Genomic DNA, 57,671 nt, shown 5'->3' with positions numbered 1-57,671 from the left:
CGTTGAGGCGGGCATTGGCGGCGGCGGCATCCAGAGCCGCCGGATCAATGTCACAGGCAATGGACCGGGCGGCACCGGCCATGGCGGAGGCCACGGCCACCACACCAGACCCCGAACCAAAGTCCAACACAGTTTTACCGGCCACCAAACCGGGATTCTGTAAAATCCAGCGTGCCAATACCTGGCCGCTGGCCCAACAGAAAGACCAGTAGGCAGGTTCTGCCACCACCGCCTGGGCTTCCTCATGGCTCAGCGGTCCTTCCAGCACCTCCGGATCAAACAGATACAACGCCAATTCCGGGCATCCTGCCGGGGCCGACACCGCCACCCGCCCCCGACTCAGGGTCTGCTGAAGATGCCGGTCAAGCTTCTCTGGGGTCATGCTCTTTCCTTTACCTGTGCTGAAACAAACCGGATTGTACCCGTGTCCGGGATGCCGGGATATCGACGGTTCGGTATACTGCCGCCTCATTCCGAGCAACAGTGATCCGTAAGTATGGCCACGCGACCCGACACCGACGACTACCTCAGCCTGTTCCTGAACGACGTCCCTCTGATGGATGTGCGGGCACCGGTAGAGTTTGCCAAAGGCAGCTTTCCGTCGGCAGAGAACGCACCGCTGATGTATGACGAGGAACGTCATCGGGTGGGTGTTTGCTACAAAGAAAAAGGCCAGGACAAAGCCATCGAACTCGGGCACCAACTGGTCTCTGGCGACATCAAGGCCCAGCGCCTTGAAGCCTGGAAACGCTTTATCGCCCGCCACCCCGAAGGCTATCTTTACTGTTTCCGGGGCGGACTGAGATCCCATCTCACCCAGCAGTGGATCAAAGACTCCGGCCTTGATTACCCGCTGGTTAAGGGTGGGTACAAGGCGCTGCGCCGCTTTCTGATCGACACCCTTGAGGCTCAGATCGAATCCGGCCAGTTCCGGGTCCTCAGTGGCCGCACGGGCACGGGCAAAACCCGGGTCCTGATGCAGCTACCCAACCCGGTTGACCTGGAAGGCCTGGCGAACCACCGGGGGTCCAGTTTCGGGCGCCAGGTTACCCCACAGCCTACCCAGATCGACTTCGAAAACCGGCTGGCGGTGGCCATGCTCAAGGCCCACCACCAGGTCGGCGGCCCGCTCTATCTGGAAGATGAAAGCCGCCTGATAGGCCGCTGCGCGCTGCCAGAAACGCTCAGAAACCGAATGTCGGCCTCGCCTCTGCTGATTCTTGAGCAGGACATGGTGGAGCGCGTGGCCATCATCCGATCCGATTATGTTGAGGATATGCTCGCCAGCTACACCGCCCGGGATGGAGAAGAGGCCGGCTGGCTGAATTTCCGGGACTACCTGCTCAGCGCCATCGACCGGATCCGGAAACGCCTTGGCGGCGACCGATACCAGAAACTCCGGCACCTGATGCTGGAGGCACTGGAGCAGCAGGCCGCCACAGGCTCTCTGGAAGGACATCATCTCTGGATCGAATCCCTGCTGACCGACTACTACGACCCAATGTACGATTATCAGCTCAGCCAGAAACAGGGCGACATTCTGGTAAGAGGCGGGCCAGAGACCATTACATCGTGGGCCCGGGCCTCTTTTCCGTCGTAAATACGCATAGGTCCGATAATGCTGTATACCGACTTGTCTGGTATATAGTGAAACCAGACAAATCCCGCTGAACCACGCCATTTGTCGATAAGAACTAACCTCAAAAAAAATTAATGAAAAAAGGAGCCTCTTCAATGGAAGATTTATTTGGTGCCAACGGCCAGGCCTCTGCGTGGGCCGACCAGGCCATCGCTCTGGTCATGGCTTACGCCCCGAAAGTCCTGCTGGCCATCATCACTCTGATTATCGGCCTCTGGCTGATCAATCGTTTTGTGAACGTGCTGGATAACCGTCTGGGCAAAAAAGACCCCACGCTGAACAAGTTTCTCTGCGGCCTGATCAGCGCCATCCTGAAGATTCTGCTGCTGGTGTCAGTTGCCTCCATGGTGGGCATCGCCACCACCTCATTCGTTGCCATCATCGGTGCTGCCGGCCTGGCCGTCGGCCTGGCCCTTCAGGGCAGCCTGGCCAACTTTGCCGGGGGCGTACTGATCCTCATCTTCAAACCGTTCAAGGTGGGTGATGTGATTGACGCACAGGGTTTCCTGGGCTCGGTTCGTGAGATTTCCATTCTCTACACCATCGTTGATACCTTCGATAACCGCCGGATCGTCATCCCCAATGGCCAGCTTTCCAACGCCAGTCTGACCAACCTCAGCTCCTACGACACTCGCCGTTGCGATATGACGTTTGGTATCGGTTACAGTGACGATATCGATAAGGCCAAGGCGATCTGCAAGCGTCTGATTGAAGAAGATGAACGCGCCATGAAAGATCCGGAACCTCTGGTGGTGGTTGGCGGCCTCGGTGAAAGCTCCGTTGACCTCACCGTCCGGGCCTGGACCAAAGGCGCCGATCTCTGGCCTTTCTACTGGGATATGCAGGAGCGCGTGAAAAAAGCATTCGACGCAGAGGGCATTTCGATTCCGTTCCCGCAGCGGGACGTGCACATGTACAAGGCTGACTGACCAGAACCGTTTCACAAGGAAACAACCGGTTACTCGCAAAGTGCCTATCCTGGTCTAAGCTGACGACAAGGCGGGGTGAAAACCCCGCCTGTTACTGGGGCCCGACCCGGGAAAGGCGAATGGCTCCACAACACTGTCGAGGCTGTCAGGAGGTTGTGAACATGCCGGCGAAGCAGCTGAAAACCTTTCTTGATGAGGCAGGTGTCGAGTACATGTGCCTCTCCCATCCCCCCGCCTTTACCGCCCAGGAATTAGCCCATCACGTCAGGATTGCCGGTGATCGGGTCGTCAAAACCGTCATTATTGAACTTGATGGCAAGATGGCTATGCTGGTCATGCCAGCCACCTGGCGCATACGCTGGGATCGATTGAGCAAGATTCTGGACACCGACTTTGTTGACCTTGCCGATGAGCAGGCCTTTCAGGATCGGTTCCCAGACTGCGAGGTCGGCGCCATGCCGCCCTTCGGCCACCTTTTTGGCATGACCGTCTATTGCGCGGAATCCCTGACCGAGCAACCGGAACTGGCCTTTGCCGCGGGCAGCCACACCGAATCCATACACATGAAAACCCGGGATTTTCTGTCTCTGGTGCAACCCATGGTCATTAACCAGGGGTTCACACGGCCCGGTGCCCGAAAACCCGCCTGGCTGGTGCGACGCCCCTGCAACACCGGTAACCGCGAGGAAACCTCAACCCATGCCGGTTATTGATCGCCCGGATTGACCCTGGTCGCTTGTCTGCTGGCTCGCATCGCGTAAACTGAGGCCAGCAGACAGGAACCGGATATGACTCAAACCTTTGATATCATTATTGTCGGCGCCGGAATGGTCGGTGCCGCACTCGCCACCGGACTGGGCCAGCAGGGCCTCCGGGTTGCACTGATCGACCGGGTAAGCCCCGCTCCCTTTCAGGCTGACGCAACCCCGGACATCCGGGTATCGGCCCTCAGCGCTGGCAGTGAGCGCTACCTGACCCAGCTTGGCGCCTGGCCCCGGATGCTCACCATGCGAGCCACCCCCTATCGTCGCCTGGCGGCCTGGGACAACACACCCGGACCCTGGGCTCGCCTGTTCCCTCACAGCCTGACGGAAGTTGAATTTGATGCGGGTAACCTGAGCGCTCCGCATCTGGGCCACATTGTCGAAAACCGCATAACCCAGCTCGCCCTTTGGCAGTCTGCGGAAGCCCTTCCCGAGGTCACCCTGCTGACCGGACACAGCGTACAGGGGCTGTCCCGGCAACCAGACTGTGCGAATATCACTCTGGATGATGGCACCGAGTTACAGGGGCAACTCATCGTTGGCGCCGACGGCGCCCTGTCCAGAGTCCGGGATCTGGCCGGCATCGGCGTGACCCGGGATCAGTACGAACAGCAGGCCATGGTGATCTCAGTCCGATATCGGGGGCCCGTTGAGGATATTACCTGGCAGGGTTTCTATCCGACCGGCCCCAGAGCGTTCCTCCCGCTTCACAGCGCCGGCGACACCTTTCCCGGTGAGAGCTGGGGCTCTTTGGTGTGGTACGACCATCCCGCGCGGCTTGCCGCCCTCAAAGCCATGACCGATACCGAACTGAAGGCAGAGATCCAGCGCCACTTCCCCGAGCGGCTGCCCGAACTGACTCACATTGACGCCAAAGCCAGCTTCCCCATCGCCCGGCAACACGCCAGACACTACTATCAGGACCGGGTTGTGCTGGTGGGCGATGCCGCGCACACCATCAACCCTCTGGCCGGTCAGGGCGTCAACCTTGGATTCCAGGATGCCCAATGCCTGCAAGGCCTTTTGAAAGAAGCGCAGCGCAGCGGAGACGACCTTGCCAGTGAACCGTGGCTCAAACGCTATGAAAAGCACCGGCGGCCAGCCAATCAGCGTATGATGCTGGCCATGGATGTGTTCTATCACTTGTTCAGCAATGCTATCCCACCCGTGCACCTGGCCCGGACTCTGGGGCTCGGCGCAGCGCGGGCACTGCCCTTTGCACGAAATCAGGTCGCACGCTACGCCATGGGGCTGGAGGATCAGCTGCCCGCCCCGATTCAACACATCGTGAATCGCCTGCCCGGTCTGGGTAGCTTATAGTAGCGGACACGCTCATTCACCCGAGACACAGGAGCCCTTGTATGTCTGAAACCATTTTCACCAAGATCATCAACCGGGAAATTCCCGCCGACATCGTGTATGAGGACGACATCAGCCTCGCCTTCCGTGACATCAACCCACAGGCGCCGGTGCACCTGCTGATCATCCCGAAGAAAGCCATTGCCACCATCAATGATATCGAAGAGGAAGACCGGGAGCTGTTTGGCCACCTGTACTGGGTCGCCGCCAGAATCGCCAAAGACATGGGCTTCGCCGACGATGGTTACCGGGTTGTGATGAACTGCGGTGAGAACTCAGGCCAGACCGTGTTCCACATTCATCTGCATTTGCTTGCCGGCAAACCCCTGGGCTGGCCGCCGTATACAGATAAAATGAAACAGGCCTGAGGCCGGAGGCAGCCTCAGGGCTGCCTTGACGCTTCCTGCCCGGCCCGCTTCAGCCGGCGACTCCAGCGTTGCTTGGCATAGCGGCGCAGGTTGGAGACATTATCGGTTTCATCCATGATTTCGGTGCCCAGCAGGGTTTCGAGAATATCTTCCAGAGTCACCACACCAAGCCAGGTGCCCAGCTCATCATAGACCACCGCAATGTGTTGCCGTTCCCTCAGCATTTCCGAGAACAGAAATTCAATGTTGGTGTTGGCTTTCACCCGCTTGATCTGGCGCAGCCGGTTTTTCAGCGCCTCATCCTCAGACATGCTGATCAAGTCTGATCGGTGCATATAGCCCAGCGTCTCACCTTCCTCATCAATCATCGGGTAACGGGAAAACGGCGATTTCATTACTTTGTCGCGGAACTCCGTCACCGTAGTCTCGGGACCGATGAACTTGCAGACCGTCCGGGGGGTCATCACGGAACTGACCTTGATTTCGTGAAACCGGAGTACGTTATGGATGATCCGTCGCTCCTCTTCGTCCAGAGCCTGCTGATCCCGGCCGATTTCGACCAGTGCACTGATCTCTGCCCGGATATCCGTATCGCCCTCGCCCTGCGCAATCCGCCGTGTCACTTGTTTTGAAAGCCAAACAAACGGCAACAGCACCTTGACCATGAACCCCAGGATCGATGGCAACACCGGCGCAATCCCGCGCCAGTACTTGGCACCAATGGTCTTCGGAATGATCTCCGACAGGATCAGAATAGCGAGGGTCATCGCAGCCGACGCGGCCCCGAGCCAGGCTTCACCGAACACCACCGCCACCTGAGCACCAACTCCGGTTGCACCCACGGTATGGGCGACGGTATTGAGCGTCAGAATCGCAGACAACGGATCATCAATGTCGTCCTTGAGTTTGCGCAGCTGGACAAACAGTTTCGGCTGGTCATTTTTCAGGGACGCGATATAGCTTGGCGTGATGGAAAGCAGGGCCGCTTCCAGAATTGAACACAGAAACGAAAAGCCAATGGAAAGAATCGCGAATGCGATAAGGAGAATCATAGGGCCTCAGAAATGGATTTGTCCCTGCCATCATAGCGCAACTAACGGCAGGGACAATATCGGAAACTGCGGCGAACAGTAGCAATTTCCGAAAGCGGACAATCAGCGGCTGACCACCCGTTCCGCTTCCTCCATCGGGGTATGGCGAACATCTTCGCCCTTGACCATGAAGATCACGTTCTCGGCGATGTTACAGGCGTGATCACCAACCCTCTCCAGGGCACGAAGCACCCACATGACAGACATGCAGCGGGAGATATTGCGGGTATCTTCCATCATGAACGTCAACAGGGTGCGGGCTGCGGCCTGGTATTCCTCATCCACGCGCTTATCTTCTTTCATGATTCTCAGCGCCTGCTCAGAATCCAGGCGGGCAAACGCATCCAGCGAATCATGCAGCATGCTCAGCACGTGGTTACCGATGTGTCTGATTTCAACGTAACCCCGGGGGGCCTGCCCTTCTTCCATCAGCTTGATGGCCATCTTGGCAATTTTCTTGGCTTCGTCACCAACCCGCTCCAGGTCGGCCACCATCTTGATGACCGAAATGACCAGCCGCAGATCCCGCGCCGTCGGCTGGCGGCGGGCAATGATCAAAATCGCTTCTTCATCAAGGTCAACTTCCATCTTGTCGACTTTCTTGTCATTGGCGCGCACTTCCTCGGCTAGATGACCATCGCTGTCCACCAGAGCTTCTACCGCTCGCTCCACCTGAGTCTCGACCATTCCCCCCATTTTCAGGAACTGGGTTTTCAGCTCCATCAGTTCGTCGTTGAACTTGTGAGAGATGTGATCTCCGTAAACGTCGTCCTTTTGGTTAGGCATACTGTCTGTCTCCGTTATCCCGAACGCCAATTAACCGAACCGGCCGGTTATGTACGACTCCGTCAACTCATGTTCCGGAGAGGTGAATACTTTGTCCGTATCGTTCACTTCCACCAGATGTCCAAGATGGAAGTACGCGGTACGATGCGACACCCGGGCTGCCTGCTGCATGGAGTGGGTCACAATCACAATGGTGTAGCTTGCGGACAACTCCGCAATCAGCTCTTCCACCTTGGCAGTGGCAATCGGGTCAAGGGCAGAACAGGGCTCATCCATCAACACCACTTCCGGGCTGACGGCAATCGCACGGGCGATGCACAAACGCTGCTGCTGACCACCCGACATCCCGGTCGCCGTGGCGTCCAGGCGATCCTTCACCTCGTTCCACAGACCGGCTTTGCGCAGGCTGTTCTCCACAATATCATCCAGATCCGACTTGCGATTGGCCAGGCCGTGAATGCGAGGGCCATAGGCCACGTTGTCGTAGATCGACTTGGGGAACGGGTTCGGCTTCTGGAAGACCATCCCGACCCGGGCACGGAGTTCCACCACATCCCGTTTCGGATCGTAGATATCCTGATCATCAAGGTGCAGTGCTCCCTTGACCCGGCAGATATCGATGCTGTCATTCATCCGGTTCAGACACCGCAAAAAGGTAGACTTACCGCAACCAGACGGCCCGATAAAGGCAATTACCTCGTTCCGGGCAATGTCCAGACTGATGTTCTTGATGGCTCGGTCCGCACCGTAGAAAACCTCGACGTTACGCAGCCGGAATTTCGGATCGTCTGAAAACGGTGTTCCAACCGTCTGTCCTTCTTCAATCACCGTTTCTGCCGGCCGTTCTTCCTTTGCCGGTGTGACCGCAGCGTTCTGCAGTCCGGCTTCATTACTTACCGTCGTATTCAGAGTGTTCATAACTGTTCTCCTTACCACCGGCGCTCAAGTCGTTTACGAAGCCAGATGGCCAATGCATTCATGGTAATCATAAAGGTCAGCAGGATCATGATTCCGGCAGAGGCTAGTTCCACAAAGCCCTGCTCGGCACTGCTGGCCCACAAATAAATCTGTACCGGAAGCACCGTCGCGGAGCTGAAGAATCCATCCGGAACCTCAACGATGAACGCAACCATGCCAATCAGCAGAAGCGGAGCGGTCTCACCCAGCGCCTGAGCCATACCGATGATGGACCCGGTCATCATGCCCGGCATCGCCAGCGGCACTACATGGTGCAACACCACCTGCATCTTGGACGCGCCGATGCCTTCCGCCGCCTCACGGATTGACGGAGGCACACTCTTGATCGCAGCCCGGCTGGAAATGATGATCGTCGGCAAGGTCATCAGCGCCAGCACAAGCCCTCCGACCACCGGTACCGAACGGGGCATGCCAAACAGCCCGATAAAGACGGCCAGGCCCAGCAGACCAAAGATGATGGACGGGACCGCCGCCAGGTTGTTGATGTTCACCTCAATAAAATCGGTGAACTTGTTCTGGGGGGCGAACTCTTCCAGATAAACCGCCGCCGCCACGCCGACCGGGAACGCAATCACCAGCGTCACCACCATGGTGAGCACAGAACCAATGATCGCGCCGAGAATACCGGCATTCGATGGCTCCCGGGAATCGCCCCGACTAAAGAACACGTCGTTGAAGCTGGTCTCAACCACGCCTTTCCCGACCAGCTCGTCTACCCAGGCTTGTTGCTGTTCAGTCAAACGAATGCTGTACGCCGGGTTATCCGCGTGCTTGACGTAAACCGACACCGTGTCGTGTACCAGGAACTCCATGGTCTGGGTGGTCCCCAGCAGCTGCGGATTGCCTTCCAGCAGGTCTCGCACCTGATTACTGGCGTAGCTGCCAACCAGACGGCTCAGTTCCCGCTGGTCTGCCCGCTCAGTGACTTCAGGGAAATACTGCTGCAGCGCTGCAAGCACCGGAGCCTGGAAATCGGCCATGGACACCTGATCCTTGTCCGTTGGATCGTCCAGATACATGGCCTCGCCATCCAGCGGCACTTCCAGGGTTATGGTGGTCTTGATGAAACCGGTATACCCCTTGCCGATGATGTCGGTGAACAGGATCACCAGCGACATCAGAGCCACCGCAATCGCCGCAATGCCATAAAACCGGAATCGTTTTTCCTTGCGGTAACGCTTTTTCAGGGACTGACGGACAATCTCCGCCTGTGAACGTTGATCAGTCATACTGTTCCCTATACTTGCGAACGATCTTCAGGGCGACCACGTTAAGCAGCAGCGTAACGATAAAGAGCATCATGCCCAATGCAAATGCGGCCAGGGTCTTGGCACTGTCGAACTCCTGGTCTCCGGTCAGCAGAGTAACGATCTGAACCGTCACCGTCGTCACCGAATCCAGCGGGTTCGCGGTGAGGTGCGCTGCCAGTCCTGCCGCCATGACCACGATCATGGTTTCACCAATGGCGCGGGATGCCGCCAGCAGAATCCCACCCATAATGCCGGGCAAGGCTGCCGGGAAGATCACGTTTTTCATGGTCTCAGACTGGGTTGCCCCCAACGCCAGAGACCCGTCACGCAGGTTCTGGGGAACGGCGTTGATGACGTCGTCCGACAAGGACGACACAAACGGAATGATCATAATCCCCATCACCAGACCTGCCGCCAGCGCACTTTGTGAAGACGCCTCCAGGCCAATGCCCTCAGCCAGATCCCGGATAAACGGCGCCACGGTCAGCGCCGCGAAAAAGCCGTAAACGACCGTCGGAACACCGGCCAGCATTTCCAGCATGGGTTTGAGCGTCGCCCGCATGGGTTTGGTGGCATACTCGGACAGATACACCGCCGACAGCAGCCCGACCGGCACCGACACCGCCAGCGCAATGAATGAAATGAGCAACGTGCCGGTAAACAGCGGAATAATCCCGAAGGCGCCATCGGCCCCCACCTGGTCAGCCCGAAGAGCGGTTTGCGGGCTCCAGGAGGTTCCAAAAAGGAACTCAGTAATCGGCACTTTGCCGAAGAACCGGACCGTTTCAAAAATTACGGAGAAGACAATACCAACCGTGGTCAGAATCGCCACGGCCGCACACACGAAGAAGATCCAGCGCAGGGTTCGTTCAACGTTCTCACGTGCATTGATATGAGGCTTCACCCGAGTCCAGGCAAAGGTGCCGCCCAGCAGTGCAATCAACAGAACCAGTGTGGTCTTGAACTGGCTGCTCTGGGCACGCAACTGACCAAGCAGATCGGCAGCGCCGACTATCTCGGCAGGTACAAAATTCGGGTCCAGTTTGCCCGCCGCCACATTGCTGATCTGGGACAGAACCAGGCTTGCCTCGCCCGGCGTCTGCGGCACCGACTCAGAAGGCAGCGAGGAAATCACCATATTCTGAATGACCTTGCCTTCAAAACCGGCCCAGGCACCCAGAATGATCAGAGCGGGAATGGCACACCACAACGCCGCGCGGGCGGCATAGTAAAAAGGCAAGGCTTTCAGGTTCCGGATACCGCCAAGCGGTGCCGCTACCGAGCGCGACCTCATGTAGGCCAGCGCATAGGCGACCATGGCGATCACCAGAACCAGAGGTAACAGATTGGCCGTTTGCATAACGTTCTCTGTATCGTGTGAATGTTGAGTTAAAGCCAGCTCAACGTTTTTATTATTGTGCCAGTTTAGCGGCTGCTTTATTCATCGGGCCGTAACAAAAGAACGCGGAACCGTCCGGGCCCGCGTTCTTTATCGTCATCCCTGACCACCCAGACTGCTTACAGCTCGTTGCCAGTCATCGGCTTGAGCTTACGCACGTTCTTGGCAACGTCCATGCGGGTTTTACGCGGGTTCGGAATCAGGCCAACGTCGACCAGGTATCCGTTATCGCCCCAGGCACCTTCGCTGGTGAACTCTTCAGCGTATTCCTTGATACCAGGAACCACACCTACGTGTGCATTCTTGATGTAGAAGAACAGAGAGCGGGCTACCGGGTAGTCTTCATCAGCGATGGTTTCCGGAGTCGGCTCAACACCGTTGATGGTGGCCGCCTGGATCTGGCTGCTGTTTTCCATCAGGAAGCTGTATCCGAAGATACCCAGAGTGTCCTTGTCCTGAGCCAGACGCTGAACGATCAGGTTATCGTTTTCACCGGCTTCAACGAACGGGCCATCTTCACGCATGCTGTGACAGACGCTCTTCATTTCCTTCTTGTCCATGGCCTTGATGAAATCGAAGGTCTTACAGCCACCTTCCATCGCGATTTCAACAAACGCATCACGGGTGCCGGAGGTCGGAGGGGGACCCATCACGTTGATTTCAGTGGCCGGCAGTTTGGAGTCAATGTCGCTCCACTTCTCGTACGGGTTGGCAACCAGCTTGTCGCCACCCTTGGGATCAGGAACTTCTTTCGCCAGAGCCAGGAACACCTGCTTCAGGCTCAGATCCATTTTTCCGGCGTCTTTGGAGTTTGCGATGACAATGCCGTCAGCGCCAATCTTGACTTCAACAATGTCTTTAACGCCATTGCTCTGACACATCTCGAATTCGCTCTTCTTCATGCGACGGGATGCGTTTGTGATGTCCGGATGCTGGGTACCGATACCTGCGCAGAACAGCTTCAGACCACCGCCAGAGCCAGTAGATTCAAGCTTCGGAGTCGGGAAGTCTGTGTTACGACCGAAACGCTCGGCAACCACGGTGGCGAACGGATAAACCGTGGAAGAACCAACGATGTTGACGGTATCACGAGCCATGGCCGGAGTGGACACGGCGGCAATGCTGCCCGCCAGGGCAACAGAAGCGATTGCAGCTTTCAATTTCATCACGTTATGTCTCCAGTATCGGTGGACGTTATGTGGGTATCTGCTTGACCGATGAGTGCATCCTATGGAGATTCCATGACAGATTTATGACAGATTCTGAAATACAGCTGTCATCGTTCAAATTTTCTTGCAGACCACCGCCAGCCAGTTACCATGCACGGAAAACAATTCACAAGTTTCTCTACAGGCGACCCTGATGACTGCGTACGACGATGACAAACCTTCCCCCCGCGGCGAGATGATGCTGCAGGTAGTCCCTCTGCCCTCAGACACCAACGCCAACGGCGATGTCTTTGCTGGCTGGCTGGTCAAACAGATGGACATAGCCGCGGCAACCATGGCCGGGCGCATTTCACAAGGCCGCAATGCCACGGTCGCCATGGACCGGATGGAGTTTCTCTCACCATTGCGGGTCGGTTCTCAGGTCGGCTGCTACTGCGAGCTGGTCGACATCGGGCGCAGCTCCATGAAAATCAGCGTTGAAGTCTGGACCCTGGACCGCGCCTCCAAAACCCCGCGCAAAGTCACCGAAGGCCTCTTCGTATACGTAGCCATTGACGAGCACGGTCGCATCCGCGAAGTGCCGGAGCAGAATCACTGATCCGGCGCAGCAAGCGCCTCAATCAGCGCCTGATACTTCGGGCAGAGCTCTGAAGCTCGCCAGTCATGCGGCACCTGCAACTCCGGCGGTTGCCGCAACAACTGCTGCAACCGTTCGGCCGCGGCATGCGCTTCAGCCATGACGTCTGACTCCAGGCTTGCGTACCGACAGGCAGACGGGACGTACTCCCGGTAGGCCAGCCGGTCCGGCGCCAGGGGCAGGCAACCCGCGGCCATGGCTTCGAGCATCGCCAGCCCCTGAAAATCGTGGAGCGCTGTTGAGACCACAATGTCGGCTGTACCAAGCAGCCGATCATAATCTGCCCGATTGTCCAGAAACCCCCAGCGCAGGATACGATCGCCAAATCTCTGGTGAATCCGGTCAAATGCTTCAGGACGACCGCGAAAGCCTTCGCCGACAATACTGATCCGGTAAGCGCACTGTCGCTGCTCCAGTTGTTCCAGAAACGCGAACAGACGGTCCGGGCCTTTGTCGTATTCCCAGCGATGATTCCAGAGCAGGTGCGGACACTCCCGGTCAATCGTTCTGGGCGATTCAGTAAACAGCCGATCCTCAATCGGCACCGGCAACACCCGGGCCCGGTCTTTCAGGCGCTGCACCAGCCCCCGGGGCACAGCGTCTGGCATCTGGTTCAGAAAGCCCTCCACCCCCCGCAAGAAACTGTCCCGGTTCCAGGCGCTGTTGAACACCACGGTATCCGCCGCCAGAGCGCTGTAGAGGTTCACCATTTTCGGCTCCACACGCCCCTGCTGCCGGCCACTCACCGGAAAAGCAAACTGATTTTCATGCATATAAAGCAGGCAGGGGGTGTTTGCCAGGTGGGGATGAAGCCCCCGGAGGGTGGCCAGATCCACCATGGAGGTGGCAATCACCAGATCCCAGGTTTGCGCGAGACAGGGCTCATTCAGCCAGCTCACCGGGTTACCACGAATCCGCCACTGAAAAAAACGGGGCGCCAAGGTCAGGGCGTGCCAGTGGTAGTCAGGGAACATGGTCACCAACTGATCGCGCCAGCGCCGGTGACTGGCCGCATCGTAAGCAGACAACAGAAGAATTCGAAACGTCATGGTGGTCCCGCCAAGGTTAAAGCAGGCGATTGTATCAGGCCGACACCCTGGCCCGCGCCAAAGACCACACCCCAAACACTGGCCCGGGCAACAGCAGAATCACCACCCAGATCCCCCACTCAGACCACAACCCGCTGGTCATCCAGATCGCCGGCAGTGTCAATCCGAAACCAACCGCATTCATCACCGCCAACGACGAACCAACGGCCTCTTTTGGAGCCGTCGCAGCCGCCAGAGCTGAAAACTGGGGAGAATCGGCCACCACCGCCACCCCCCAAATCACCAGAAGGCCCAGCAACAGGATAGCAGGCAGTCCGTTCAGCCAAGGGTATAGAAAACAGAGAGCCCCAGAGGTAACCAGCGCCAGCCGGGCCACCCACGCACTGCCCCGGGTGCGACTGAGGTACCCGCCCCCGATGCAGCCCGCCGCCCCCATTCCGATCACCGCAAAAGAAAGCCAGGGCAGCAGCCCATCGGACAGCCCCAGTCGTGCCAACTCACGCCCGATCAGCAACGGCACCAGCGTCCAGAAGGCGTACAGTTCCCACATGTGCCCGAAATAGCCCCCCGCCACAGCCCGAAACCGGGGACTACGCAAAGCCGCCAGCCCTTGCCGGAGCGGCAGCCGTCCACGGCTTCCCGGGAGGTGCGGCCCGTCCCCCAAGCCGAAGACCAACAGCCCTCCCGCCAGGGCAAGCCCCGAGGCCGCCAGCAACGGCCACTCCCAAGGCATCCCCAGGGTCACGCCCCGCATGAGGTGAGGCAGGGCGGTACCCAGGGTCAGCATACCCACCAACCAGGCCAGCGCCGCGCCGGCGTACGCCGGTGTCCAGGCAATCACCAGCTTCATGCCAAGCGGGTAGATGCCCGCGAGGCACAGTCCTGTTCCAAACCGAAACAGGCTGTCAACCAGAGGGTTGCCCGCCACCAGAACAAAACCGGCATTAGTCAGGGCACCCAGAACGCTGGAAACCAGGAAAATCCTGCTGGCGCCAAACCGGTCAGCCAAGCCAGTGACCGCCAGGGTCAGCGTCCCTGCAATAAAGCCCGCCTGAACCGACAACGTCAGCCGCCCGAGGTCCGACTCCGCCAGGCCCAGCGTTCCAGCCAGAGACAACCAAACCCCATTGATGCTGAACCAGAGGGACGTGCCAAACAATTGGGCCAGCACAATCACTGGCAGAGGGTAACGCCGCAGGAAACCGGTCATAGGGGTGCCTTTATGGCTGATGGATGCCCAAAGCCTAGCCCGAAACACCACCACACTCACATCCTACGATGGTGCCTGATCACCATGAACTTACCGGAACCAGCGACAGCCCGATTCACACGAAGCGTTGCTCTCCTATTGCTTCATCCCGCCGGTCAGGCAAGCCCAGCGACAACAGGGCCGCCATGGCCACCAGCGCCGCGGAGATCCACAAACACGCTTCCAGCCCCCAGGCCTGGTATACCCACCCGGAAAGGAGGGTCCCCATAAGGCGGCCCGCCGCATTCGACATGTAATAAAACCCTACGTCCAGCGAGACGCCATCGCCCCGAGCGTAGCGGACAATCAGATAGCTGTGCAGGGAAGAGTTGATCGCAAACAGGATACCGAACAGCAACAAGCCGCCAATGACCACCCACTCCGGTGGCCAACCCACCACCAACGCACCGGCCATCGCTGCAGGCACACCAGCCAGCAACGCCGCCCAGAACACCGCTCCGGCCTTACCACTGGCAAGGCCGGTAATGCGCGGGGCGACCGTCTGGACAAAGCCATAGCCAATAACCCAGCACGCCAGAAAACCACCCACTTGCCAATGATCCCAGCCGAAGACCGTCGCCATGTATACCGGCAGAGCCACCACAAACCATACGTCCCGGGCACCAAACAGGAACATCCTGGCCGCAGACAGCACATTGATCGCCCGGCTCTTGGACAGAATGTCGGAGAATTTTGGTTTGGCTTTGCTCTTGCCCAGGTCCTGCCCAAGCAGGAACAGACTGGCCAGCCAGACCAGCCCCAACACCACCGCCATGGCAACTACTGCACCCCGGAACCCCGCCGACATCAGCAATACGCCACCCAGGAAAAACCCCACCCCTTTCAAGGTATTCTTGGAGCCGGTCAGAATCGCCACCCACTTGTACAACCTGCCCTGCTGCTCATCCGGCACCAGCAACTTGATACCGCTCTTGGCCGACATTTTGTTCAGATCTTTGGCAATGCCGGACAACGCCTGCGCCGCCATCACCCAGGGCACCGTGAGTGCAGCGGCCGGAACCGCCAGCATCAGCAGGGCCACGATCTGCAGGAACAGCCCGATGTTCATGGTGCGGTTCAGGCCCAGGCGTGCGCCCAGATACCCCCCCACCAGATTGGTCACCACCCCGAACAACTCATAGAAGATGAACAACAGGGCAATGGCCAGCGGCGAGTAGCCCAGCTGGTGGAAATGCAGCACCACCAGCATTCTCAGCGCGCCGTCGGTCAAGGTGAAGGCCCAGTAGTTGCCGGTAATCACCAGATACTGGCGGATGGCCGAATTCATCTCAGGCCATCCCGACCTTGCGGGCCAGCTCCACCGCCCGGTTGGCGTACCCCCACTCGTTGTCGTACCAGGCATAAATCTTCACATGTGTGCCATTAACCACCAGCGTGGAGAGCGCATCAACCACCGAGGAGCGGGGGTCCGTCTTGTAATCGACCGACACCAGCGGGCGCTCCTCGTAACCCAGAATGTCTTTCAATTCTCCTTCCGCGGCCTCTTTCAAAAGCTGGTTCACCGTCTCCCTGTCGGTGGCAGTCTCCACCTCGAACACACAATCCGTCAGCGACGCATTAATCAGCGGAATCCGCACCGCATGGCCATCCAGGCGGCCTTTCAGCTCCGGGAAAATCTCGATGATGGCCGTGGCCGATCCGGTACTGGTGGGTATCAGCGAACTGCCACAGGCCCGGGCGCGACGCAGATCTTTGTGGGGTGCATCAATGATCGTCTGGGTGTTGGTGAGACTGTGAATGGTGGTCAGGGAACCGTGCCTGATCCCCAGCGCCTCATGAATCACCTTCACCACCGGCGCCAGGCAGTTCGTCGTGCAGGAAGCCGCAGTCACAATGCGATCGGTGGCCGGATCGAACGTATGTTCGTTCACGCCCATGACAATGTTTCTGGCGCCAGCTTCCTTCACGGGCGCGGTTACCACCACCCGCTTCACACCCTGATCCAGATACCCCTTCAGCACCGCCACCGACTTGTTCACACCACTGGCTTCAATCACCAGATCGCAGCCAGACCAGTCCGTATCGGCAATGGCTTTATTATGAGTCACACGGAGGCGCTGACCGTCGATGACCATCCCATCGCCCCCGGCTACGGCGTCGTGATGCCAGCGGCCATGCACACTGTCAAAATTCAGCAGATGAGCCAGGGTGTTGGCGTCAGCACCCGGGTCATTCACCGCAACAAACTCCAGTTCCGGCCAGCCCCAGGCTGCCCTCAGAGCCAACCGACCAATGCGGCCAAACCCGTTGATCCCTACCTTTATCCTGTTCATGTCGTTCTCCTTGCGGAAGCCGCAATCCGTTTACCGTTGCTGATCATGGACACGGCGCCACCGGGCGGTCTGCCATGGCCTGTAATCTGGCCTGGGCTTTCTCGGTCAGTGCGGCATTGTTGTGTGCCGTTTCTTCCAGTATCTGCACTACCCAGGCTGGAAGAAGCGGATTAAGGTAATAATAGACCCATTGGCCACGGCGCTCGGTGTCCAGCAACCCGGCCTCTCTCAACAACGCCAGATGCCGGCTGACCTTTGGCTGGGGAGCGTCAAACGCTTCCATCAGTTCACACACGCACAGCTTGCCGTGGCGATACAGAAGCAGCATCGCGGCCAGCCTCAGCTCATCACTCAGCGCCTTAAAGACCGACACCGGATGGCAGAACACTTGATCTTTCATATCAACAAGCCAATATATATGGGTTTTCGAATATGCGATTATTCGAATATTAATATGACACCGTGATGACGTAAAGGAACGATTCCGCCCATGGATACCCAGGACCTACCCAACCTCGACCCATCACTGATGGACCGGCCAACCGTCAACAACCACCTGAACGGGCCAACCTCCGGGCATGCGCCACGCCTGCTCCTGCTATACGGTTCATTGCGTGAGCGATCGTTCAGCAGACTGGTCACAGAAGAAGCCGCCCGACTGCTGGAAGCCATGGGCGCAGAAACACGCCTCTTCAATCCTCGCGGCCTGCCTTTGGCCGATGCCGAAGATGCCAGCCACCCAAAAGTTCAGGAACTGCGCGACCTGGTGCAGTGGAGTGAGGGCATGGTGTGGTGTTCCCCGGAACGTCACGGCTCGATGACCGGCATCATGAAAACCCAGATTGACTGGATTCCCCTGTCACTGGGGGCCGTTCGGCCGACTCAGGGAAAAACCCTCGCGGTGATGCAGGTTTGTGGTGGCTCTCAGTCTTTCAACGTGGTGAACCAACTAAGGGTTCTCGGGCGCTGGATGCGGATGGTCACCATCCCCAACCAGTCCTCCGTGCCCAAGGCATTCATGGAGTTTGACGACCAGGACCGCATGAAGCCATCGCCCTACTACGACCGCATCGTGGATGTCATGGAGGAGCTGGTAAAATTCACCCTGCTCGTTCGTGATCGCAGCGACTACCTGACGGACCGCTATTCCGAACGAAAGGAAAGTGCCGAAGCCCTGTCAGAGCGGGTAAACCAGCGCTCCATTTGAGGATTCGTGATGAGCAGCAAAGAAAATCCGAGCGAGTTATCTGCCAGCGGAGGCATGGGTATTTTCGAGCGCTATCTGTCCGTCTGGGTCGCGCTGGCCATCGTGGCGGGCGTCACACTGGGGCAGTTCCTGCCCTCGGTACCGGAGACCCTGGCCCGATTTGAGTACGCGCAGGTATCCATTCCTATCGCCATCCTGATCTGGGCCATGATCTTCCCGATGATGGCCCAGATTGATTTCAGTGCCATTGTCGGCGTGCGGAAAGAGCCCAGAGGCCTGGCCATCACAACCATCGTGAACTGGCTGATCAAGCCCTTTACGATGTTTGCCATCGCCTGGTTTTTCCTGATGGTGGTGTTCGAGCCCTTCATTGCGCCCCAACTGGCCAGCGAATACCTGGCCGGCGCTATCCTGCTGGGCGCTGCCCCCTGCACCGCCATGGTGTTTGTCTGGAGTTACCTGACCCGGGGCGACGCCGCCTACACGCTGGTTCAGGTGTCCCTGAACGATCTCATCATGCTGTTTGCGTTCGCACCCATCGTGGTGTTTCTGCTGGGCATCTCCGACATACAGGTGCCCTGGGACACGGTCATCCTATCCGTCGTGCTGTATATCGTGATTCCGCTCACCGCGGGCTACCTCACCCGCCGCACCCTGATCGCCCGTCACGGACAATCCTGGTACGACAACGTGTTCATGAAGCGGCTGGGGCCTGTTACACCGATGGCTCTGATCATCACCCTGGTGCTGTTATTCGCCTTTCAGGGTGAAGTCATTTTGCAAAATCCGCTGCATATACTGTTGATCGCCGTGCCCCTGATCATCCAGACCGTCTTCATTTTTCTGCTGGCTTACGGGTGGGCCCGGCTGTGGAACGTGCGCCACTGCATCGCCGCACCTGGTGCGATGATCGGTGCCAGCAACTTTTTCGAACTGGCCGTTGCCGCCGCCATCGCCCTGTTTGGCCTGCAATCCGGCGCGGCCCTGGCCACGGTGGTGGGCGTTCTGGTGGAAGTGCCCCTGATGCTGGCACTGGTCCGCATTGCCAATAAAACCCGGGACAGATTCCCGGCCTGACACCCCCTGCGGGTACGGAGATGTGTATGCCTTCTGGCCCGGCCAGACTCGACCGAATACGGGAAATTTTTCTGGCCTTTCTCGCCCTGGGCCTGACGTCCTTTGGCGGTCCTGCGGCCCACCTGGGTTACTTCCGGAACGAGTTCGTGGCCCGGCGCCGCTGGCTATCAGAACAGGACTATGCCGATCTGGTGGCCTTGTGCCAGTTCCTGCCAGGCCCCGCCAGCAGCCAGGTCGGGTTTGCCATCGGCCTGCAACGGGGCGGCGGCTGGGGGGCGGCGGCGGCCTGGACCGCCTTCACCCTGCCCTCAGCCCTCATTCTGGTGGTCTTCGCCCTGAGTGCGGGCCTGCTGGACGGTCCTGTCAGCCAAGGCATTATCCATGGCCTGAAAGTCGCCGCCGTTGCCGTCGTGGCCCATGCGGTACTGGGCATGGCGCGCTCCCTATGCCCGGACCAGCAACGGGCCGGCATTGCCCTGGCGGCCGTGTTGCTTGTGGTATTTATCGGTGGCACGGCGGGGCAGGTTTTCGCGATTGCGATTGGCGCCCTGGCGGGGCTGATTCTGTGCCGGTCGGCCAATGACGGTGCAGCCGGGCATTCCAGCCTGCCAGTGTCTGCGGGTGCCGGCCGGTTCTCGGCCTTGCTGTATGTGCTCTTGCTGGCCGGCCTCCCTCTTCTGGTATGGCTGACACCCTCCCCCCTACTGGACATGCTTGATGGCTTTTACCGGGCAGGCGCCCTGGTGTTCGGCGGCGGCCATGTGATGCTGCCGCTGCTGGAAGCCGAAGTGGTGCAAACCGGAAAGGTGACCGCCAACGAATTCCTCGCCGGCTACGGCGCCGCCCAAGCCGTCCCCGGCCCTCTGTTTACCTTCGCGGCCTACCTGGGAGCCGTCATGCAGCCTGCTACCCCGGTCCTCTGGGCGATGCTCGCCCTGCTGGTCATTTTCCTACCCGGCATTCTGATTCTTCTGGCAGTCCTGCCACACTGGAACAACTTCCGACGCTGGCACCGGGCACAGGCATTGATGCGGGGCGCCAATGCGGCAGTCGTGGGCATTCTCGGCGCCGCGCTCTACCAGCCCGTGTTTTCCAGCGCCATTATCGGCCCCGAAGAATTTGCCCTGGCCCTGACCGGCTTCCTGCTCCTCAGCGTCTGGAAACTGCCCGCCTGGGGCGTGGTCATCGCCATGGCTCTGGGCGGCATCCTGCTGGTTCCGTAACCTGCCACGCCTGTTCAGCGTGCGGCCGCCCTGTTAATATCCGCTCACTTTGCAAGGGCGGCCCACCCGGCCGGCCCTCCTGAACTCTCGACTGGACTCGAAAGAATGGATGTTTACCAGGCCCTTTTTCTTGGTCTCCTCCAGGGACTGACCGAATTCCTGCCCATCTCCAGCTCCGCCCACCTGATCCTGACACCGGCATTTTTTGGCTGGGAAGACCAGGGCGTGGGGTTCGATCTCTCAGTACACGTGGGGACCCTGCTGGCCGTCGTCCTCTATTTCCGCCGGGACGTCTTCGGCATCGCCCGGGATGGCCTGATCTCCGTTGGCCAACGCCGAATCGTGGGCCAGGGCGCCCTCGCCTGGTATCTGGTGATTGGCACCATCCCTGCCGGCCTGGCGGGCCTGGCCTTACTGGATATGATCGACAATGAATTGCGGGGCGCCTCGGTGATCTTCTTCACCACTCTGGTGTTTGGCCTGCTGCTTGGCCTCGCCGACTGGCTCCCCAAACGCCAGCGCACCATGGACACCCTGAACTGGAAAGACGCCGTCATTGTCGGCATCGCCCAGGCCATGGCCCTGGTTCCCGGCACCTCCCGCTCCGGCGTGACCATCACCGCCGGCCTGTTCCTGGGCATGACCCGGGAAACCGCCTCGCGGTTCTCCTTCCTGCTGGCGATCCCGATCATCGTGCTGGCATCGGCGGTCAAATTGCTGGAAGTGGCGACGTCTGACGTAATTGTCGACTGGAACGGCTTCCTGATCGGTGGCATCACCTCCTTCCTGATGGCCATCACCGCCATCCACTTCTTCCTGAAGTGGCTCAACAAGGTGGGTATGTGGCCGTATGTGATCTACCGGATTGTGCTGGCGGGAGTGATTTACGCAGTGCTGATGTAAATAGCCTTTTTGCTGAGCGCACGAACAACGCCAGAAGTGTCGGGTTGGGGGGAGCTGTCCAAAAATTTGTGGAGCCAGGGATGGCGGAACACAAGCGCCACATGGATGTGCCGAAGGAGCGCTTTTTGGACAGCTCCCCCCAACCCGACACAGACCCCACAGCTTTCAGGCGAAAAAACTAACAGGCCTCCAGCGGCGCATAAGCCAACACCAGCCACTTGGCCCCCTCATCAAAATTCACCTGCACCCGGGTATGATGCCCAGAACCTTCACAGTTCATCACAATCCCCTCACCAAACTTCGGATGCCGCACCCGCTGCCCCAGACTGAAACCCGCCTGCTGCGCCGAATCCTGACTGAACAGGCTTTCATTCGGCCGCTCCACCATCGCCGGGCGCGTCACCGTATTACGCAACCGCACCTCCTGCAGGCAATCCCCCGGAATCTCCCGCACAAACCGCGACAACGCATGAAACTTCTCCTGCCCGTACAACCGGCGGGACTCCGCGTAAGTCAACACCAACTTCCTCATCGCCCGGGTAATGCCCACATACGCCAGACGACGCTCTTCCTCCATGCGCCCCGGCTCCTCCAGCGACATACTGTGCGGGAAAAGCCCTTCCTCAACACCCGCCAGGAACACCATCGGGAACTCCAGCCCCTTGGCCGAATGCAGCGTCATCAACTGCACACTGTCTTCGTGCGCATCCGCCTGGGACTCGCCGGCATCGAGGGCAGCCTGAGCGATAAACTCCGCCAGTGGGTCCACGCCCTCTTCCACATCGTAGTCCGCCAGTGCACTGACCAGCTCCTCCAGGTTCTCCACCCGGGCCTGGCCCTTTTCACCTTTCTCACTGGCGTGGTAATCCTTCAGACCGCTGGACTCAATGGCCTGTTTCATCAGCCCCTGCAACGAGGCATGCCCCGCCATCTCAGAGAGGCCATTCACAATCTCCAGGAACTGCTGCAAGCCGGTCTTTGCCCGGCCCTTGACCTGCCCTGCGGCCAGTAGCCGCTCGGAAGATTCCCACAGGGAAATACCCTGCCCGGAGGCATACTCCCGAATCTCGGCAAGGCTCTTGGCACCAATGCCCCGGGTCGGAATATTGACCACCCGCTCAAAGGCAGCATCGTCCCGGTGGTAGTGCACCAGACGCAGGTACGCCAGCGCGTTACGGATTTCCTGACGATCGTAAAAGCGCAGCCCCCCATACACCCGGTATGGAATACCCTGACGCATCAACGACTCTTCCAGCACCCGGGACTGGGCGTTCGAACGGTACAGAATGGCGCATTCACTGCGCAAATTGCCTTCGTTCACCCAGGCCGAGATAGAGTCGGCGATGTAGTTGGCCTCGTCCTGCTCGTTGAAGGCTGCATAGAGGCTGATGGGCTCTCCCTCCACACCATCGGTCCAGAGCTCTTTCCCCAGCCGCCCCTGGTTGTTGGCAATCACCGAGTTGGCCGCTTTCAGAATGGTTTTGGTGGAACGGTAGTTCTGCTCCAGCCGAACCAGCCGGGAATTGGGAAAATCCCGCTGATACTGCTGAATGTTCTCGATCTTGGCGCCCCGCCAACCGTAAATGGACTGGTCGTCGTCACCCACCACCGTCAGCGGTACCCGGTTGCTGGCCAGCACCTGAAGCCAGGCATATTGGATGGTGTTGGTGTCCTGAAACTCATCCACGAGAATGTGCTGGAATCGCTGCTGGTAGTGGCTGAGCAGCTCCGGCCTGTGCAGCCAGAGTTCGTGGGAGCGCAACAACAGTTCGCCAAAGTCCACCAGGCCACCCTGATGACAAAGCTGCTCATACTGACGATAGATTTTCAGCATGGTATTGGTGAAATGATCGCCCGGGTTATCCTGAATGTGGTCTGCCCGCAGCCCTTCGTCTTTCTGGCTGTTGATGAACCACTGGGCCTGTTTGGGCGGCCACTGGCTCTCATCAATCTGGTTCTCCCGCATCACCCGCTTCACCAGCCGCAACTGGTCATCGCTGTCCAGCACCTGAAAGTTCTCCGGCAAGCCCGCGTCTTTCCAGTGCGACCGCAACAGCCGATGGGCAATCCCGTGAAAGGTGCCAATCCACAACCCCCGGGTTGGGATGTTCATCATCTGTTCTACCCGATAACGCATTTCCTTCGCGGCCTTGTTGGTAAAGGTCACGGCCAGAATGGAGGTGGGCGGCACCCGGTCGACTGACATCAGCCAGGCCATGCGGTGCACCAGCACCCGGGTTTTGCCACTGCCCGCACCGGCCAGCACCAGCAAGTGATCGTTCTGGGCGGTGACGGCCTCACGTTGGGCGTCGTTCAGGGAATCGATAATGTGGGAGACGTCCATAGCACCTGGCTTTTTACTGGTTAAATAAACAGGAGGGAGAGTATAACAGGAGAAAAGCCGGTTTGTCGGGTGAGGACATAGGAGCCCCCGCCCGTCGTCAGAAAGAGCGCGTGGGAGGTTCCCCTTCAGGACTGTCTGTGGCCATGAATGGCCACAGTCAAGCGCACATGGACGTGCTCGTAGCGTGTCCTGAAGGGGAACCTCCCACGTGCGACGACCTCCAGGATTGAGGTTGTCAGGCTAGAAACCCCGCGGCACCGTCTGGGCTTCCACAAACTCGAACAAGCCTTCCAGCCCGCCTTCCCGGCCGATACCTGAGGCCTTCATGCCGCCAAACGGCGCTTCCGGCGTGGGCCCGGTACCGGTGTTCCAGCCTACGTGGCCGAACCGCAATCCCGCTGCCACTCGCTGGGCGCGCCCGGCATCGGCGGTGAATACGTAAGAGGCCAGGCCAAACTCAGTGTCATTCCCGGCCTCAATCACTTCTTCTTCGGTGCGGAACAACGCCATGGGCACCAGCGGGCCGAAGGTCTCTTCCTTATAGCAGGCCATGTTGCGGGTCACGCCCTGCACCACCGTCGGCGGGAAGAACAGGCCATCGCCGAGGTCGGTAGGCTGCTTGCCGGCTACCAGGGTAGCGCCCTGGGCCAACGCATCTTCCAAGTGCCGTTTTACCTTGTCGAAACCTGCCTTGTTAATCAGCGGGCCTATGTCGATGCCATCCTGCATGCCGTCACCAACGGTCATTCTGTTCACCCGTTCGGCCAGCTTCTGACCGAAGGCATCGGCGACGTTCTCATGAACAAAAATGCGGTTGGCACACACACAGGTCTGGCCGCCACCGCGGAATTTGTTGGCCATCAGGTTGTCGGCAGCGGCATCCAGATCCGCATCCTCGAACACGATGAAGGGCGCGTTGCCACCCAGCTCCAGTGCCAGCTTCTTCACCTGTTCTGCGGTGTCGACTATCAGTTTTCGGCCAACTTCCGTAGAGCCGGTGAAGCTGAGCATGGGCACACCTTTGTGCTCGCACAGCACCTTGCCGATCACACTGGCCTTGCCCATCACCAGATTCACCATGCCCTCCGGCAAATCCAGCCCGTCCATCACCTTGAAAAAGGCAATCATGGTCAGCGGTGTTTCACTGGCAGGTTTGATCACCGACGGGCAGCCCGCTGCCAGTGCGGCCGACAGCTTCTTGGCAATCATGCCAATGGGGAAGTTCCAGGGCACGATAAGGCCGGTTACCCCAACGGGGCGATAATGCACCGTCCAGGTACAGTCCCGTGGTTTGCCAGGAAGCTCGTGGGCGTCAAGCGCCTCCAGGTTTTGCGCGCAGTAGTCGAAGAAGCCAGCGGCGTAATCCACTTCACCCTGTGCTTCTTTCAGGGGTTTGCCGTGCTCCAGGCACAGCACCCGGCCAATTTCCTCCCGGTTGGCTTTCAGGCCATCACGAATAGCCTCCAGCCACTGGCGCCGGTTCTCGGCCGGATAAGGGTTACTCAGCCTCAGCGCAGATTTCGCAGCATCGACCGCCGCCAGCACGTCCTGCTCCGGCATCGACGGCACCTTGGCAATAACGGCGCCCGTGGCCGGGTTGTAGACATCGAAGGTGGCCCCGTTCGACGAATCCGTCCAGCGCCCACCAATATAACCGGTAAGGTTCTCCAGCAAGGGTGACTCGATCATCTCGGCTCCTTTTCCGTAACCATGGCGGCACCCGGTTCTCTGGAGTGCCTGAAAACAAGAATGCGACTTTCATAGTGGATGCTGATCCGCAACCTGTAAAGTCGACGAAAATCGCTCCCGGCGATTTTTTATGGCCTGCCGTCCATGGCGGCCTCCCTTCGGGCCGTTGCTAGCGCAACGTTAAAAATCGCTCCCGGCGATTTTTTGACCCATTGGGTTGTGTGCCTATACTCGGAGGGAGGGTTTTATCAGGCTCCCCAGACACGCCCAAGGAGATGGATTCATGAAGGCATTTTTTCATCCCACGCAGGATCTGCATATTCCGAAGACGTACTTTACCCGGGGCCAGATGCGTCAGCCCCAGGAGGTCCCGGATCGCACCAGTCAGATGCTGGAGGGGCTGAAAGCCCGGGGGATTCCGGTACTGCAGCCTGCAGACCAGGGCTCCGCCGCCATTGCCAGAGTGCACGACCTCGGCTATCTGCGGTTTCTGGAGTCGGCTCATCGGCGCTGGATGGAAATGGAAGACTGGGGCGATGAGGTGATGTCGAACATCTTCGTTCGGTCACCCAACGCCATGCGCGGCATTCTGGCCGAAGCCGCCTGTTATCTGGCCGACGGTAGCTGCCCCATTGGCGAGAACACCTGGAAAGCGGCCTACTGGTCTGCCCAGACGGCCCTGGGTGCCGCCGATGCGCTGATCGCCGGTGAACGCACCGCCTACGCCGTGTGCAGGCCACCGGGCCATCACGCCCGCAAGGATGCCGCCGGTGGATTCTGCTACCTGAACAACGCCGCCATCGCGGCCGAGCACCTGAAGAGCCGGTTCCCGCGAACGGTCATCCTGGACACCGACATGCATCATGGCCAGGGCATCCAGGAGATCTTCTACGATCGCAGCGACGTGCTGTACATCTCCATCCACGGCGACCCCACCAACTTTTATCCGGTGGTCAGCGGCTTCGAGAACGAACGGGGGGAAGGCGAAGGCTATGGCTACAACATCAATCTGCCCATGCCCCACGGCTCCAGCGAGGAGGATTTCTTCGCCAAGCTGGAAGAGGCGATGACCGCCATTCGCCTGTACCAGCCGGATGTACTGATCCTGACCCTGGGATTCGATATCTACAAGAACGACCCGCAGGCCAAGGTTGCCGTCACGACCGAAGGTTTCTGCCGGCTGAGCACTCACCTTCGTCAGCTGGGCTTACCCACGCTGGTGGTGCAGGAAGGCGGGTATGATCTGGACGCCCTCAGCGAGAACGTCCAGCAGTTTTTCAAGGGATTAGAGGGCTGATCACGCCACCGGGGCATACACCTTGATATTGCCATGCCCCTCAGCCTTCAGGTGGCCGGCGTGCATGCGGCTCATGGTGCCCCGGTCACAATACAGCAGGTACTGACGGTTGCCCGGCAGGTCAGCCACCTGCTGGTTCAACTCGTAGAACGGGATTTTAAGCACTTCGTTGTTGGTCAGTGTCAGCGGCGAGCGCTCTTCTTCAGACGGGTGGCGAACGTCGATAATCACGTCATCTACCGACGGCGTCTGGATCAACTCCACCTCTTCCGGCGTATGGGTGCTGTCCAGGAGCTGGCTGACCATGGTATCGGTACGGTTGGCAACGGCATCGGCCAGTGCGGCCGGGTCCATCTTCGCCTCCTCTTCCTCCACCCGATGCAGCCTGGCGCGGGTCACCGGCTTGCTGGAAATCACGCCGCAGTACTCCGGCATGTTGCGGGCAAACGGCTCGGTTCCGATGTCTTTGGCAATCTGGATGATTTCCTGCTTGTCCATGGCAATCAACGGGCGCAACACCACCTCATCGCTGGCCCGGTCGACCACATTCAGGTTGGTCAGGGTCTGGCTGGACACCTGCGCGACCGCATCCCCCATCACCAGGCCGGCGGCGTTGTAATCCCGGGCAATATCAGCCGCGGCTTTCAGCATCATCCGTTTGAGCACCACGCCCCAGTGCCGGTGGTTTACCGAGCGCATGATTTCAGCAACCACCCCCTCAAACGGCACCGAGATAAACTTCACATTGTGGGACGCCCCGTAGCGTTCCCACAGGTAATGCGCCACCTGGCGAACCCCGACTTCATGGGCCACGCCACCGAGATTGAAAAACAGATAATGGTTGCGGATACCTCGCCGCATCATCAGGTACGCGGCGACTGAGGAATCGTAACCACCGGAGATCAGCGTCATCACGGTTTCAACCGACCCCAACGGATAACCGCCCAGGCCCTGATGACGCCTGTGAGCGATGTGGTATTGGTCGTTTTTGACCTCAATGCGCACTTCCAGGTCCGGCGTTTTCAGGTCTACGCCTTTTGCCTCGGATGCCTGCAGCAGCGCCGCACCAACAGACCGCTCCAGGTCAATCGAGCGGAAATCGTGATTACCAATCCGGCGCGCGCGCACCACAAAGGTTTTGCCCCGGAGACGGTCGGCGTAGGCCTCAACCGCCTTTTCACCGACATCGTCGAGACTGATGAACGGGAAAACCCCGATCTCCTGAATCGTGGAAATACCAGGAATCCGGACCAGCTCATCAATCACCGGGCCCGCCAGGCCGCGGCCATCCGGCACCTCAACATCTACGCGATCCCAACTGCCATCCACACGGATATCCGGGTCGAGCCGGACCAGCAATTTACGGATATTCTGCCGCAACTGGCGCATTTGCTGCTGGCGAACGGGTTTACTCTTGATAGCCACTTCAGAAGCGGGGCGAATCAGCAATTTCATAAAAAAAGACTTTGATCGGAATAACGTCGGGTGGCGTAATAGCCGGAAAGGCCTTAGTGTACCCTTTCACCAGACTGGCTCAAAATCCGTCATTGCCGAAACCATCAGGAGTTCTCTTACCGATGACTGAAACCACCATGAATGCCCTGGTTTCTCCCGAGGGCAGCCTCGAAATTCTATCCAACTACGAGGTAAGCCGGCTCAAGGATAAGAGCGAAGGTGGTCTGTATCGCCTGTTCCGCCAGTGCGCACTGGCCGTACTCAACACGGGCATTGAAACCGACGACTGCAAAGAACTGATGGAGGCACACGCCGACTTTGATGTCCGGCTGGTACCGCAACCGCGGGGCCTGAAGCTGGAACTGGTCAACGCTCCGGGGCACGCCTTCGTCGATGGCGAGATGCTCCGGGCCATGCGCGAACACCTGTTTTCGGTGCTCCGGGACATCGTCTACAGCCATTCCCTGCCCAACACCATCGCTGGTTTTCGCAAGGACAACCCGGAAGACCTCACCAACCAGGTCTTTCACATCCTGCGGAATGCCCGGGTGCTGGAAGCCGGCCGCCAGCCGGATCTGGTGGTGTGCTGGGGCGGTCACTCGATCAGCCACGAGGAATACCAGTACAGCAAAGACGTTGGCCACCAACTGGGGCTGCGGGCCCTGAGCATCTGCACCGGCTGTGGACCCGGCGCCATGAAAGGCCCGATGAAAGGCGCCACCATCGGTCATGCCAAGCAGCGAGTGAAAAACGGCCGTTACATCGGCATTACTGAGCCCGGCATCATTGGTGCCGAAGCCCCCAACCCGATTGTGAACGAACTGGTGATCATGCCGGACATCGAAAAGCGCCTTGAAGCTTTTGTCCGCTGCGGCCATGGCGTCATTGTGTTCCCGGGCGGCGTTGGCACGGCCGAGGAAATCCTGTATCTGCTTGGCATCCTCCTGCACCCGGATAACGCCGACCTGCCGTTCCCGGTGGTGTTTACCGGTCGTCGGGAAAACGCCGAGTACTTCGAGATGATCGACAAGTTCATCCGCAATGCTCTGGGCGACGAAGCGGCCAGTAAATACGAGATCATCATTGACGATCCGGTGCGGGTGGCGCAAACCATGAAACAGGGCATGAGAGACGTAGAAACGTTCCGCCGTGCCATGCAGGATGCCTATTATTTCAACTGGATGCTGAAAATCGACCCGGTATTCCAGCTACCGTTTGAACCCAACCATGACAACATGCGGGCTTTGGAGCTGCACCGTGACCAGCCGGTTCACCTCATTGCGGCCAACCTGCGCAAAGCGTTCAGTGGCATTGTGGCGGGTAACGTGAAGGAAAGCGGGATTCGTCAGATTCAGGCGAAAGGTCCGTTCGAGATCGCCGGAGACCCGACCCTGATCAAACCTCTGGAAGCCATGCTGGAGCAGTTTGTCACCCAGAACCGGATGAAACTGCCAGGTTCAACCGCTTACCGGCCGAGCTATCGCATTGTCAGTGGGGCGGCCTGAGCCGCACCACTGACCGCATAGAAACTTACTTGCCGGCAGCCGGGAGGCTGGCGTAGTAAGCTGCCAGATTAGCAATGTCGGCATCGCTGAGGGCAGTCGCCTGGCCCTGCATCACCGGAGCCTGGCCGCCCTGACGCTGGCCCGCTTTGTAGGCTTTCAGTGAAGCAACCAGATACTGCTCTTTCTGACCAGCCAGGTTCGGATAGATGGGAACCTGAGAAATACCATTCTGACCGTGGCACGCGGCGCACACAGCAGCCTTGGCCTTACCAGCTTCGATATCACCCGCCGCCATGGACGCGACCGGCACCATGGCGCCCGCTGCGAACAGGCCTGCTACTGCAAGATGCTTCAGATTCATTGTATTCACCCTCTCATCGTTTTAACGTTCACGTTCCGGCAAAAACCGGTCAGTAACTCAGAATCCACTTATAGCACACCCTCCGGTGAGCTCAAATGTGATAGATCAAGGACTTTCGTGCGACGATAGTCCTCTTTTACTCCTGATCATTCTGAATGACAGTACACACAAACCACAACAAACGACCCACTTAACCAAAGAAAGAGCGGAGACTCACACCATGCCAGTTGAGGTAGCGGAGCTCGCCTGCCGGGAAGGGCACATTGGCCTGATCACCCTGAACGAACCCGGCACGCTGAATGCCCTGACCGAGCCCATGGTCGACCAGATGCAGCAGGCCCTGAACAACTGGGCCGAAGACTCCCGCATTTGCCTGGTGGTTCTGCAAGGGGCTGGCGAGCGCGCGTTCTGCGCCGGGGGCAACATCAAAGCCCTGTATCCGGCTCTGAAAAACCATCGAGACCCGGAAACCGCGGCCCGTTTCTTTACCTCCGAGTACCGCCTCGACTTTACCCTGCACCGGTTTCCCAAACCGGTCGTTGGACTGGCCGGGGGTATCGTTATGGGGGGTGGTCTGGGGTTGTTGTCAGCCTGCCGCTACCGCCTGATTCACCCGAGTGCCACGCTGGCCATGCCGGAAATCAGTATTGGCCTGTTTCCAGACGTCGGCGCAAGCTGGTTTCTGAATCGCCTGCCCGGTCGCCTTGGCCTGTTCATGGGTTTGACGGGCGCTCGCCTTAACGTCACCGATGCCCTCCGGGTCGGCCTTGCCGACATGGTCATCGAAACCGAACAGACCAGCACGTTACTCGAACGTCTTCAGCAGGAGCGCTGGAGCGGTGAAACCGCCGCCGACGACAACCGCCTGTTCCGGTTGCTGAATCAGCTGGAGGCACTGGATTACCGCGCCCTGGCCCCGGGACATCTGGAGCAGCACGAGCAGACCATTGCCCGGCTGAGTGCTGGCGACGAACTGCCCGCCATCGTGGCACAGCTTCTGTCCTCGGAAAGTGCCGACCCCTGGTGGCAGGCCTGCATTGAAACCCTGCGAACCGGATGCCCGGTTACTGCCTGGCTCGTATGGAACCAGTTGCGCAAAGGGCAGCAGATGTCGCTGAAAGACGTGTTCCGGATGGAGCTTGCGATGGCCCGGGAATGCATTCGCCGACCGGACCTGGCGGAAGGCATCCGCGCCTTGCTGGTGGATAAGGACCGGTCTCCCCGTTGGTCCTACACCTCGGTTGCCGAGGTCCCCGAGGACATCATTGAACAGCACTTCCTGCCAGTGTGGGACGACGCCACCGACCCGATGGCACTGGACTCGGTCTGAAGCTTGGGCTAGCGGGCCGCACCGGCCTGCACCAGCAGCATTTCCAGATCGGTATTGTTGCTGGCCCGCGCCAGGTCGAGGGCTGTCACACCGTCGGCCCGGCGAAAACGCACATCGGCTCCGGCGGCCAGCAGCATCTCGGCGGTCAGGAGGTCTCCGCTGGCAACCACCTTCATGAGCAACGATTCGCCATCCTGGCTCACATTGACGTTGGCGCCAGCCGCCAGCAGCGCCCGCACCACCGCCAGGTGGCCATGTTCAGCTGCATGGATAACCGCGGTGTAGCCCCCACGGTCACGGGCGTTCACATCGGCTCCGGCGGCCAGCAATAACCGGGCAATCCGTCGGTTACCGTTCGCCGCTGCTTCCATCAGGGGCGATTGGCCGGTTTCCGTCCGTGCCTCGGGGCTCACGCCCCGGGAAAGCAGCTCAAGGACCGCCCGGTCCTGATTGGCCTGCACCGCCGCCATCAGCTCCCCGGCTTCCTGCCCGGGCGCGCCAGCCTGCTCCGGGACTCCGTTCGTGGTGCAGCCCGCCAGCAGCGTCAGCAGCAGAAAAAAAACCAGATGATAGTGATGACTCGCGTCCCTGCCCATGTCTGAACTCTCTTGTTTGCGTTATACCGCTATTCTGCTCAGCGAGCTCCGGGATTTAAATCGAACCGGTCACAACTCCACCCTGCGTTGAAGAAGTTCGCTTACCAGTGCCCGCAACCGTTGTTCGCCATCGCGCTGGCCGCGACATTCCCCCGCGTTCCGAAGCCGGTCCCAGCTCCAACCCTGCAATACGGCACGACACCACAAACGAGCCTCCGGGTGTTTCCTGATCATACTCAGCACGCCCTCGCAGGCGGAAAGCGTCAACAGAACCGGCAAGGTCAGTTCATAACCCCGGAATCCGTGGGCGAAATTGGCCAGATCCCGTTGGTCATCGCTCCCCAGAGTAACGGCTGCAGGCAACGAACTACCTACCGCCAACAGAAGATCGTGATCGAGTTCATCCCAGTGCCGTGAAATCAGCAATGGCCAGTGGCTGGCAAAACGCTGGCGTAAGCGCTCTTCAAGTGCTTGTCCCGGATTGGTGATACCTTGCAACATCTGCAGCGGGAACTCCCCGGTGGACACTTCCTGACGCAGCCCCATCCGGACCACCGTCAGCCCGCACCGGGCCCAGAACGCCAGAAGCCCGGATTCCCCCCCGAAGCTGGTCCCGAGCAGGTCGATTCGGGCCTCCTGGCAGGCAGCGGTAGCGGCCTGCACCAGACGCTGCCCGATACCCTGCCGTCGGGCCGATTCTGTCACCGCAACCCGCACCACCCGAAGGGTCCTGAGCCTGGCGGCTTCCGGAAATCCCCCGTGGTTGGCCAGGGACTGCGCCAGCAGCTGGCCCCGAAGGCGACGTTTGCCAGCCGCCACGTCATTCGCGAGGCCTTCCGGCAAGCCACCTTCCAGAACCGCCCACAACACACCCACGGTCCGGCCACCAATACTCGCCCTCCAGGTCATGGCAGCCGGATCATCCAGCCACTGCCGGAGGTCGGCAGGCGTTGTGCGATAGTGAGCATTAACCAACAGCCCAAAGGCCTCGGACAACACCGACTCCTCCGCTTCGGCCGGTTCCCAGCGCTCGATGCAAACATCTCCGGCCATCCCAGGCTCCGGTGCTTCAGCCGCCAACAGGTACATCCGGGACACCAACCGCTCCAGCGGGTCATCAACTGCCCAGCGAATCGGGCGAGACAGGCTGACCGCGCGCCATTGCGGGGTCTCCTCATCCAGCACCTGCCGGAAGCGGATGGTAAAACCGCGGCCCGTGCCCTCATAGCCGTGCACGGTGCTGGCAAACACCACCCGCGGCCATCCCAGCAGGATCGCCTTGAGCCACTGGACCGACAGCCCCGCGGCTTCATCAACCATCACCACCTCGGCGGCAGGTTGCTGAGAGAGCAGATCCTGCGGCGTCAGAAAACAGAGTTCCCGGCCCGCCGTCGTGGTCAGCCCGGTCGCTGTTTCTTCAGACAGAAGATTTCCCAGTGCCGCTGCTGCGTGGCGAAACAGGGTCGAGGTATTGTCGGCAGACGGCGCGGTGACCAATACCCGCTCCCGTCCTGCCAGCAACAACCGCGCCGCCGCCAGGCCCAGGGCTGCCGACTTGCCCCGGCCCCGGTCGGCCGTGATGACCAGAGGCCGGCGACGCCGGCCCAGCCCCTGGCGGACGATCTCCTCAATCACGGCCTGCTGCTCGCCCGTTGGGCCGGGACGGAACCCCGCCTTCCGGGCCTCAGAGCAATCCGGCATGGTTACGCCCTCATCTTCGGGCCGCAGCCGGAGAACCGCCTCATCGAAGCCAACCATGTTCGCAAGACGGTTCGCAAACGGATGTTCGTCTGCGCGGTCAAGCCCTGTACGGGCATAATCCGGGTCGGGAAAGTAACGCCACTGATCCAGTTCCGGCGTCAGCCAGAACAACAGCCCGCCCGCCCTCAGGGCGCCTGCCAGCGCGGCAAAGGCATCCGGTGAGTGCCCCGCCCAGCCGTCCCACACCAGAATGGAAAATTCCTGACCCAGCGCCCGCCGGTACTGTGCCATGGCCAGGTGGGGCAGAGCGGCCCGGGCCGCGTCGTCTTCGCTCCCGACCCAAGCACCCTCTGCAGGGGACCATTGACGCAACAGCGAGAAAATCCGCGCCCGGGCCGCTTCCCGGTCACCCTCAACCAGTATCACCCGCCGGTGCCCTGCGGCTGCCAGGGCTTGCTGAAGTTGTCTCAATCCGGAAACGGATACCTGCGTCTGTTCTGTCACGTTGATTCTGACCTGATGTCGATACGTTGTGTCTGCCCGATGCCCGGATTATGCGGCAGCGCTATCCGCTCTGCCAGTTGGCCAGTACAATAGCGGCCATGCCTAGCCAGACCCAAGCCCCAGCCCCTTTGTCCCTGCCGGACTACCTGACCGACGAACAGCGTGCCATCATCACGGCAGGCTACGACCACGCCGTGATCACCGCCGTGGCCGGCAGTGGCAAAACCTTCACGCTGGCCTGGCGCATCCGCTATCTGCTGGCTCAGGGCCACGATCCGGACCGGATGCTGGTGCTTATGTTCAACCGCAGCGCCAAGGTGGATTTCGACCGTAAATTGCGGGCGGTGTGCGGGCAATCCGGGCTTGCGCTGCCGGAAATCCGCACCTACCACGCCATGGGGTTCCGGCTGTACAAGCGTTTTGTACGGGAAGGCTACCTGCCGGACTTTTCTGAGAAAATCCTGACCGAACAGGAAATCCATTATCAGGCCTGGTTACTGACCCGCCGCCTGGCGCCGGAAGAGCTGGCCGATGAGATTCGCCGCAACAAGAAGGAATTTGTCGAAACCGCAACGGGCTTTATCGACCGGGTAAAAACCGGGCTGTCACCCGCCGACATCGTGTTTGAGGAGCTGGGCTATTCCGACAAACACCGGTACCTGATTGACCTGTTCCACGCCTTCGAGCAATGGCGCAAGGGCGAGGGCCGGATCAGCTACGCCGACATGCTCTACGAACCGGTCATGGCCATCCACCAGAACCCACCTCTCCAGCGACTGGTGGGAAACAAGATGGACCTGATTCTGGTGGACGAGTATCAGGACACGAACGAAATCCAGCACCTGTTATTACGCTACGTCGCCGGCGACCGGGCCCGGGTGACGGTGGTCGGTGATCCCGATCAGACCATTTACGAGTTCCGGGGGGCGCGACCCGAATTCATTCTGCGCAAGTTCAGCGATGAGTTCGAAAGCCCTCAGGAGCACACGCTCAGCTACACCTTTCGTTACGGCCACCGGGTCGCCCTGCTGGCCAATCATCTGATCGGCCATAACACCGGCCGCCGGGATGTCATGTGCCATTCCCATCCGGGCACACCCGCCACGGAAGTACACCTGCACCAGGTGGAGAGCGATGGCGACGAGGTGCTTAACATCCTTCAGGCACTGGCACCGGATCAGCAAAATCAGAGCGCCATCCTGTTCAGAGTCTGGAGCCAAAGCGTTCCCATCGAACTGAAGCTGCTGGCCCGGCAGGTTCCCTACCGCATTGATGCAGGCAAAGGCGCTCTGTTCAGCCGGGAAATCCAGGCTATTCAGGCGCTTCTGCTGATCGTCACGAACCGGCTCGGCACTCTGACAGAATCCGATCGGCTGGACATTGCCAGACAGATTCTGAGGTTTCCCCACGTTGGCCTGAAAGAACCGGAGCTCGATAATCTCGCCCGCTTCCTCGCGGCATTCGATCAGAACTGGCACGAGCGCCTGCTGAGCATGGACTTTGACGCGCTGGCCCCGATGGCCGCCCGAAAGCTGAAAAAGCTCGGCGATGTGCTCCAGCAACTCAACCAGTATCGCGGGCCGGCTGCCGGCCTGATTCGCGTATACGCGGAACACACCGAGCTGTATGAAGGGATCCGCAGCCTGGCGCTGACCCACGACAGCGCCGATGAGCGCATCGATACGATCCAAGGGTTTCACAGCTACCTCAGAGGCCTGGATGTCACGGCCGACGGCGCGCTGGACCACCTCTGCGCCCTGAAACAACAGGCCAGCGAGCAGCAGAACCAGGGCGTCCTGCTTTCCACCATTCACCGGACCAAAGGGCTGGAATGGCCGGTGGTGATTATTCCCGGCTTGCAGGAAAAGTACCTTCCCTACAGCCCGCGCCCCCAGGACGATGCCAGAGCCTCGCTGGAAAGTGAGCGCCGGCTACTCTATGTGGCCATGACCCGCTCCCGGCATTGCCTGCATCTCCTCACCCGCACCAAACCCTCCAGCCACCATCTGGCAGGCGATCAGGGCCCAAGCCGGTTCATCGCCGAACTGTGCTTCGGAGTGTCCCGGGAGCTTGGCTCCCTGCTGGACAACCGCCCGGACCCGGCCAGCTCAACCCTCAGTCTGGAGAACCCATCAACCCCCACCAGTGTGCGGTACGCGGAACGGGAAGGTATGATACTGGAAGGCAGCGCGGCCCAGTCTGCGGGTGATCAGGAACCCATCTGGCACCAGCAGCGTGTGGTGCATGCGATCTTCGGCGCTGGCAACGTAACCTCGGAGGACGAGAGCTCCTTTGAAGTTCGTTTCAGCAATGGGGATGCCTTAAACTTCAGCAAAAAGAGTGCACATTTATACTTTACGGTGGCCACCGACTGATCCGTCGCGGTTTTTCCGAATGAGTAGATGTGCGGAGGCCTCGAAAGATGCCTATTTTCGTTTTTTATGGCCTACTAGCCCAGCTTTTTGAGCAACGTGGTGTTTTACCGGAGTTTATCCGGGAAGTCCGGATAGGCTTCAGGACATAATAATCAGACAGGAGGTTCTGCATGAACATCATGCGTCCGGTCGCTTTGGCCGCCCTTGCAACATCCCTTACGACCCCGGCCCTGGCAGAGCGTCAGGAAACCATTTACATCAACCCTTTCGCAGGTTACCAGCTGTTTGACGACAAGCGGGACCTGAGCGAATCCGGCACCTTCGGTGTTGGCCTTGAATATCGCTTCCGCCCGAACTGGGCCGTAGAAGCGGTTTACTCCCGCGCAGACGCTGACCGGAAATACGTGTCTGGCGATTCTGACTTCGACGAAGTCCGCGTGGATGGAACCTACTACTTTGCAGGACCAGAGTCCGCCTGGAACCCGTACGTATCCCTGGGTGCAGGCCATGCCGACTTTGGTTCTGATGCCAGCGGCCCGTTTACAGCCGGTTCAAACCACGATGAAACCCGTGTGAACGTTGGTACCGGTTTCCGCTATCACGTGACCGATGGCCTGTCTATCCGTGGCGACCTCCGGGAATTTCACGGTATCGACGAAAGCACCTTCGACACCATGGTCTCTCTGGGCGTGAGCTGGGCCTTCACACGCACCGTTGCCGGCCCGGCTCCAAAAGCCCCGGCCGATGCGGATAACGACGGCGTACCCGACACCCGCGATCAGTGCCCCGGTACCCCGGCCGGTGTCAGTGTCGACAGCAACGGTTGTGAGCTCGACGGCGACAACGACGGCGTCGCAGACAGCCGCGATGAGTGCCCGAACACCCCGGCCGGTGCCGAAGTTAACAGCCGTGGCTGCGAACTCGACAGCGACAACGATGGCGTGGTGAACAGCCAGGACCAGTGCCCGAACACAACCGCAGGCGCCAAAGTGGATGCCGAGGGATGTGAAGGCGTCACTGAAACCGTCGAAACCATCGAACTGCGGGTTCAGTTCCCGACCAACAGCTCTGTGATCAATGCGGCCTATGACGAAGAAATCCGTCGCGTGGCTGATTTCATGGCTGAGTATCCGGAAACCACCGTTGAGATTGCGGGCCACACCGATAGCCCGGGCAAAGCCTCCTACAACGAGTTCCTGTCTCAGCGCCGTGCAGAAGCTGTCGCTGGCAGGCTGACCGGCCCTCTGGGCATCGACCCGGATCGGGTAAGTGCTGTGGGCTATGGCGAAGCTGAGCCGATTGCCAGCAACGACACACCGGCTGGCCGTGCCCAGAACCGTCGTGTTGAAGCTCGTATTCAGGTCCGTCGTTAAGACCGGCCAGCCGTTCACTAAGGCGCCTTCGGGCGCCTTAGTTGTTTTCAGGCCAGGAACGCATCCAGTAACAGGTTTCTTGGCGTCAGTTGCCGGTCACAAAACGTTCCCAATCGCACCCGGTAACCCTGCTCTTCCAGGAACACCGCGTAGTCCAGCACCAGCCACAATTCCAGAGGCCGGCGGAACAGGTGGCGCATCAGTTCGTGACGGCGCACCTGTCGGTGTCTGGCCTGGCCGCGCGCCTGCCAGAGCTCCCAGTCGACCCCCGAAGGCAGGTTCAGCCCTTTCTTTTCCGCTGCCCAGCGACAGAACAGTTCAACGTTACCCGAATTGAGCCGGGCCGGGTGAGACGGTACAGGCAGGTAGTCCTGACGGCCGGTCAGATGCCGCTGAAGTGCGTCAAAGCCAAGCCTCCAGACACTGACTCGCTCCGTCTGCTCCCGCACCCGCTCCGGGGCCGTGACCGTTTCCTGAACAGCCAGCCTCATATCGTTGCGCTCGAGGGTCAACGCGCCTCCATACTCCCGGGTTTTCCGGGCCTGAAGCCGGTAGCGAGAGTGCGCGGTCAGGTGATAGCAGCACGGTGAGAGGCTCAATCTCGGCAGGCCACGGGCCGCCCCCCGCCGCATCAATTGCCGGTGAAGATCACCACAGGCGTGCAAGGCAACACCATGATGACCGGGCGGCAACACAAGATCCTCCGCCAGTACGTCCTGGCGGACCAGCGTCACCGGATCACCATAATGCAAAGCCAGCCGGTTGCCATCCTCAACCAGCTCAGGGTCCCATTCCAGCCCAAGTACCTGATCCGTTCCCTGCCTCACCAGAGTCCGGCTCAGGTGGCCTTTTCCGCAACACCAGTCCAGGACCGGCCATTTCAACGGCGCCACCGCCGCCGCAAAAGCGCCGGCCTGAAGCCGTTTCCGGCCTGGCATATCAACCGCTGAAGCCTCCGTCAGGGCCGCCTGATGGCCCTCCGGGGCCGAGGCAAACCGGGGCAACGCCAGAAATGCCGAATAGTGCGCCAGTCCGGGCACCACCTCCGCCACCCGCTCTGCCAGCTCTGGCAGATGGTTTTCCCAGTGGTCACACTCGGAGTCCGGCAACGACTGGAACCAACCGGCCAGCTCGGGATAACGGTGGCACCAGCCCGGGACCGGCTCCATAAACGGAATCGGTCGCCAGAACTGCTCCAGATCCCGGAGCCAATCGTTCAGGGACCGCCAACGCTGGTAAAAACATCCCGAGGCTTGGTGTACACTCGCCGCCGGAGGTAATGTCATGAAACTGGCCTTTGTACTGGTTGAACCCAAAGTCCCCGAAAATGTCGGGGCCGCCGCCCGGGCACTCTGCACCATGGGCTTCGACGAGCTGTGGCTGGTCAATTCAGACCTGCATACCCGGCCGGAGGCCCACTGGCTGGCCCACGGCAGCGATCATATCCTGGATAACGCGCGCATTTTCCCCGATCTGGCGGCCGTTAGAAACTCCGCGGATCTGCTGATGGGAACGTCAGCCAAACCCCGTCATCAGCGTCAGGACTGGCACGAACCTGGCGCCCTGCGCACAATTCTGGAAAACAAAGGAAACTCGGTGACAACGGCGGCTCTGGTTTTTGGCCGGGAAGACCGTGGGCTGGCCAACGACGAACTGGCCCTGTGCGATGTGCTGACCGGCTTTCCGATGGCCGTGAGCTATCCGTCGCTGAACCTGTCGCAGGCAGTCATGCTGTACGCATGGGAGCTCTCGGGCCTGGCAGCGCTGCCTTCTCGTTCTCATGCCCCGGCGTCTGAGAGCAGCCTGGGAGCGTTACGTCAACGCCTGGAGACACTGCTGCCGGCGCTGGACGCGCCCGCAGACGAAAAACTCTCTCACTGGGTGTTTCAACGGTTGCCACTGCTGTCGGAAAGAGACATTGGCTTCGTGCACACTTTGTGTGGCAACCTCGAACGTAAGCTCTGAGCTACTCCTGAAACCGCCCCGGCCTGAAAGCCTCGAGCGGAACGGCGGGCTCTTCGCCATCAATGACCTGGGCAATTACCGAGGCGCTGCCCGCAGACAGCGTCCAGCCAAAGGTACCGTGACCGGTATTGAGAAACAGATTCTGGCGTGGGCCCCGGCCAATAATCGCCGGGCCATCCGGTGTCATCGGGCGAAAACCGGTCCAGGTTTCGGCGGCGTCCAGATCCGCACAACCCGGGTAACGCGAACGAACCGATTTCTTGATCGTGGCCAGGCGAGCCTCTGGAATGTCCCGGTTGAAATCGGCCAGTTCCACAAACCCGGTCGCCCGGAGCCGGTTACCCAGTCTTGTTGAGACCACTTTCAGATTGTCATCATGAATGGTGCTGGCCGGTGCTTTGTCCGGATCACTGAGGGGCACCGTCAGGCTGTAGCCCTTGACCGGGTATATCGGAAGCTTCAGGCCAAGCGGGCTCACCAACTGCGGTGACCAGCAACCGGCGCAGATGACAAAAGCATCCGCTTCGAGGGTAGTCCGCTCCCCTGCCGACGTCCGGTATTCAAGCGCCTGCACTCGTTCGTCGTCAAACACCAGGCGCTCAACATCCACGCCGTACAGGAAGCTTGCCCCCAGATCCTCACAGGCCTGTGCCAGTTCACGGGAGAACAGATGACAATCACCGGTACCATCGGTGTCATAACTCAGGCCGCCACAGAGAGGCCCGTTACCGGTCATGCCCGGTTCTGCCTCCCGCACCTGCTCTGGCCCAAGCAGGCGGGAAGCAATGCCAAGCTCGTTCAAAAACTCGTGCATTTCCCGACACTCCGCCATGGCCTCAGGGGTACTCGCCAGGTGCAAAAGGCCTTTATGTTCGCCATCGAACTGCAGCTTGTGCTCCTGCTCCAGGGCCAGAAAACGCTCCCGGCTGTGAACACCCAGCCGCAACATCGCCCGCTTGTTCAGGCCAAACAACCCCGGGCTCCAGGCATACCGGAGCGTGGCAAACATAAACCGGATAGCATCCAGCGAGGGGGGAACCGCCAGTTTGAGTGGCCCGTCCTGCTGGAACAGCCAGGGAACGGCCTTGAACACCATGGCCGGATCGGCCCATGGATACACCACACCGTATGATCGCTGAGCGGCGTTGCCTTTACTGGTCTCGCTGCCAGCAAGGTCGTGGCGCTCGAGCAAGGTGACCTGATGTCCCCGCCGAATAAGCTCCCTGGCAGTGGTCACTCCCACTACACCGCCTCCAACAACTGCAATATGCATACTGCCTCCGTTAACTGACGCCGTTTTCCGCCAGCAGTTGACGATACTCGTTTAAAATGTCGGGATGTTCGGCCGGGTACTCTGGTGCGAGCTGCTCCAGCACCTCGGCCAACAAGGCGGCCACGATAGCCCGTGCCTTCGGCTTGTCATCGCCCGGAACGACAAACCACGGCGCCTCATCCGTGTGAGTCTGCACCAGGGCTTCTTCGGCACAAGCCTGATAATGCCCGCGCTGCTTCCAGCCCTCGATGTCGGAATGATCGAACTTCCAGCGCTTTCTGGGCTTATCGAGACGCTTGAGCAGGCGCTGCTTATGTTCCTGCTCGGACAGGTGAAGCCATATTTTCACCACACAGGTGCCTTCACTGACCAGGTGGCGTTCAAAATGCCGGATGGCTTCAAACCTGGCCGGCCAGTCATAGCTGTCTTCGTCTCTTACCGGCCAGACCCGCTCACCGATCACCGCCTCATGATGGCTTCGGTTGAACGCCACCATCTGGCCGTAGGCCGGAAGGAACGGCGTTACCCGCCAGAGAAAATCGTGAGCGGCCTCCGCCGCATTCGGTCGACTGAACGACCATGCGTGAAAACCCGCCGGGTCAGCGAAGGTCGCCAGGGTCCGGATAAGACTGTCCTTGCCGCTGGTATCCGGCCCGTGAACAACAACCAGTAACGCTCGCTTACTGTTGGCCCAAAGCCGGCGCTGGTACTCCCCGATGGCCTCCAGGCTGGCCTCCAGTGCGGGCAGGTCGTCATCCCGGTCATACTCCGTGGGGTAACTGCTCAGCGCCGGTCGCCGGGGGTCCAGAAACCAGGATCGGGCAAACGCCGTATACTTCATCAAGGAAACTCCCTATCGCCAGGATGCAGGTCAATAATCGTGCTAAGTGATAGACTGACGTGATCTGCTTCTCAGAATAGCATCCATGTATCCACTGTGATGGAGTCTAGTACCACCGCATGAGCAAGAAACGTCGTGAGATTCCCGTATTCGATCACCCGATTATCGAGACCCACTGCCATCTCGACTATCTGAGAGAGCGGCCGCTGGCAGAAACCCTGCAACAGAGCCAGCAGGTTAATATTGAGAAGGTGATCACCATTGCCGTTTCCCCGGAGAACCTGGCGGAGGTCCGCCAGCTCTCCGGCTCCGCGGACTGGGTTTATGGCACTCAGGGGGTCCACCCCCACGAAGCCGAAGCCTACACCGATGCTGTGGAGTCCGAGATTCGTGAGCATGCCACCGACGACAACATCGTCGCCGTTGGCGAGATTGGCCTGGACTATTTCTACGACAACGCCGACCGCGCGGTACAACGCGAGGTCTTCCGCCGCCAGCTGCAGGTTGCCTGTGATACCGACCGCCCCGTGGTTATCCACAGCCGCGATGCCGATGAAGACACCATTGCCATCCTGAGGGAGTTTGAACAATCCCTGAGCCGTCGCGGGGTTATTCACAGCTTCACCTCGGGCCCCGGGCTGGCTCAGTACGCGCTGGATCAGGGCTGGTGCCTGGGGTTCAACGGCATTACTACCTTCAACAAGGCTGAAAACGTGCGCGATATCGTCCGGATGACGCCCATCGGTCAGATCCTGCTCGAAACCGACGCGCCGTTCCTGACCCCGGTCCCGTATCGCGGGCGCGAGAACGCGCCCTTCTACCTGCCGTTCATTGCCGAAAAGATTGCAGACATCAAGGCCCTCCCTCTGGATCAGGTCCTGACCCAGACCTATCAAAACAGCCTTCGCACCTTCTTCCCGACTCAATGATCAAGCGTATTCCCGTTTCTGCGCTGAAGGTCGGCATGTACATCACCGACCTGAACAACGACTGGATCCCGCACAACACCCAGCGCAGGAAAGGGGTGATCAGGCGAGAGGAAACCATCGAAAAAATCCGCAGAATGGGCGTGCAGCATGTCTATATTGATGTGTCCCGGGGCTCCGATTCCGAAGATGCCGAACCGGCGACCGAGGTAGACCGGCGTAATCAGGAGGCTCTGCAACAGGCCGGAGCGCAAAAACCCGGGTTCAACCCGAAGGTGCCCTTAGACGAAGAAATCGTGGTCGCCCAGCAGGTGCACAGTCAGGCCCAGAATCTGGTCGGGTCTTTTATGAATAACGTCAAAATCGGCGGCGCCATCGACGTCGCCCCGATCCATAAACTGGCGAACGAACTCCAGAATTCCGTCCTCCGGAACGCCAACGCCTTGAGTTGCCTGGGCCGGATTCGTGAGAAAGATAACTACCTGCTTGAACACTCGGTCAACCTGAGTGTGCTGATGTCGCTGTTCGGCCACTACCGGAAACTGCCCCAGGACATCCTCCACCAGGCCATCGTCGGCGCCCTGCTTCATGATATCGGCAAGATCCTGACGCCAGACGACATTCTGCACAAACCCGGCCGGCTTTCCCCCGAAGAGTTCGAAGTGATGAAGCTGCATGCCCGCCACTCCCGGGACATTCTGGCAAACACCGAGGGTATTGGTGAGATTACCGTGATCACCGCTGCCCAGCATCACGAGAAACTGGACGGTTCGGGTTATCCCGAAGGGCTCAAAGGCGATGAGATTACTGTGTACGGACGCATGGTCGCCATTACCGACGTCTACGACGCCATTACCGCGGACCGTGTTTACCACAAAGGCATGACCCCGACCCAGGGTCTGAAAAAGCTGCTGGAATGGAGTGGCGACCATCTGGACCCGGCACTGGTCAGGGAATTCATCCGATGCGTAGGGCTGTATCCGGTCGGCTCCCTCGTTCTGCTCGAAAGCGGCAAGCTTGGGGTTGTGGTTGCGACCAATGAGTCCGATCAACGCCTGCCAGTGGTGCGCGTTATGTACCACACCCGATTCCGCATGCCCATCCCGGTCAAGACCATAGACCTGGCTCGCCCCGGCAACCAGGACCGCATTGCACAAGCCGTTGATCCGGAACAGTACCGGGTGGACGTTCGAAAGTTCATGGTCTGAGGCTCCGAAACCGGGCCCCGCTCTGCTACGCTTGAGGCCATGTCTGGCCTTTTGATGCGATAAAACCCGATGCTGTCTTCCATTTTTCAGATTCTGGGTGGCCTGGCCCTGTTTCTACTGGCCATGGAAATGATGACCAACGGCCTGAAAAACGCGGCTGGCCATCATCTTCGTCACCTGCTCGGACACTGGACCCGGACCCCGCTGCGCGGCTTGTTTTCCGGCTTTGTCATCACCGGCATCGTCCAGCATTCAGGGGCGGTCACCGTTGCCACCATTGGCTTTGTGAACGCCGGCCTGATGTCACTGCCGCAGTCCCTCGGTGTTATTTTCGGTTCCAACATTGGCACCACAATGACCGGCTGGCTGGTCAGCATGATTGGTTTTGGTTTCAACATCGAAGCCTTGGCCCTTCCCCTCCTTGCCGCCGGCGTTGGCATCAAACTCATCAGCCGGAACCCGAGAAATCAGTTTCTGGGCGAAGCACTGGCCGGATTCGCGCTGTTCTTCCTCGGCCTCTCTGTCCTGAAAACCGCACTGGAGTCGTCCGCGCTGGGGTTCCAGAACGGCAACCTGATCAATCCTGACTATGGCCTGCCTGCGTTCATGCTGATCGGTCTGGTGACAACCCTTCTCACCCAGTCATCAAGCGCCGCTCTGGCGATCGTGCTCACGGCGGCAGCCAGCGGCCTGATTCCTCTGAACAACGCAGCCGCTGCCGTCATTGGCGCCAATCTTGGCTCTACCTCCACCGCCGCACTTTCAGCCCTGAAAGCAACGGCCAATGCCCGCCGCCTGGCCGTCGGGCATATCCTGTTCAACCTGGTCACCGGCGCTATTGCCCTGCTGATTCTTCCGGGGATGCTGTGGCTTGTCGCTACTCTCACCGACCTTATGGACCTGGAAACAAACCCGGCCGTCTCCCTGGCGCTGTTCCACACTCTGTTCAACGTGCTGGGAGCCGCCATTATGCTGCCGTTTATCCGGCCCTTCGCCCGTTTTCTGAGCCGGATGTTTCGCAGCAAAGAGGAAGATAATGCCGAACCCAGATACCTGGATGATACGCTGGTGACCACCCCGGAGCTTGCTATCGGCGCGGTGGATCAGGAAATGAAGCGGCTACTGGGCCTCAGTCGTGGGCTGCTGCGTGTCTGTCTGGACCGGGAAAGCCTGGACGAAACCGACCTGCGCCCGAAAGCCGATGCCATACGCAATCTGAACCTGGCGATTACCGATTACATCGCCCGTCTGCGGGCCGAGAAGATGCATCCCTCGGTTGTGGAAGCCCTGACCCTGAGCATTCGAACCTGTCGCTATCTGGCTGAGGCAACCGCACTGACCATGCCTCTGGTTCGATTACGGGCTCTGGCGCGGCGCCCCGAATTGGCCGCGCTGAGCGCGGATTTTGACCGGTTTTTCAGTATTATCCGTGCCCTGGTGGCTTCTAAAAACCCGGCCCCGGAGCTGCTGAGTGAATCTGAACGGGTCTACCACTGCCTCAAGGACGCCACCTTGCAGCAGATGATTCAGCAGACGTTCAGTTCCAGCCTCGGGGAACAGACTCTGGATGCACTGAGCAGCGTGCGCCGACTGACCGATCAATGGTCCAAAGCCCTGCACTGGCAAGCCGGCATCGGGCTTCTGAACGAGCACCATCGGCGGGCTCAGGACTCCTGAAAACGGCAACAGCGGTTTTTGCCTTGCCGTTTTGCCTGATACATCGCCTGATCCGCCTGGCGCAGCAGCTGGTCACCATCAATCTCATCACCCGGCGAATACAGCGTGTACCCCAGGCTGGCCGAGACTTCCACGCTGTGATTTGCCACCCAGGCGGGCTCCGCAATCACCGACAACAGTCGAGACAACAGCGTATCAAGCTGCTCCTCGTCGGGAACATTCACAACAATCGCGGCAAACTCATCGCCCCCAAGCCTGGCCAGGGTGTCCTCTTCCCGCAGCGTGGCCCGCATACGCCAGGCCACTTCCACCAGCAAGGCATCGCCAGCCTGGTGCCCGAAAGCATCGTTAACCGGCTTGAACTGGTCCAGGTCGATGTAGACCACCGCAATCTGATACCCCTGGCGCCTGGCCTGGGCCACGGACTGCTGGAGGCGATCCGAGAACAGCACCCGGTTTGGCAGGTTCGTCAGAGCATCGTAATGCGCCATGATCCGAAGCTGTTTTTCTATCTCTTTTTGCCGGGTAATGTCGCTGAACACCCCGACAAAATGAGACAGCTCACCCTGCTCATCCACTACACTGCTCAGGCTCAGGTTCAGAACAACTGCCCGCCCATCCACTCGTCGCGTCGCAAATTCACCACTCCAGACACCATGACGACTGGCCACCCCAAAGATGGCACTGCCCTCATCGACCGGCATCGGCGGCAGATTGCCAATTGCTTCCTCGTGCTCACGACCGGTAATGTGGCTATAGGCGTCATTGATATCCATCACCGCCCCCTGAGCATCGGTAATAAAGATGGCCTCCCGGGCATTTTTAAAGACGCTCAGGGCCAGCCGCTGCTGCTCCTCAGCGAACTGCTGGCGGGTAATATCGTGCCAGGAGCACAGCACCGCCGGGGTGCCGGCTTCCCGTTCGTAAACTGGCGCCAGTGTCATCGACACCCAGACCCGCGAACCATCCGGGCGCAGGAAAACCCACTCACTCTCGGCAACCTCACCGCACACCACCCGGTGATACAGGTTTTCGGCTTTTTGCAGCGACGGTGCACCATCGGGCTGACTGTGCGGTGAGAACGCCGCCAGGCTCTTGCCAAGTAACGAGGCGGCCGATGGATACCCCACCAGATCCATGGCAGCCCGATTGCAATCGCTCAGAACCCCATCACGAATCATCAGCATGGGCTGTGGCCAACTGCCAATCAAGGCACGCAGCCGCCGCCCTTCCATGGCGAGCTGGCGTTTCTTTCGACTGAGCCAAAGGCTGGTGATCACAAGCAGGATAAACAGCACCGCGATCGTAACCACCCAACCGCGATACTGGTGCAGAACATCCAGCCAGGTCACTCTGGGAACCTTGTCATACGGAGGCATACGCAGGGTGCGGGTCAGTTCCTCCACCGACTGGTAATCAGCCGGCGGGGAAAACCCCGCCAGGCCAGCCGCTTGCGCGGCCGGGTGATCCGGTTCCAGGGCAAGCAGCGCAGAGGCAACCCGCCGAACGGTACCACTGTCCACGTGGGGCAGAGACACCAGCGGCCACTCCGGGTATAGCCTGGTTGAAGCGACAAAGGGAAAGCCTTTCAGCCGCTGCTGGTTGATAATCTTCAGCTCTCCCCGAAGCCCGGGGGTTTCCTCAACCAGCTCCTCGTAGATACCGGTTCGGATAAAACCAACCTCGGTATCGCCGGTAAGAACCGAGCGGATCACCCGGTCATGATTTCCCAGGTAGACCATTCGGTTGTGGCGGTGAATATCAACCCCCGCCGCCAGTAACTCCAGCGCCTGGGCCTGATACCCCCCAAGGTAGGTCAGCCCGGGGGTTGCGATGCTTTTCCCTTCCAGATCCTGCAGGGTATTGATGTCATCCCGCTCAGAACGAGTCAGAATAACCCCGCCAATGCTGCCAGTGGTTTCTCCCTGCCCCTGTTTCAAAAGGGTCGCAAGAACCCCCGTCAGACTGCGTTCACTACGAATGACCAGGAAATGCGACGGGTTGGTCAAAAAGAAATCAATACGATTGGCCGCCAGCGCCCGGTTCATGTCGTCCTGGCTCAGCGCCCGCAGCTTCACCTGCATGCCTGTCTGCCTGGAGAGATAGTCCGCCAGTGGCTGATAACGTTCGTAGATCAGCGTGTCTAGCCGATAGGCATAGACACCCAGGGTGATGACCTCCTGAGACTTGCCCCCCACAGCCATTGAGCACAGCATCAGCAGCGCAGAAAGCCCCCGACACAGCCAGTGACACCCCCTCATGGCAGACTCCTGGGCAGAAACGAGGCGTCCGCCACCGGCCGTACATCAGAGCGCGCCTTCATCAATCCTTCCCGGAGCAAAACGATTTCGAGTTGATTCGCGACCAGGTTCAACCGTCCGTTACGAGCCAGATAACGGTGATTCGCAGAAAGCTCCGGCAGCATCACCGTGGCCATGGACTGACGCACCAGCGCTGGCGAGATGTCCTGACGGCTGGCGATGCGATAGACGGAATCGTGGAGATTACGCACCATATGCTGCAGGCCAAGAAAGTGCGCTCGCACCAGTGCCCTTATGGCTTCTGGCCTGCTTTCCGCGGCCTCTTCCGTCACAACCAGCACATCGAAAATGGTCTCCGGAAGCTGGCTGCTGTCAAACAACCTGACGGCGCCCATCGCTTCCAGTCGAGAGGCCTCAGGCTCGTAGTTCACGGAGGCATCGATGATTCCCCGGCGCCACGCCTCGGCATGCTCATTGACGGGCATGTCGACAACCGAAATGTCATCCGTGCCAAGGCCAGCCGCATCCAGCACCGCAAACAACATGACTCCGGAAACGGCATCCAGTTCAACCGCCACCCGACGCCCCGGCAAATCAGTCAGGTGTTCAATCCCTGGCCGCACCAGCAGCACATCCGCCCCCACGGAGACATCGGTCACCGTCACAATGCGAACAGGTACACCGGCGCCACGCACCCGGAGGGCTTCATCCAGTGTCAGGGCAGCCGCATCCAGATCGCCGGCGATCAAACCCTCTATGGAGTGACTGGCCGCGTGCTGTTTCACCAGTTGCAGGCGATCCGGCAGCCAGCCGAACTCCTCAGCCAGGTAGAGCGACTCGTAGCCGATCCAGGGATGCACACCAATACGAAGGGGCTCAGAGGGAGAACAACCGCCAAGACTCGTGGCTGCCAGAACAGCAGTCATCAACTGAAGGAATCGGCGGCGGTGCATCCAGTCACTCCGGGGCAGGAAAGATATTGCCCTGCATACTAATACGTCGCCATAGTAGCCGTAAATCTGACCAAAGCCTTGCGTCGGGCCAGATTCACCAACACATCGGACGCTAACCCAGAGACAGAAACACTCCCATCATCACCGGCGACAGAAACGAGAGCAGAAAACCGGACGCGATGGCAACCGGAACGCAGGTGAGGCCACCACTGCTTCGGATCACCGGCAGGGTAAAATCCATTGATGTCGCACCCCCATAGCCAATGGCCATGGCCGGGCGCACATGGATCAGCACGGGAATCAGCGCCAGAGCGATAATCTCCCGCAACACGTCGTTCAGAAACGCCACACCACCCCAGGCCGGCCCCAGAGCATCGCCAATCACAATACCGGAAAGCGAATACCAACCAAATCCCGAGGCCAGCGCCAGCGCCTGATGCCAGGGGATCTCCAGCCACGGGATCAGCACCAGCCCCGCCACCATCGAGCTGAGCACCAGCGTGAGCGCAATCCCCAGGCCCTGTCGGTTCATCAGAAGTTTCCGCAGGGACAACCCGGCATTACGAAGCTGCAGCCCAATCAGAAACAGCAGTAGCATCAAGGCCCAGGTCGCAACCTCATCCACCATGGGCAGTTCAGGAAACAGGAAATACCCCAGCAAAACACCGGCCAGAACCGCCATCAGGGGTTTCAGTCCCGCCAGAAACAACCGGCCATATCCCGGCCGGGGGCCGGCATCCGCCACATCGGTATGCATGGGTTGCCAGCGGTGAAAGAGCCATAAGCCAGCCAGGTTCGCCACCAGCAAAAGTACCACAAGCGCCGTTACCTGGCCGGCCATGGTCCCAAGCTGGTCCAGTAATCCCTCCATCTGTCCCAGCCCCAGCCCCAGCAACGCCAGGATGAAGTACACCAGCGCTTCCACCACGTAATGGATCATGGTCATCAGGCGACGGTTGGTCAGGCTGACCATAAAGCCAAAAAACAGCGGGGCAAGAATCAGGAGCGCGCCGGTCAGCATAACAACCTCGGGTGGGCAAACAGGGTGACGGGAAGAGTATCGTTCAGGGGATCAGTGCAGGTTGCTACCCGAACGGTCCTGAACCAGAACCCAGGGCGCGATGACCACGGCCCAGAGCTCTGCATTTCGGTCGTACCAGCCTCGCGCCAGATCTGGCGCGACCTCGCCCACCTGTCCGCTCGTCATCCAGTGCTCGAACTGAGCCTTGTTATCTGCGGCCAGCTGGGCGGCCACATTGAGCAGGTCCAGCTCGGGCGCCACCCGCACTACCTGCCCCCGGGCATAGTAGGTCTGCAGTTCCTGCCAGTGGATTCGGGAGGTTTCCAGATTGAGTTTGCTTTTCAGCTCTTCCGGGGACTGGGGGGACGACATACGGACCTCTGTGAACGGTTTGTCTACGGGCGCAAGACTACCCTAATTGCTCCCGGGACGCATCCGCTTCAGCCGGTGCTGACCGAGGCCAGTAATGCGCGGATATCGTCCGCCAACGTCATGGGGTCAAACGGCTTGGGAATCACCCCAATGGCTCCGAGCGCACGATACTCCTCAATTTCAGAGGGCTGAAGCCGGGCTGTCATGAACACCACCGGAACGTCCAGCCCCCGGGGGCGCTGCTTCAGGGCCTGCAGGGTCTGGGGCCCGTCCATCCCGGGCATCATCACATCCAGCAGAACGAGGTCCGGCCCAAAGTCGTCAATCTGAGCCAACGCCTCCTGGCCGGAGGCGCACAGGCAGACACAAAAGCCGCCCACGTCGGCAAGGGCGAGTTCCGCCACACTCCGGATATCCGCATCATCCTCAACGTACAGCACTCGTTCGGGTAGCTGCTTCATGGTTGTCTGATCTCCTTATGCTCCGGTTCCTTCAGCCCGAGGCGACGCAGCAAACGCAGGTACTCAGCAACACCCGTTGCCTCCTCGGCATCCAGAGCCGCCGCGCGCATCAGTAACTGATCCTCCCGGGTACAATCACTTGCCAGACTGTGCACTGCACCAATGAGCTCTCGCTGCCCCAGGGGCAGGCGCCAGTGAACTTTCAGGCGGTTTCCGAAAGGCGCGGTCCACTCTTGCAACAACTGTTTTTCCACGCCGTCCTCAAGCGCCCCACCCTGAGCCGAGTATTCGTCCAGAACCTTGATAACCGCCATCTCGCCCAGACGGCTCAACAGACCAGCCTGCTGAAACGGAGCGGGCTGTTTCTTCAGCCTCAGCGACAAGGCCTGGGCCGAACGGGCAACACCAAGCGCCTTGTGATGATACGTTTCTGCCAGAGTTCGAAGTGGGGGATGATGAATGTGACTAGAAACGTCCAGTGACAGTGCCAACGCCTGGCTCAGAGCCATCGCCACGCCGATCAAGCTAATGGCATCCCGGACAGTCTCTACCGGTTCACCAGACCGCCGGAAAGACGCACTGTTGGCAACATCCAGCAGTCTTAGCGTCAAGGCTGGCTGATCCCGCCAGCGTTCCGCCAGTTGTGACGCGGAGAGTTCACTCTGCCTCTCCGTCAGCTCAAGGATCTCGGAAGGGTTCAGGTCTGTTGGTAACTGAGTTACCGTCGTCAGAGCCGCCGCGAGATAATCCGATACCGGCGGGACACCGGCAGGCGCCTCGGCCAGCAGCCCCGTCAACCTCTGGTGCAGAACCCGGACGTCCACAGGCTTTGTGATGTAACCGTTAATGCCGTAATGCGCCGCCCTCAGAACCGATTCCCGGTCAGCCCGGGCAGAGACAATGACGATCGGCATGGCCTTATTGTCAGACCTCAAGCTCCGGACCAAGTCCAGCCCGGAACCATCCGGCAGATTCCAGTCCGCAATAATCAAGTCGTAGTCCGCTTCAGCGGTCTTGCGGAACGCCTCTGCCAGGCTACGTGCCACGGTAACACGCATGCCAGGCCGAACCCCGGCAACCACGGTTTCCAGCAGTTCCGAAAAGAGGTCGTCGTCCTCAAGCACCAGCGCTTTCAACGTCGACTCCGCCGCAGTGATCTAGTCATTGTCGCCATACAAGGCAACCCCATTCCGGCCGTTACGCTTCTGCACATACAATGCCTTATCGGCCGCCTCAATGATTTGATCGCCGACAGAAAATTCGTTGATCCGGGCGACACCGGCACTGAAGGTAACTCGGAACGTGTGTTCGTCAACCGTGAACTCCAGCTCTGAAAAACTCCCGAGTATCCTACGCATCAGGCGCACCGCTGCCTCCGGTTCACAGTGAGGTAAAACCAGTAAAAACTCCTCTCCGCCGTATCGGCCAAGAACATCGGACTCCCGCAGGCGGTTACGCAGCAAGTTAGCCAGGGTCCGGATGACCACGTCGCCCTGGCCATGCCCCCAGGTATCATTCACCCGTTTAAAGTGATCGATATCCAGTAACACCACGCTTGAGACGTAATCTCCCCTGGAACAACGCTGCCGTTCCCGTTCCACTTCCTGCTTGATGACCGAGTGTTTCAGCAAGCGCGTGAGGCTGTCCCGGTTCATCAGCTCCGACAATTGCCGGGCGCGATGGCAGCGCATCTGCACCGCACGGATCAGGTAATCATCGGAGATGGGTTTGACCAGAAATTCATCAGCACCGCCAGACAAGGCCTTGAGCTGGTTCTCCGGGTCGTCCTCCGACGACAGGTAAACGATCGGAAGGCTCAGCCAGCGGGACTGGAAACGGATCATCCTGGCCAGCGTCACGCCCGAGTGAGCCCCCAGCTCGATATCCATCAACAACAGTTCCGGTTCAAACGCGTACAACTCCGCCAGCAGAGACAGCGGATCGGACACGGCTTTCACCTGTATCCCCGCAGACTCAAGCACCAGGCAGTAGTGTTCAGCGAGTTCCCGGTCGTCGTCGACGATCATTACCCTGCCCTTGGCACTGGCAGCCTGCTCCTGCACCAGCGCCTCAACTCTCTCTACGAGTTCCGGCAAGTCCACAGGAGCGGATAAAAAGGCCCGGCCGCCATGCTCCGCGACATGATACCGACGTTCAAAACTCTCGGTTTCGCCAATACAGATAACGGGAACCGGCACCTGATAAAGCCCACGCGGGTATTGTTCAAGCCAGTCGGACACACTACCGATTACCAGATCGCTGCAGATCACTGCGGCAATCTCCCCCGGCCCCGTTTCCGGCACAGTATGGTCCTGAGGCCATTCAATCTCCTGAACAGCAAAACCATACCTCAGAAGTTCGGCCGCGAGCTCCTCCAAAGTCCCCGACGCATCGTTTATCACCACCAGCCGGACCTGCATCCCGTGCGAGATAATCTCCTCACCAGGCGGCACCACAAGATCCCGTGCTGTCGTCCACGGGTTATCAAGGTCGGCGATACGAATGAGTGCGTCCATCCGGTCGGCGATATCCCCGGAAACCGACAACAAACGCTCCTTTCCGGGCGTGCTTTCTTCCGGTTCAGGAAGGGTCTGTTTCAGACGCTTTTCCAGATCCCTGGCAAATTCACCAAACGACGGAAAACCAAACGTGCCCGCAGAGCCCGCCAGTTTATGGAGCCGCTGATAGCACTCCACCACCTCTGGTTCATCAACACGCCCGTTTCGGACCCGCTTTGAAAAGGACGCGAGATAAACCAGTTCGCTTCGCAGTCGTTCGATGAAACGCAGCTTCAGCACGTTCAGACGATCGGCAATGTAATCCTGCTGCTGGCTATCCAAAAAAACTCCCCGAATGCCGGTTTTGTCCACTCTGGAAATACTCTAAGCTCTATGAAAGCACGTTTTCCGGTTCGCGGCCACGCCACTAAGGACGACAGTTGAGATCCCCATCGTTAGGTATCCGAGTTACCCTGATCACCATCTCCAGCAGTATAGCCACTATGGCGGCCGTCCTTGTTCTGGCTTACAACGGACTCGTCCGGGATTTCGAGGATGTACTGACCCAACGGCAACTTCTGGAAACCGAATCCGCCGCCCGGATTGTGGATCAACAACTTCAAATACGGCTGGAAGCCCTGAAAGCGTTTTCCGCTTTTCTGTCCGACGGGGACAACCTGCTGCCTTTACCGGAACTGAAAGAGCGTCTGGGCCGCCAACCCAGCCTGGAAACCTACTTTGAAGGCGGCTTGCTGATCTTCGACGATCAGGGAGTCGCCCTTGCAGAAAACCGTTTTGTGCCGGGCCGCCTTGGCACCCGCTATGCTGACCGCCCTCATTTCCGGGAAGCCCTGAACCGCCACGAGGCAGTGATCAGCCGCCCCATCATCGGGCGGACCACCGGGTTGCCGCTGTTGTCCTTTCTCGCACCGATCATCAGTGATGAAGGCGACCTGCTCGGCCTGGCCGGAGGCAGCATCAACCTTGCCGAATCTGGCATCATTCCCGCCTCATTGAGCGAGAACAACAGTGAGATCTTCAAGGTTCTGGATACCGAACACTTTGCCCAGGTCGACTCCCTGACACCCGGAACCCCCATGCCACCACTCCCGGCCCCTGGCGAGAATCTGATTATTGATGCGGCCCTGTCCGGTGTAACCTCAGGCCTTGTGACCGACAAAGACGGCCGACGCTGGATTTACGCCACCCGTCATCTGGAGCGGGTCGGCTGGCTGTTTTTGAGTGCCGAGCCCTACGAACGGGTAACTGGCCCGGCCAGAGCCTCGTTTGCAAACTTTCTGCTGCTGAGCCTGCTGGCGGCGCTGATTCTGGCGTCTTTATCCTGGTTGCTGGCCCGGACCGCTACCCGCCCCCTGGAGAACATGTCCTCAAAGATCCGGGCCATGGTCGACGGGGCCTCATCCACGCGCCGGCTGAAACCCAAAGGCCCCCCGGAGACCCGGAATCTGGCCCGGGCCTTTAACCGGCTAATGGAAGAACGGGAGGCGCTGGACACCATGAAAGACCAGTTCGTCTCCACCGTCAGCCATGAACTCCGGACCCCGCTGACCTCCATCAACGGCTCCCTCAAACTACTGAACAAACAGGCCGCCGGTCCGCTGCCAGAGAAAGCCCAGAAGATGGTCGAGGTGGCTTTGCGGAACGGGGAACAGCTTCAGCTGCTGATCTCAGACCTGCTGGACTTCAACAAGGCCATTGCCGGCAAATTGGCCATTGATCCCAAACCCATCCACGTAACGGAGGCTCTGGAGCGATCCGCCGAAGGCAACCGCAGCATGGCTGCCCATTATCACGTCAGCCTTCGGGCCAACCACACCGCAAACGACATGGTTGCGCTGGCCGATCCCCAGCGATTGCGTCAGATTCTGGACAACTTCATCAGCAACGCCATCAAGTTCTCTCCCAAGCATGGCACTGTGGAACTTTCAGCCCGAAAGGTGGACCACCAGACTATCCGGTTTACCGTCACCGACGCGGGCCCGGGCGTGGACACCGCCTTCATTCCCCACTTGTTCGAGCGTTTCGCCCAGGCCAACCCTTCATCACATCAGGCCCAGTCAGGCACCGGCCTGGGTTTGGCCATTTGCCGAGAACTCGCGCACCTGATGCACGGCAGCGTCGGCTACTATTACGATCAGGGAGCCCATTTCTGGGTTGAGATGCCCCGACAGGAATTCACCCAGGGAGCCGGATCATGAAATTTCCTGAGCAACCACCAGAAGAGCCCCAGAGACTCTCCGCTCTGGAGGCCACAAAACTGCTCGATACCCCGCCGGAGGAACGTTTTGACAGGGTCACCCGGCTCGCAGCCAGTCTGTTTGACGTTCCGATTGCACTGGTCTCTCTGGTCGACCGGGATCGTCAGTGGTTCAAGTCCTGTTACGGCCTCGGTGTCCGGGAAACCGGCCGGGACATTTCGTTCTGTGGCCACGCCATTCTGAAATCCGAGGCCTTTGTGGTCTCCGATGCTCTTGCTGATGAGCGTTTCTCAGACAATCCCCTGGTGACTGGCGAACCGCGGATCCGTTTTTACGCAGGCGCTCCTCTGGAGGATCGCTCCGGCTTTCGCATTGGCACTCTGTGCATCATTGACCGAACCCCGCGCACGTTTTCCGACGACGATCAGATGAAGCTCCGGGATCTGGCGGACATTCTGGAACGCGAACTCCAGTTTCAGGAACTGGGAAATTACTACAGCGAGCGAACCCGGGCACTGAATACCCTCAACGAGATCGTTCTGGAAATCAAAGGGGATCTGGATACTGCCATCCCCGAGGCACTGGAACGCGCAAACCGGTTCCTGGGCACCGACACTGCGATTGTCAGTGAGATCACTGGCGGGACCTACACCGTACTCTGGCACCATGAACGTCGAAACCAGACACTTGCGAACGGCCTGACGCTGCCTCTTGAACAAACCTATTGTTCACTGCTGCTGGAACACGGCGAAGTGCTGGCCATCAACCATATGGGCCGGTCACGATTCCAGACTCATCCCTGCTATGGTGCCTTTGGACTGGAAAGCTACCTGGCTGCGCCAATCTGGATTGATGAGGCCCTGATCGGAACCCTGAATTTTTCATCCCAGGCACCCCGACGACCGCCATTTACGGAAACCGAAAAGATGTTCGTCAACCTGCTCGCCCGCTGGGTTGCCGACGCCATTCATCACTCCAGGCAGGCTGCGACACTGGAAAAGCTCGTCGCCAATGCCCCCGGCATGCTGTATCAATACCGGCTCTGGCCCGACGGCCACAGCACCTTTCCCTACACCAGCAACGGTATCCAGCACATCTACAACATCAGTGCGGAGGACGCTGCCCGGGATGCCTCGCCGGTCTTCAGCACCATTCATCCTGAAGATCTGCCGGTGGTGGCAGAGTCTATCAAGCGATCGGCCAAAGCCCTGAGCCGCTGGCATCAGCGCTACCGTATTCAGTGGCACGGCAACGCCTGGCACTGGGTGGAAGGCCAGGCCAATCCCGAAAAACTGCCTGATGGCAGCATTCTCTGGCATGGCTACATCGTTGATATCAACGAGCGGTACGAAGCCGAGCAGATGAAGAATCAGTTCATTTCCACCGTCAGCCATGAACTGCGGACGCCGTTAACCTCCATCTCGGGCTCCCTTGGCCTGATTCTGGGCGGGGCGGCTGGCAAGGTCCCAGAGAAAACCCGAGGCATGCTGGCCATCGCCAAACGCAATGCCGATCACCTGAAGGTGCTGATTGATGACCTGCTGGACATTGAGAAACTGATCTCTGGCAATATGCCGCTGGAGGCCCGGAAGCAGGAACTCGAAGCGTGTGTGGTATCGGCCATTGAGGAAATACAACCCTATGCCAGGCTACGCCGGGTTTCGATTCACCTGAACAACCTCACGCCAGGGCTGACGGCACACTATGACAAACTTCGGCTTAAACAGGCTCTGGCAAACCTGCTCTCAAACGCCGTCAAGTTCTCGCCAGAGCAAGGCCAGGTCACTGTTGAGATCGACGCACAGGGCCCGGAAGCCCGCATTGCCGTTCAGGACTCGGGGCCCGGTGTTCCGGCAAGCTTCAAGCCCAGAATATTCCAGAAGTTCGCCCAGGCCGATGCTTCATCCAGCCGGAGCAAGGAGGGAACGGGGCTGGGCCTGGCCATTACCCGTGAACTGATGCTCGCGATGGGGGGCGAGATCGGGTTCGAGTCGAAGGAAGGCCTGGGAGCCACGTTTTGGGTCACCCTGCCGCGATCAGAACCGCCGGGAACCGGTGCCTGACACACCGATTCCCTTTGGCTGGCGCTGGCCTC

50 protein-coding genes (2 of these 50 cut by a window edge) are annotated in these 57,671 nt (G+C 59.5%); 21 read left to right on the top strand and 29 right to left on the bottom strand.

The genetic code is table 11. From position 1 onward, the window contains the following. Window positions 1-382 carry the 5' portion of a class I SAM-dependent methyltransferase gene (locus tag K325_RS0112455; protein WP_029654602.1) on the bottom strand. The gene continues 296 nt to the left of window position 1, outside the view, so only the first 382 of its 678 coding nucleotides appear in the window; the start codon lies at window positions 380-382; the stop codon falls past the left edge of the window. 114 nt (window positions 383-496) lie between these two features. On the opposite strand from K325_RS0112455, the gene mnmH reads away from it, so the two are divergent. From mnmH to K325_RS0112430, 5 genes are all read left to right on the top strand, one after another. Beyond that, window positions 497-1,600: a tRNA 2-selenouridine(34) synthase MnmH gene (gene mnmH / locus K325_RS0112450; protein ID WP_029654601.1), complete on the top strand. Its 1,104-nt coding sequence runs from the start codon at window positions 497-499 to the stop codon at window positions 1,598-1,600. A 134-nt stretch (window positions 1,601-1,734) separates the two neighbouring features. After that, window positions 1,735-2,568, top strand: coding sequence for a mechanosensitive ion channel family protein (locus tag K325_RS0112445; protein WP_029654600.1), 834 nt, complete (start codon window positions 1,735-1,737; stop codon window positions 2,566-2,568). A 161-nt stretch (window positions 2,569-2,729) separates the two neighbouring features. Continuing rightward, complete coding sequence (locus K325_RS0112440; protein ID WP_029654599.1) at window positions 2,730-3,281, top strand: aminoacyl-tRNA deacylase; 552 nt, start codon at window positions 2,730-2,732, stop codon at window positions 3,279-3,281. A 75-nt stretch (window positions 3,282-3,356) separates the two neighbouring features. Further along, entirely contained in the window at window positions 3,357-4,652 is a 1,296-nt protein-coding gene (locus tag K325_RS0112435) for an FAD-dependent monooxygenase (protein ID WP_029654598.1), read from the top strand. Between the two features lie 41 nt (window positions 4,653-4,693). After that, window positions 4,694-5,059 carry a histidine triad nucleotide-binding protein gene (locus tag K325_RS0112430; protein ID WP_029654597.1) on the top strand — a complete coding sequence of 122 codons (366 nt, stop codon included), beginning with the start codon at window positions 4,694-4,696 and terminating at the stop codon, window positions 5,057-5,059. 14 nt (window positions 5,060-5,073) lie between these two features. Here K325_RS0112430 and K325_RS0112425 read toward each other — a convergent pair whose 3' ends face one another. From K325_RS0112425 to K325_RS0112400, 6 genes are all read right to left on the bottom strand, one after another. Then, entirely contained in the window at window positions 5,074-6,111 is a 1,038-nt protein-coding gene (locus K325_RS0112425; protein WP_029654596.1) for a CNNM domain-containing protein, read from the bottom strand. Window positions 6,112-6,213: 102 nt separating this feature from the next. Further along, entirely contained in the window at window positions 6,214-6,936 is a 723-nt protein-coding gene (gene phoU, locus K325_RS0112420; RefSeq protein WP_029654595.1) for a phosphate signaling complex protein PhoU, read from the bottom strand. Between the two features lie 30 nt (window positions 6,937-6,966). Next, window positions 6,967-7,854 carry a phosphate ABC transporter ATP-binding protein PstB gene (pstB, locus tag K325_RS0112415; protein ID WP_029654594.1) on the bottom strand — a complete coding sequence of 296 codons (888 nt, stop codon included), beginning with the start codon at window positions 7,852-7,854 and terminating at the stop codon, window positions 6,967-6,969. A gap of 11 nt (window positions 7,855-7,865) precedes the next feature. After that, window positions 7,866-9,143, bottom strand: coding sequence for a phosphate ABC transporter permease PstA (gene pstA / locus K325_RS0112410; protein ID WP_029654593.1), 1,278 nt, complete (start codon window positions 9,141-9,143; stop codon window positions 7,866-7,868). Continuing rightward, entirely contained in the window at window positions 9,136-10,524 is a 1,389-nt protein-coding gene (pstC, locus tag K325_RS0112405; RefSeq protein WP_029654592.1) for a phosphate ABC transporter permease subunit PstC, read from the bottom strand. Before pstC ends, pstA begins: the two co-directional genes overlap by 8 nt. A gap of 158 nt (window positions 10,525-10,682) precedes the next feature. Then, complete coding sequence (locus K325_RS0112400; RefSeq protein ID WP_029654591.1) at window positions 10,683-11,729, bottom strand: substrate-binding domain-containing protein; 1,047 nt, start codon at window positions 11,727-11,729, stop codon at window positions 10,683-10,685. Window positions 11,730-11,925: 196 nt separating this feature from the next. Here K325_RS0112400 and K325_RS0112395 point away from each other — a divergent pair, with 196 nt between their 5' ends. After that, the gene (locus tag K325_RS0112395; protein ID WP_029654590.1) at window positions 11,926-12,330 is read left to right on the top strand and encodes an acyl-CoA thioesterase; all 405 of its coding nucleotides are present in this window, start codon (window positions 11,926-11,928) and stop codon (window positions 12,328-12,330) included. Here the strand turns inward: K325_RS0112395 and K325_RS0112390 are convergent. From K325_RS0112390 to K325_RS0112370, 5 genes are all read right to left on the bottom strand, one after another. Beyond that, entirely contained in the window at window positions 12,324-13,418 is a 1,095-nt protein-coding gene (locus K325_RS0112390) for a tRNA-queuosine alpha-mannosyltransferase domain-containing protein (RefSeq protein WP_029654589.1), read from the bottom strand. The genes K325_RS0112395 and K325_RS0112390 overlap by 7 nt on opposite strands. 34 nt (window positions 13,419-13,452) lie before the next feature. Next, window positions 13,453-14,628, bottom strand: a complete 1,176-nt coding sequence (locus tag K325_RS0112385) for an MFS transporter (protein WP_029654588.1) — start codon at window positions 14,626-14,628, stop codon at window positions 13,453-13,455. A 115-nt stretch (window positions 14,629-14,743) separates the two neighbouring features. Beyond that, entirely contained in the window at window positions 14,744-15,955 is a 1,212-nt protein-coding gene (gene arsJ, locus K325_RS0112380) for an organoarsenical effux MFS transporter ArsJ (protein ID WP_029654587.1), read from the bottom strand. Between the two features lies 1 nt (window position 15,956). Further along, window positions 15,957-16,961, bottom strand: coding sequence for an ArsJ-associated glyceraldehyde-3-phosphate dehydrogenase (locus K325_RS0112375; protein WP_029654586.1), 1,005 nt, complete (start codon window positions 16,959-16,961; stop codon window positions 15,957-15,959). Window positions 16,962-17,004: 43 nt separating this feature from the next. After that, entirely contained in the window at window positions 17,005-17,361 is a 357-nt protein-coding gene (locus K325_RS0112370) for a metalloregulator ArsR/SmtB family transcription factor (RefSeq protein ID WP_029654585.1), read from the bottom strand. A 90-nt stretch (window positions 17,362-17,451) separates the two neighbouring features. Here K325_RS0112370 and arsH point away from each other — a divergent pair, with 90 nt between their 5' ends. The 4 genes from arsH to K325_RS0112350 all read left to right on the top strand — a co-directional run bounded on the left by arsH (window position 17,452) and on the right by K325_RS0112350 (window position 21,371). Then, the gene (gene arsH / locus K325_RS0112365) at window positions 17,452-18,168 is read left to right on the top strand and encodes an arsenical resistance protein ArsH (RefSeq protein ID WP_029654584.1); all 717 of its coding nucleotides are present in this window, start codon (window positions 17,452-17,454) and stop codon (window positions 18,166-18,168) included. Window positions 18,169-18,177: 9 nt separating this feature from the next. Next, window positions 18,178-19,245: an ACR3 family arsenite efflux transporter gene (arsB, locus tag K325_RS0112360; RefSeq protein ID WP_029654583.1), complete on the top strand. Its 1,068-nt coding sequence runs from the start codon at window positions 18,178-18,180 to the stop codon at window positions 19,243-19,245. Between the two features lie 26 nt (window positions 19,246-19,271). Next, window positions 19,272-20,468 carry a chromate efflux transporter gene (chrA, locus tag K325_RS0112355; RefSeq protein ID WP_029654582.1) on the top strand — a complete coding sequence of 399 codons (1,197 nt, stop codon included), beginning with the start codon at window positions 19,272-19,274 and terminating at the stop codon, window positions 20,466-20,468. A 105-nt stretch (window positions 20,469-20,573) separates the two neighbouring features. Continuing rightward, window positions 20,574-21,371 carry an undecaprenyl-diphosphate phosphatase gene (locus K325_RS0112350; RefSeq protein WP_029654581.1) on the top strand — a complete coding sequence of 266 codons (798 nt, stop codon included), beginning with the start codon at window positions 20,574-20,576 and terminating at the stop codon, window positions 21,369-21,371. A gap of 178 nt (window positions 21,372-21,549) precedes the next feature. Here K325_RS0112350 and uvrD read toward each other — a convergent pair whose 3' ends face one another. Next, complete coding sequence (uvrD, locus tag K325_RS0112345) at window positions 21,550-23,715, bottom strand: DNA helicase II (RefSeq protein ID WP_029654580.1); 2,166 nt, start codon at window positions 23,713-23,715, stop codon at window positions 21,550-21,552. A 240-nt stretch (window positions 23,716-23,955) separates the two neighbouring features. After that, window positions 23,956-25,404: an NAD-dependent succinate-semialdehyde dehydrogenase gene (locus tag K325_RS0112340; RefSeq protein WP_029654579.1), complete on the bottom strand. Its 1,449-nt coding sequence runs from the start codon at window positions 25,402-25,404 to the stop codon at window positions 23,956-23,958. Window positions 25,405-25,687: 283 nt separating this feature from the next. On the opposite strand from K325_RS0112340, the gene K325_RS0112335 reads away from it, so the two are divergent. Then, a complete protein-coding gene (locus K325_RS0112335; protein WP_029654578.1) occupies window positions 25,688-26,701 on the top strand; it encodes a histone deacetylase family protein in 1,014 nt (337 codons plus the stop codon). On the opposite strand, the gene thiI is transcribed toward K325_RS0112335, so the two are convergent. After that, window positions 26,702-28,156, bottom strand: a complete 1,455-nt coding sequence (gene thiI, locus K325_RS0112330; RefSeq protein ID WP_029654577.1) for a tRNA uracil 4-sulfurtransferase ThiI — start codon at window positions 28,154-28,156, stop codon at window positions 26,702-26,704. Window positions 28,157-28,278: 122 nt separating this feature from the next. Between thiI and ppnN the strand changes: the two genes are divergently transcribed. After that, on the top strand, window positions 28,279-29,661 hold the full coding sequence (gene ppnN / locus K325_RS0112325; RefSeq protein ID WP_029654576.1) for a nucleotide 5'-monophosphate nucleosidase PpnN: 1,383 nt from the start codon (window positions 28,279-28,281) through the stop codon (window positions 29,659-29,661). Window positions 29,662-29,686: 25 nt separating this feature from the next. On the opposite strand, the gene K325_RS0112320 is transcribed toward ppnN, so the two are convergent. Further along, window positions 29,687-30,022 (bottom strand): c-type cytochrome, encoded by a 336-nt coding sequence (locus K325_RS0112320; protein WP_029654575.1) that lies wholly within the window; start codon window positions 30,020-30,022, stop codon window positions 29,687-29,689. Between the two features lie 220 nt (window positions 30,023-30,242). Between K325_RS0112320 and K325_RS0112315 the strand changes: the two genes are divergently transcribed. Continuing rightward, a complete protein-coding gene (locus K325_RS0112315) occupies window positions 30,243-31,352 on the top strand; it encodes an enoyl-CoA hydratase/isomerase family protein (protein WP_029654574.1) in 1,110 nt (369 codons plus the stop codon). An 8-nt stretch (window positions 31,353-31,360) separates the two neighbouring features. On the opposite strand, the gene K325_RS0112310 is transcribed toward K325_RS0112315, so the two are convergent. Continuing rightward, window positions 31,361-31,948, bottom strand: a complete 588-nt coding sequence (locus K325_RS0112310) for an ankyrin repeat domain-containing protein (RefSeq protein ID WP_029654573.1) — start codon at window positions 31,946-31,948, stop codon at window positions 31,361-31,363. A gap of 69 nt (window positions 31,949-32,017) precedes the next feature. Next, complete coding sequence (locus tag K325_RS0112305) at window positions 32,018-34,153, bottom strand: tRNA(Met) cytidine acetyltransferase TmcA (RefSeq protein ID WP_029654572.1); 2,136 nt, start codon at window positions 34,151-34,153, stop codon at window positions 32,018-32,020. 50 nt (window positions 34,154-34,203) lie between these two features. Between K325_RS0112305 and K325_RS0112300 the strand changes: the two genes are divergently transcribed. Together K325_RS0112300 and K325_RS0112295 are read left to right on the top strand one after the other, a co-directional pair. Further along, window positions 34,204-36,528: an ATP-dependent helicase gene (locus K325_RS0112300; RefSeq protein ID WP_029654571.1), complete on the top strand. Its 2,325-nt coding sequence runs from the start codon at window positions 34,204-34,206 to the stop codon at window positions 36,526-36,528. Window positions 36,529-36,698: 170 nt separating this feature from the next. Continuing rightward, a complete protein-coding gene (locus K325_RS0112295) occupies window positions 36,699-37,901 on the top strand; it encodes an OmpA family protein (RefSeq protein ID WP_029654570.1) in 1,203 nt (400 codons plus the stop codon). A 47-nt stretch (window positions 37,902-37,948) separates the two neighbouring features. Here K325_RS0112295 and K325_RS0112290 read toward each other — a convergent pair whose 3' ends face one another. Further along, window positions 37,949-39,187, bottom strand: coding sequence for a methyltransferase (locus tag K325_RS0112290; RefSeq protein WP_029654569.1), 1,239 nt, complete (start codon window positions 39,185-39,187; stop codon window positions 37,949-37,951). Here K325_RS0112290 and K325_RS0112285 point away from each other — a divergent pair. Next, entirely contained in the window at window positions 39,186-39,866 is a 681-nt protein-coding gene (locus tag K325_RS0112285) for a tRNA/rRNA methyltransferase (RefSeq protein ID WP_029654568.1), read from the top strand. The two genes, K325_RS0112290 and K325_RS0112285, sit on opposite strands and share 2 nt — an antisense overlap. Before the next feature lies 1 nt (window position 39,867). Here the strand turns inward: K325_RS0112285 and K325_RS0112280 are convergent, their stop codons facing one another. Both K325_RS0112280 and K325_RS0112275 read right to left on the bottom strand, forming a co-directional pair. Continuing rightward, the gene (locus K325_RS0112280) at window positions 39,868-41,139 is read right to left on the bottom strand and encodes a D-amino acid dehydrogenase (RefSeq protein ID WP_029654567.1); all 1,272 of its coding nucleotides are present in this window, start codon (window positions 41,137-41,139) and stop codon (window positions 39,868-39,870) included. A 10-nt stretch (window positions 41,140-41,149) separates the two neighbouring features. Further along, on the bottom strand, window positions 41,150-41,980 hold the full coding sequence (locus tag K325_RS0112275; protein WP_029654566.1) for a polyphosphate kinase 2 family protein: 831 nt from the start codon (window positions 41,978-41,980) through the stop codon (window positions 41,150-41,152). A 119-nt stretch (window positions 41,981-42,099) separates the two neighbouring features. Between K325_RS0112275 and K325_RS0112270 the strand changes: the two genes are divergently transcribed. The 3 genes from K325_RS0112270 (at window position 42,100) to K325_RS0112260 (ending at window position 45,791) form a co-directional block, all read left to right on the top strand. Continuing rightward, on the top strand, window positions 42,100-42,909 hold the full coding sequence (locus K325_RS0112270) for a TatD family hydrolase (protein ID WP_029654565.1): 810 nt from the start codon (window positions 42,100-42,102) through the stop codon (window positions 42,907-42,909). Next, entirely contained in the window at window positions 42,906-44,114 is a 1,209-nt protein-coding gene (locus K325_RS0112265; protein WP_029654564.1) for an HD-GYP domain-containing protein, read from the top strand. The genes K325_RS0112270 and K325_RS0112265 overlap by 4 nt, the downstream gene beginning before the upstream one ends. Window positions 44,115-44,183: 69 nt before the next feature. After that, entirely contained in the window at window positions 44,184-45,791 is a 1,608-nt protein-coding gene (locus tag K325_RS0112260) for a Na/Pi cotransporter family protein (protein ID WP_029654563.1), read from the top strand. On the opposite strand, the gene K325_RS0112255 is transcribed toward K325_RS0112260, so the two are convergent. From K325_RS0112255 to K325_RS0112225, 7 genes are all read right to left on the bottom strand, one after another. Next, window positions 45,779-48,052, bottom strand: coding sequence for a diguanylate cyclase domain-containing protein (locus tag K325_RS0112255; protein ID WP_029654562.1), 2,274 nt, complete (start codon window positions 48,050-48,052; stop codon window positions 45,779-45,781). The two genes, K325_RS0112260 and K325_RS0112255, sit on opposite strands and share 13 nt — an antisense overlap. Next, window positions 48,049-49,005 carry an ABC transporter substrate-binding protein gene (locus K325_RS0112250; RefSeq protein WP_029654561.1) on the bottom strand — a complete coding sequence of 319 codons (957 nt, stop codon included), beginning with the start codon at window positions 49,003-49,005 and terminating at the stop codon, window positions 48,049-48,051. The genes K325_RS0112255 and K325_RS0112250 overlap by 4 nt, the downstream gene beginning before the upstream one ends. Before the next feature lie 112 nt (window positions 49,006-49,117). Then, window positions 49,118-50,026, bottom strand: coding sequence for a LysO family transporter (locus K325_RS0112245; protein WP_029654560.1), 909 nt, complete (start codon window positions 50,024-50,026; stop codon window positions 49,118-49,120). Between the two features lie 51 nt (window positions 50,027-50,077). Then, the gene (locus K325_RS0112240; RefSeq protein ID WP_029654559.1) at window positions 50,078-50,398 is read right to left on the bottom strand and encodes a DUF2288 domain-containing protein; all 321 of its coding nucleotides are present in this window, start codon (window positions 50,396-50,398) and stop codon (window positions 50,078-50,080) included. Between the two features lie 68 nt (window positions 50,399-50,466). After that, a complete protein-coding gene (locus K325_RS0112235) occupies window positions 50,467-50,859 on the bottom strand; it encodes a response regulator (protein ID WP_029654558.1) in 393 nt (130 codons plus the stop codon). Continuing rightward, on the bottom strand, window positions 50,856-51,995 hold the full coding sequence (locus tag K325_RS0112230; protein WP_029654557.1) for a response regulator: 1,140 nt from the start codon (window positions 51,993-51,995) through the stop codon (window positions 50,856-50,858). Before K325_RS0112230 ends, K325_RS0112235 begins: the two co-directional genes overlap by 4 nt. Window positions 51,996-52,016: 21 nt before the next feature. After that, window positions 52,017-53,699 carry a GGDEF domain-containing response regulator gene (locus tag K325_RS0112225; protein ID WP_029654556.1) on the bottom strand — a complete coding sequence of 561 codons (1,683 nt, stop codon included), beginning with the start codon at window positions 53,697-53,699 and terminating at the stop codon, window positions 52,017-52,019. A gap of 161 nt (window positions 53,700-53,860) precedes the next feature. On the opposite strand from K325_RS0112225, the gene K325_RS0112220 reads away from it, so the two are divergent. Then, the gene (locus K325_RS0112220) at window positions 53,861-55,576 is read left to right on the top strand and encodes a sensor histidine kinase (protein ID WP_228128449.1); all 1,716 of its coding nucleotides are present in this window, start codon (window positions 53,861-53,863) and stop codon (window positions 55,574-55,576) included. Further along, a complete protein-coding gene (locus K325_RS0112215) occupies window positions 55,573-57,639 on the top strand; it encodes a GAF domain-containing sensor histidine kinase (RefSeq protein ID WP_036193514.1) in 2,067 nt (688 codons plus the stop codon). Before K325_RS0112220 ends, K325_RS0112215 begins: the two co-directional genes overlap by 4 nt. A gap of 30 nt (window positions 57,640-57,669) precedes the next feature. Here the strand turns inward: K325_RS0112215 and acnA are convergent, their stop codons facing one another. After that, window positions 57,670-57,671: a 2-nt sliver of an aconitate hydratase AcnA gene (acnA, locus tag K325_RS0112210; RefSeq protein WP_029654553.1), read on the bottom strand. Its footprint extends 2,758 nt past the window's final position; just 2 of its 2,760 coding nucleotides fall inside the window; its start codon lies beyond the right edge, outside the window — the gene reads right to left on this strand; its stop codon straddles the right edge of the window (only 2 of its three bases are visible, at window positions 57,670-57,671).

This window comes from Marinobacter daepoensis DSM 16072 (assembly GCF_000421165.1).
Classification (GTDB): Bacteria; Pseudomonadota; Gammaproteobacteria; order Pseudomonadales; family Oleiphilaceae; genus Marinobacter; species Marinobacter daepoensis.
Note: the sequence above shows the minus strand (reverse complement) of the source record. Positions and strands in the feature narration are given on the sequence as shown.

Coding starts and splice junctions, on each gene's coding strand:
- mnmH (WP_029654601.1), top strand. CDS start 497: ATGGCCACGCGACCCGACACCGACGACTACCTCAGCCTGTTCCTGAAC.
- K325_RS0112445 (WP_029654600.1), top strand. CDS start 1,735: ATGGAAGATTTATTTGGTGCCAACGGCCAGGCCTCTGCGTGGGCCGAC.
- K325_RS0112440 (WP_029654599.1), top strand. CDS start 2,730: ATGCCGGCGAAGCAGCTGAAAACCTTTCTTGATGAGGCAGGTGTCGAG.
- K325_RS0112435 (WP_029654598.1), top strand. CDS start 3,357: ATGACTCAAACCTTTGATATCATTATTGTCGGCGCCGGAATGGTCGGT.
- K325_RS0112430 (WP_029654597.1), top strand. CDS start 4,694: ATGTCTGAAACCATTTTCACCAAGATCATCAACCGGGAAATTCCCGCC.
- K325_RS0112425 (WP_029654596.1), bottom strand. CDS start 6,111: ATGATTCTCCTTATCGCATTCGCGATTCTTTCCATTGGCTTTTCGTTT.
- phoU (WP_029654595.1), bottom strand. CDS start 6,936: ATGCCTAACCAAAAGGACGACGTTTACGGAGATCACATCTCTCACAAG.
- pstB (WP_029654594.1), bottom strand. CDS start 7,854: ATGAACACTCTGAATACGACGGTAAGTAATGAAGCCGGACTGCAGAAC.
- pstA (WP_029654593.1), bottom strand. CDS start 9,143: ATGACTGATCAACGTTCACAGGCGGAGATTGTCCGTCAGTCCCTGAAA.
- pstC (WP_029654592.1), bottom strand. CDS start 10,524: ATGCAAACGGCCAATCTGTTACCTCTGGTTCTGGTGATCGCCATGGTC.
- K325_RS0112400 (WP_029654591.1), bottom strand. CDS start 11,729: ATGAAATTGAAAGCTGCAATCGCTTCTGTTGCCCTGGCGGGCAGCATT.
- K325_RS0112395 (WP_029654590.1), top strand. CDS start 11,926: ATGACTGCGTACGACGATGACAAACCTTCCCCCCGCGGCGAGATGATG.
- K325_RS0112390 (WP_029654589.1), bottom strand. CDS start 13,418: ATGACGTTTCGAATTCTTCTGTTGTCTGCTTACGATGCGGCCAGTCAC.
- K325_RS0112385 (WP_029654588.1), bottom strand. CDS start 14,628: ATGACCGGTTTCCTGCGGCGTTACCCTCTGCCAGTGATTGTGCTGGCC.
- arsJ (WP_029654587.1), bottom strand. CDS start 15,955: ATGAATTCGGCCATCCGCCAGTATCTGGTGATTACCGGCAACTACTGG.
- K325_RS0112375 (WP_029654586.1), bottom strand. CDS start 16,961: ATGAACAGGATAAAGGTAGGGATCAACGGGTTTGGCCGCATTGGTCGG.
- K325_RS0112370 (WP_029654585.1), bottom strand. CDS start 17,361: ATGAAAGATCAAGTGTTCTGCCATCCGGTGTCGGTCTTTAAGGCGCTG.
- arsH (WP_029654584.1), top strand. CDS start 17,452: ATGGATACCCAGGACCTACCCAACCTCGACCCATCACTGATGGACCGG.
- arsB (WP_029654583.1), top strand. CDS start 18,178: ATGAGCAGCAAAGAAAATCCGAGCGAGTTATCTGCCAGCGGAGGCATG.
- chrA (WP_029654582.1), top strand. CDS start 19,272: ATGCCTTCTGGCCCGGCCAGACTCGACCGAATACGGGAAATTTTTCTG.
- K325_RS0112350 (WP_029654581.1), top strand. CDS start 20,574: ATGGATGTTTACCAGGCCCTTTTTCTTGGTCTCCTCCAGGGACTGACC.
- uvrD (WP_029654580.1), bottom strand. CDS start 23,715: ATGGACGTCTCCCACATTATCGATTCCCTGAACGACGCCCAACGTGAG.
- K325_RS0112340 (WP_029654579.1), bottom strand. CDS start 25,404: ATGATCGAGTCACCCTTGCTGGAGAACCTTACCGGTTATATTGGTGGG.
- K325_RS0112335 (WP_029654578.1), top strand. CDS start 25,688: ATGAAGGCATTTTTTCATCCCACGCAGGATCTGCATATTCCGAAGACG.
- thiI (WP_029654577.1), bottom strand. CDS start 28,156: ATGAAATTGCTGATTCGCCCCGCTTCTGAAGTGGCTATCAAGAGTAAA.
- ppnN (WP_029654576.1), top strand. CDS start 28,279: ATGACTGAAACCACCATGAATGCCCTGGTTTCTCCCGAGGGCAGCCTC.
- K325_RS0112320 (WP_029654575.1), bottom strand. CDS start 30,022: ATGAATCTGAAGCATCTTGCAGTAGCAGGCCTGTTCGCAGCGGGCGCC.
- K325_RS0112315 (WP_029654574.1), top strand. CDS start 30,243: ATGCCAGTTGAGGTAGCGGAGCTCGCCTGCCGGGAAGGGCACATTGGC.
- K325_RS0112310 (WP_029654573.1), bottom strand. CDS start 31,948: ATGGGCAGGGACGCGAGTCATCACTATCATCTGGTTTTTTTTCTGCTG.
- K325_RS0112300 (WP_029654571.1), top strand. CDS start 34,204: ATGCGGCAGCGCTATCCGCTCTGCCAGTTGGCCAGTACAATAGCGGCC.
- K325_RS0112295 (WP_029654570.1), top strand. CDS start 36,699: ATGAACATCATGCGTCCGGTCGCTTTGGCCGCCCTTGCAACATCCCTT.
- K325_RS0112285 (WP_029654568.1), top strand. CDS start 39,186: ATGAAACTGGCCTTTGTACTGGTTGAACCCAAAGTCCCCGAAAATGTC.
- K325_RS0112290 (WP_029654569.1), bottom strand. CDS start 39,187: ATGACATTACCTCCGGCGGCGAGTGTACACCAAGCCTCGGGATGTTTT.
- K325_RS0112280 (WP_029654567.1), bottom strand. CDS start 41,139: ATGCATATTGCAGTTGTTGGAGGCGGTGTAGTGGGAGTGACCACTGCC.
- K325_RS0112275 (WP_029654566.1), bottom strand. CDS start 41,980: ATGAAGTATACGGCGTTTGCCCGATCCTGGTTTCTGGACCCCCGGCGA.
- K325_RS0112270 (WP_029654565.1), top strand. CDS start 42,100: ATGAGCAAGAAACGTCGTGAGATTCCCGTATTCGATCACCCGATTATC.
- K325_RS0112265 (WP_029654564.1), top strand. CDS start 42,906: ATGATCAAGCGTATTCCCGTTTCTGCGCTGAAGGTCGGCATGTACATC.
- K325_RS0112260 (WP_029654563.1), top strand. CDS start 44,184: ATGCTGTCTTCCATTTTTCAGATTCTGGGTGGCCTGGCCCTGTTTCTA.
- K325_RS0112255 (WP_029654562.1), bottom strand. CDS start 48,052: ATGAGGGGGTGTCACTGGCTGTGTCGGGGGCTTTCTGCGCTGCTGATG.
- K325_RS0112250 (WP_029654561.1), bottom strand. CDS start 49,005: ATGCACCGCCGCCGATTCCTTCAGTTGATGACTGCTGTTCTGGCAGCC.
- K325_RS0112245 (WP_029654560.1), bottom strand. CDS start 50,026: ATGCTGACCGGCGCGCTCCTGATTCTTGCCCCGCTGTTTTTTGGCTTT.
- K325_RS0112240 (WP_029654559.1), bottom strand. CDS start 50,398: ATGTCGTCCCCCCAGTCCCCGGAAGAGCTGAAAAGCAAACTCAATCTG.
- K325_RS0112235 (WP_029654558.1), bottom strand. CDS start 50,859: ATGAAGCAGCTACCCGAACGAGTGCTGTACGTTGAGGATGATGCGGAT.
- K325_RS0112220 (WP_228128449.1), top strand. CDS start 53,861: ATGGCGGCCGTCCTTGTTCTGGCTTACAACGGACTCGTCCGGGATTTC.
- K325_RS0112215 (WP_036193514.1), top strand. CDS start 55,573: ATGAAATTTCCTGAGCAACCACCAGAAGAGCCCCAGAGACTCTCCGCT.